55 protein-coding genes (1 of these 55 running past the window's edge) are annotated in these 57,671 nt (G+C 53.0%); 26 read left to right on the top strand and 29 right to left on the bottom strand.

Translation table 11 applies throughout. The features are described from left to right. Together tdh and kbl are read right to left on the bottom strand one after the other, a co-directional pair. Positions 1-545 carry the 5' portion of an L-threonine 3-dehydrogenase gene (gene tdh, locus KP80_RS06330; RefSeq protein WP_052282746.1) on the bottom strand. 481 nt of this gene lie to the left of the window's left edge, so 545 of the gene's 1,026 nt are visible here — the first part of the coding sequence; it begins with the start codon at positions 543-545; the stop codon falls past the left edge of the window. Positions 546-554: 9 nt separating this feature from the next. Next, on the bottom strand, positions 555-1,751 hold the full coding sequence (gene kbl / locus KP80_RS06325; protein ID WP_052282745.1) for a glycine C-acetyltransferase: 1,197 nt from the start codon (positions 1,749-1,751) through the stop codon (positions 555-557). Positions 1,752-1,967: 216 nt separating this feature from the next. Between kbl and rfaD the strand changes: the two genes are divergently transcribed. The 3 genes from rfaD to rfaC are packed head-to-tail and all read left to right on the top strand — an operon-like array spanning position 1,968 to position 4,919. After that, positions 1,968-2,900 (top strand): ADP-glyceromanno-heptose 6-epimerase, encoded by a 933-nt coding sequence (gene rfaD, locus KP80_RS06320; protein WP_052282744.1) that lies wholly within the window; start codon positions 1,968-1,970, stop codon positions 2,898-2,900. Positions 2,901-2,909: 9 nt separating this feature from the next. Further along, the gene (rfaF, locus tag KP80_RS06315; protein ID WP_052282743.1) at positions 2,910-3,956 is read left to right on the top strand and encodes an ADP-heptose--LPS heptosyltransferase RfaF; all 1,047 of its coding nucleotides are present in this window, start codon (positions 2,910-2,912) and stop codon (positions 3,954-3,956) included. Between the two features lie 3 nt (positions 3,957-3,959). Beyond that, positions 3,960-4,919 carry a lipopolysaccharide heptosyltransferase RfaC gene (gene rfaC, locus KP80_RS06310; RefSeq protein WP_052282742.1) on the top strand — a complete coding sequence of 320 codons (960 nt, stop codon included), beginning with the start codon at positions 3,960-3,962 and terminating at the stop codon, positions 4,917-4,919. A gap of 40 nt (positions 4,920-4,959) precedes the next feature. On the opposite strand, the gene KP80_RS06305 is transcribed toward rfaC, so the two are convergent. From KP80_RS06305 to rfaQ, 7 genes are all read right to left on the bottom strand, one after another. After that, entirely contained in the window at positions 4,960-6,207 is a 1,248-nt protein-coding gene (locus KP80_RS06305; protein ID WP_231625910.1) for an O-antigen ligase family protein, read from the bottom strand. Between the two features lie 26 nt (positions 6,208-6,233). Continuing rightward, the gene (locus KP80_RS06300) at positions 6,234-7,007 is read right to left on the bottom strand and encodes a glycosyltransferase family 25 protein (protein ID WP_052282740.1); all 774 of its coding nucleotides are present in this window, start codon (positions 7,005-7,007) and stop codon (positions 6,234-6,236) included. Positions 7,008-7,073: 66 nt separating this feature from the next. Further along, positions 7,074-8,069, bottom strand: coding sequence for a glycosyltransferase family 8 protein (locus KP80_RS06295; protein WP_052282739.1), 996 nt, complete (start codon positions 8,067-8,069; stop codon positions 7,074-7,076). 16 nt (positions 8,070-8,085) lie between these two features. Next, positions 8,086-9,102, bottom strand: coding sequence for a lipopolysaccharide 3-alpha-galactosyltransferase (gene waaO / locus KP80_RS06290; protein ID WP_052282738.1), 1,017 nt, complete (start codon positions 9,100-9,102; stop codon positions 8,086-8,088). Between the two features lie 16 nt (positions 9,103-9,118). Continuing rightward, a complete protein-coding gene (rfaP, locus tag KP80_RS06285) occupies positions 9,119-9,916 on the bottom strand; it encodes a lipopolysaccharide core heptose(I) kinase RfaP (RefSeq protein WP_052282737.1) in 798 nt (265 codons plus the stop codon). Further along, positions 9,909-11,033, bottom strand: a complete 1,125-nt coding sequence (locus tag KP80_RS06280; protein ID WP_052282736.1) for a glycosyltransferase family 4 protein — start codon at positions 11,031-11,033, stop codon at positions 9,909-9,911. The genes rfaP and KP80_RS06280 overlap by 8 nt, the downstream gene beginning before the upstream one ends. After that, positions 11,030-12,100 (bottom strand): lipopolysaccharide core heptosyltransferase RfaQ, encoded by a 1,071-nt coding sequence (gene rfaQ / locus KP80_RS06275; protein ID WP_072129058.1) that lies wholly within the window; start codon positions 12,098-12,100, stop codon positions 11,030-11,032. The genes KP80_RS06280 and rfaQ overlap by 4 nt, the downstream gene beginning before the upstream one ends. 402 nt (positions 12,101-12,502) lie before the next feature. On the opposite strand from rfaQ, the gene waaA reads away from it, so the two are divergent. Together waaA and coaD are read left to right on the top strand one after the other, a co-directional pair. Then, the gene (gene waaA / locus KP80_RS06270; RefSeq protein WP_052282735.1) at positions 12,503-13,780 is read left to right on the top strand and encodes a lipid IV(A) 3-deoxy-D-manno-octulosonic acid transferase; all 1,278 of its coding nucleotides are present in this window, start codon (positions 12,503-12,505) and stop codon (positions 13,778-13,780) included. Positions 13,781-13,788: 8 nt separating this feature from the next. Continuing rightward, on the top strand, positions 13,789-14,268 hold the full coding sequence (gene coaD, locus KP80_RS06265) for a pantetheine-phosphate adenylyltransferase (RefSeq protein WP_052282778.1): 480 nt from the start codon (positions 13,789-13,791) through the stop codon (positions 14,266-14,268). 55 nt (positions 14,269-14,323) lie between these two features. On the opposite strand, the gene mutM is transcribed toward coaD, so the two are convergent. The 4 genes from mutM to radC all read right to left on the bottom strand — a co-directional run bounded on the left by mutM (position 14,324) and on the right by radC (position 16,587). After that, positions 14,324-15,133 (bottom strand): bifunctional DNA-formamidopyrimidine glycosylase/DNA-(apurinic or apyrimidinic site) lyase, encoded by an 810-nt coding sequence (gene mutM / locus KP80_RS06260; protein ID WP_052282734.1) that lies wholly within the window; start codon positions 15,131-15,133, stop codon positions 14,324-14,326. 98 nt (positions 15,134-15,231) lie between these two features. Beyond that, positions 15,232-15,399 (bottom strand): 50S ribosomal protein L33, encoded by a 168-nt coding sequence (rpmG, locus tag KP80_RS06255; RefSeq protein WP_003024094.1) that lies wholly within the window; start codon positions 15,397-15,399, stop codon positions 15,232-15,234. A 20-nt stretch (positions 15,400-15,419) separates the two neighbouring features. Continuing rightward, positions 15,420-15,656, bottom strand: a complete 237-nt coding sequence (gene rpmB / locus KP80_RS06250) for a 50S ribosomal protein L28 (protein ID WP_002436699.1) — start codon at positions 15,654-15,656, stop codon at positions 15,420-15,422. A 265-nt stretch (positions 15,657-15,921) separates the two neighbouring features. Beyond that, positions 15,922-16,587: a RadC family protein gene (gene radC, locus KP80_RS06245; RefSeq protein WP_052282733.1), complete on the bottom strand. Its 666-nt coding sequence runs from the start codon at positions 16,585-16,587 to the stop codon at positions 15,922-15,924. A gap of 166 nt (positions 16,588-16,753) precedes the next feature. Here radC and coaBC point away from each other — a divergent pair, with 166 nt between their 5' ends. The 3 genes from coaBC (at position 16,754) to slmA (ending at position 19,159) form a co-directional block, all read left to right on the top strand. Then, the gene (gene coaBC, locus KP80_RS06240) at positions 16,754-17,974 is read left to right on the top strand and encodes a bifunctional phosphopantothenoylcysteine decarboxylase/phosphopantothenate--cysteine ligase CoaBC (protein WP_052282777.1); all 1,221 of its coding nucleotides are present in this window, start codon (positions 16,754-16,756) and stop codon (positions 17,972-17,974) included. Beyond that, complete coding sequence (dut, locus tag KP80_RS06235; RefSeq protein ID WP_052282732.1) at positions 17,952-18,410, top strand: dUTP diphosphatase; 459 nt, start codon at positions 17,952-17,954, stop codon at positions 18,408-18,410. Before coaBC ends, dut begins: the two co-directional genes overlap by 23 nt. 152 nt (positions 18,411-18,562) lie before the next feature. After that, complete coding sequence (slmA, locus tag KP80_RS06230) at positions 18,563-19,159, top strand: nucleoid occlusion factor SlmA (protein ID WP_052282731.1); 597 nt, start codon at positions 18,563-18,565, stop codon at positions 19,157-19,159. A gap of 36 nt (positions 19,160-19,195) precedes the next feature. Here the strand turns inward: slmA and pyrE are convergent, their stop codons facing one another. Continuing rightward, positions 19,196-19,837, bottom strand: coding sequence for an orotate phosphoribosyltransferase (pyrE, locus tag KP80_RS06225; protein WP_052282730.1), 642 nt, complete (start codon positions 19,835-19,837; stop codon positions 19,196-19,198). Positions 19,838-19,900: 63 nt separating this feature from the next. Further along, a complete protein-coding gene (rph, locus tag KP80_RS06220; protein ID WP_052282729.1) occupies positions 19,901-20,617 on the bottom strand; it encodes a ribonuclease PH in 717 nt (238 codons plus the stop codon). Positions 20,618-20,742: 125 nt separating this feature from the next. Here rph and KP80_RS06215 point away from each other — a divergent pair, with 125 nt between their 5' ends. The 3 genes from KP80_RS06215 to KP80_RS06205 all read left to right on the top strand — a co-directional run bounded on the left by KP80_RS06215 (position 20,743) and on the right by KP80_RS06205 (position 24,488). Beyond that, positions 20,743-21,606 carry a YicC/YloC family endoribonuclease gene (locus KP80_RS06215; protein WP_052282728.1) on the top strand — a complete coding sequence of 288 codons (864 nt, stop codon included), beginning with the start codon at positions 20,743-20,745 and terminating at the stop codon, positions 21,604-21,606. A 285-nt stretch (positions 21,607-21,891) separates the two neighbouring features. Beyond that, a complete protein-coding gene (locus KP80_RS06210) occupies positions 21,892-23,625 on the top strand; it encodes a phosphoethanolamine transferase CptA (protein WP_052282727.1) in 1,734 nt (577 codons plus the stop codon). 245 nt (positions 23,626-23,870) lie between these two features. Further along, positions 23,871-24,488: a trimeric intracellular cation channel family protein gene (locus tag KP80_RS06205; RefSeq protein ID WP_052282726.1), complete on the top strand. Its 618-nt coding sequence runs from the start codon at positions 23,871-23,873 to the stop codon at positions 24,486-24,488. Here KP80_RS06205 and ligB read toward each other — a convergent pair. Next, on the bottom strand, positions 24,485-26,161 hold the full coding sequence (gene ligB, locus KP80_RS06200; RefSeq protein ID WP_052282776.1) for an NAD-dependent DNA ligase LigB: 1,677 nt from the start codon (positions 26,159-26,161) through the stop codon (positions 24,485-24,487). The genes KP80_RS06205 and ligB overlap by 4 nt on opposite strands. Before the next feature lie 255 nt (positions 26,162-26,416). Between ligB and gmk the strand changes: the two genes are divergently transcribed. The 7 genes from gmk to fpr all read left to right on the top strand — a co-directional run bounded on the left by gmk (position 26,417) and on the right by fpr (position 34,470). Continuing rightward, positions 26,417-27,040, top strand: coding sequence for a guanylate kinase (gene gmk / locus KP80_RS06195; RefSeq protein ID WP_052282725.1), 624 nt, complete (start codon positions 26,417-26,419; stop codon positions 27,038-27,040). A 53-nt stretch (positions 27,041-27,093) separates the two neighbouring features. Beyond that, entirely contained in the window at positions 27,094-27,369 is a 276-nt protein-coding gene (rpoZ, locus tag KP80_RS06190; protein WP_000135058.1) for a DNA-directed RNA polymerase subunit omega, read from the top strand. Positions 27,370-27,387: 18 nt separating this feature from the next. After that, positions 27,388-29,502 (top strand): bifunctional GTP diphosphokinase/guanosine-3',5'-bis pyrophosphate 3'-pyrophosphohydrolase, encoded by a 2,115-nt coding sequence (gene spoT / locus KP80_RS06185; protein ID WP_052282724.1) that lies wholly within the window; start codon positions 27,388-27,390, stop codon positions 29,500-29,502. A gap of 124 nt (positions 29,503-29,626) precedes the next feature. Continuing rightward, positions 29,627-30,316, top strand: a complete 690-nt coding sequence (gene trmH / locus KP80_RS06180) for a tRNA (guanosine(18)-2'-O)-methyltransferase TrmH (protein WP_052282723.1) — start codon at positions 29,627-29,629, stop codon at positions 30,314-30,316. Between the two features lie 5 nt (positions 30,317-30,321). Then, entirely contained in the window at positions 30,322-32,403 is a 2,082-nt protein-coding gene (gene recG / locus KP80_RS06175; protein WP_052282722.1) for an ATP-dependent DNA helicase RecG, read from the top strand. Positions 32,404-32,470: 67 nt separating this feature from the next. Continuing rightward, positions 32,471-33,481: a class II fructose-bisphosphatase gene (gene glpX, locus KP80_RS06170; protein WP_052282721.1), complete on the top strand. Its 1,011-nt coding sequence runs from the start codon at positions 32,471-32,473 to the stop codon at positions 33,479-33,481. A gap of 242 nt (positions 33,482-33,723) precedes the next feature. Continuing rightward, complete coding sequence (fpr, locus tag KP80_RS06165) at positions 33,724-34,470, top strand: ferredoxin--NADP(+) reductase (protein WP_052282720.1); 747 nt, start codon at positions 33,724-33,726, stop codon at positions 34,468-34,470. Here fpr and KP80_RS06160 read toward each other — a convergent pair. Further along, entirely contained in the window at positions 34,461-34,892 is a 432-nt protein-coding gene (locus tag KP80_RS06160) for a DUF805 domain-containing protein (protein WP_052282719.1), read from the bottom strand. The genes fpr and KP80_RS06160 overlap by 10 nt on opposite strands. 111 nt (positions 34,893-35,003) lie before the next feature. Here KP80_RS06160 and KP80_RS06155 point away from each other — a divergent pair, with 111 nt between their 5' ends. Next, on the top strand, positions 35,004-35,600 hold the full coding sequence (locus KP80_RS06155; RefSeq protein WP_052282718.1) for a DUF1454 family protein: 597 nt from the start codon (positions 35,004-35,006) through the stop codon (positions 35,598-35,600). A gap of 108 nt (positions 35,601-35,708) precedes the next feature. Next, complete coding sequence (tpiA, locus tag KP80_RS06150) at positions 35,709-36,476, top strand: triose-phosphate isomerase (protein WP_052282717.1); 768 nt, start codon at positions 35,709-35,711, stop codon at positions 36,474-36,476. A 98-nt stretch (positions 36,477-36,574) separates the two neighbouring features. Here the strand turns inward: tpiA and KP80_RS06145 are convergent, their stop codons facing one another. The 8 genes from KP80_RS06145 to lsrA all read right to left on the bottom strand — a co-directional run bounded on the left by KP80_RS06145 (position 36,575) and on the right by lsrA (position 44,624). Next, positions 36,575-37,879, bottom strand: a complete 1,305-nt coding sequence (locus KP80_RS06145; protein WP_052282716.1) for an SLC13 family permease — start codon at positions 37,877-37,879, stop codon at positions 36,575-36,577. Positions 37,880-37,952: 73 nt separating this feature from the next. Next, positions 37,953-38,717, bottom strand: coding sequence for an epimerase (locus tag KP80_RS06140; protein WP_052282715.1), 765 nt, complete (start codon positions 38,715-38,717; stop codon positions 37,953-37,955). 9 nt (positions 38,718-38,726) lie between these two features. Then, positions 38,727-39,020, bottom strand: a complete 294-nt coding sequence (gene lsrG / locus KP80_RS06135; protein ID WP_052282714.1) for a (4S)-4-hydroxy-5-phosphonooxypentane-2,3-dione isomerase — start codon at positions 39,018-39,020, stop codon at positions 38,727-38,729. A gap of 78 nt (positions 39,021-39,098) precedes the next feature. Then, a complete protein-coding gene (gene lsrF / locus KP80_RS06130; RefSeq protein WP_052282713.1) occupies positions 39,099-39,974 on the bottom strand; it encodes a 3-hydroxy-5-phosphonooxypentane-2,4-dione thiolase in 876 nt (291 codons plus the stop codon). Between the two features lie 28 nt (positions 39,975-40,002). Further along, positions 40,003-41,025, bottom strand: a complete 1,023-nt coding sequence (gene lsrB / locus KP80_RS06125; protein WP_052282712.1) for an autoinducer 2 ABC transporter substrate-binding protein LsrB — start codon at positions 41,023-41,025, stop codon at positions 40,003-40,005. 28 nt (positions 41,026-41,053) lie between these two features. Beyond that, on the bottom strand, positions 41,054-42,052 hold the full coding sequence (lsrD, locus tag KP80_RS06120; RefSeq protein ID WP_052282711.1) for an autoinducer 2 ABC transporter permease LsrD: 999 nt from the start codon (positions 42,050-42,052) through the stop codon (positions 41,054-41,056). Continuing rightward, the gene (gene lsrC / locus KP80_RS06115) at positions 42,049-43,095 is read right to left on the bottom strand and encodes an autoinducer 2 ABC transporter permease LsrC (RefSeq protein ID WP_052282710.1); all 1,047 of its coding nucleotides are present in this window, start codon (positions 43,093-43,095) and stop codon (positions 42,049-42,051) included. The genes lsrD and lsrC overlap by 4 nt, the downstream gene beginning before the upstream one ends. Beyond that, positions 43,089-44,624, bottom strand: a complete 1,536-nt coding sequence (gene lsrA, locus KP80_RS06110) for an autoinducer 2 ABC transporter ATP-binding protein LsrA (RefSeq protein ID WP_052282709.1) — start codon at positions 44,622-44,624, stop codon at positions 43,089-43,091. The genes lsrC and lsrA overlap by 7 nt, the downstream gene beginning before the upstream one ends. Positions 44,625-44,879: 255 nt before the next feature. On the opposite strand from lsrA, the gene lsrR reads away from it, so the two are divergent. Then, positions 44,880-45,839 (top strand): transcriptional regulator LsrR, encoded by a 960-nt coding sequence (gene lsrR, locus KP80_RS06105; RefSeq protein WP_082221717.1) that lies wholly within the window; start codon positions 44,880-44,882, stop codon positions 45,837-45,839. Positions 45,840-45,926: 87 nt separating this feature from the next. Further along, a complete protein-coding gene (lsrK, locus tag KP80_RS06100) occupies positions 45,927-47,519 on the top strand; it encodes an autoinducer-2 kinase (protein ID WP_052282707.1) in 1,593 nt (530 codons plus the stop codon). A 58-nt stretch (positions 47,520-47,577) separates the two neighbouring features. On the opposite strand, the gene KP80_RS06095 is transcribed toward lsrK, so the two are convergent. From KP80_RS06095 to zapB, 3 genes are all read right to left on the bottom strand, one after another. Further along, positions 47,578-48,333, bottom strand: a complete 756-nt coding sequence (locus KP80_RS06095; protein WP_052282706.1) for a CDP-diacylglycerol diphosphatase — start codon at positions 48,331-48,333, stop codon at positions 47,578-47,580. A gap of 92 nt (positions 48,334-48,425) precedes the next feature. Beyond that, positions 48,426-49,415, bottom strand: a complete 990-nt coding sequence (gene sbp / locus KP80_RS06090) for a sulfate/thiosulfate ABC transporter substrate-binding protein Sbp (RefSeq protein WP_052282705.1) — start codon at positions 49,413-49,415, stop codon at positions 48,426-48,428. A 208-nt stretch (positions 49,416-49,623) separates the two neighbouring features. Next, positions 49,624-49,863 carry a septal ring assembly protein ZapB gene (gene zapB / locus KP80_RS06085; RefSeq protein ID WP_052282704.1) on the bottom strand — a complete coding sequence of 80 codons (240 nt, stop codon included), beginning with the start codon at positions 49,861-49,863 and terminating at the stop codon, positions 49,624-49,626. 425 nt (positions 49,864-50,288) lie between these two features. Between zapB and KP80_RS06080 the strand changes: the two genes are divergently transcribed. Further along, positions 50,289-51,137: an MIP/aquaporin family protein gene (locus KP80_RS06080; RefSeq protein WP_052282703.1), complete on the top strand. Its 849-nt coding sequence runs from the start codon at positions 50,289-50,291 to the stop codon at positions 51,135-51,137. A gap of 21 nt (positions 51,138-51,158) precedes the next feature. Then, on the top strand, positions 51,159-52,667 hold the full coding sequence (gene glpK / locus KP80_RS06075) for a glycerol kinase GlpK (protein ID WP_052282702.1): 1,509 nt from the start codon (positions 51,159-51,161) through the stop codon (positions 52,665-52,667). Positions 52,668-52,749: 82 nt separating this feature from the next. On the opposite strand, the gene gltS is transcribed toward glpK, so the two are convergent. Then, entirely contained in the window at positions 52,750-53,952 is a 1,203-nt protein-coding gene (gltS, locus tag KP80_RS06070) for a sodium/glutamate symporter (protein WP_052282701.1), read from the bottom strand. 283 nt (positions 53,953-54,235) lie between these two features. Here gltS and KP80_RS06065 point away from each other — a divergent pair, with 283 nt between their 5' ends. Together KP80_RS06065 and KP80_RS06060 are read left to right on the top strand one after the other, a co-directional pair. After that, complete coding sequence (locus tag KP80_RS06065; protein ID WP_052282700.1) at positions 54,236-55,627, top strand: nucleobase:cation symporter-2 family protein; 1,392 nt, start codon at positions 54,236-54,238, stop codon at positions 55,625-55,627. Positions 55,628-55,747: 120 nt separating this feature from the next. Beyond that, complete coding sequence (locus tag KP80_RS06060; RefSeq protein WP_052282699.1) at positions 55,748-57,433, top strand: AsmA family protein; 1,686 nt, start codon at positions 55,748-55,750, stop codon at positions 57,431-57,433. Positions 57,434-57,671 lie beyond the last annotated feature (238 nt).

The raw sequence follows: 57,671 nt of genomic DNA, 5'->3' as shown, positions 1-57,671 counted from the left end.
ACCGCAGCCGCCATCACGCCAATTGGGCCTGCCCCAGACACCAGCACATCTTCACCGACGAGGTCGAAGGAGAGCGCAGTGTGTACGGCGTTGCCAAACGGGTCAAAGATAGACGCCAGATCGTCAGAAATATTGTCTGGGATTTTGAACGCGTTAAAGGCCGGGATCACCAGATATTCAGCAAAGCAGCCCTGGCGATTTACGCCGACACCAATGGTGTTCCGGCACAGGTGGGTACGACCACCGCGGCAGTTACGGCAGTGCCCGCAGGTGATGTGCCCTTCGCCAGAAACGCGATCGCCCAGCTTAAAGCCACGGACTTCCTGGCCGATACCCACGATTTCACCGACATATTCATGCCCCACTACCATCGGGACCGGAATGGTTTTCTGCGACCATTCATCCCAGTTGTAGATATGCACGTCGGTGCCGCAAATCGCGGTTTTGCGAATCTTAATCAGCAGGTCGTTATGACCCAGTTCCGGTTCCGGAACATCGGTCATCCAGATGCCTTCTTCGGCTTTCAGTTTAGATAACGCTTTCATCTCACACCCTTAGGCAATGACGCCCAGTTGTTTACCGATGCGGGTAAAGGCTGCCACCGCACGTTCAATTTGCTCGGTCGTATGCGCCGCCGACATCTGAGTGCGAATACGCGCCTGACCTTTTGGTACCACCGGGAAGAAGAACCCGGTGACGTAGATCCCTTCTTTTTGCAGCTCGCGAGCGAAGTTCTGTGCAACAACCGCATCGCCCAGCATCACCGGAATAATTGCGTGGTCAGCACCCGCCAGGGTAAAGCCCGCCGCGCTCATTTTTTCGCGGAACAGGCGCGCGTTGGCCCACAGCTTGTCACGCAGCGCGCTACCCTCTTCCACCATCTCCAGCACTTTGATTGAAGCGGCAACGATGGCCGGCGCCAGGGAGTTGGAGAACAGGTATGGACGAGAACGCTGGCGCAGCCACTCAACCACTTCCTTACGCGCTGCAGTATAGCCGCCAGACGCGCCGCCCAGCGCTTTACCCAGGGTACCGGTGATGATGTCAACGCGGCCCATCACTTCACAATATTCATGTGAACCACGGCCGTTCTCACCAACGAAACCGACGGCGTGCGAATCATCAACCATCACCAGCGCATCGTATTTATCCGCCAGGTCACACACACCTTTCAGGTTGGCAATAACGCCATCCATGGAGAAGACGCCGTCGGTGGCGATCAGCACGTGCCGTGCACCGGCTTCACGCGCTTCTTTCAGGCGAGCTTCCAGTTCCTGCATATCGTTATTGGCATAGCGGAAGCGCTTCGCTTTACACAGGCGCACACCGTCGATAATCGAGGCATGGTTCAGGGCATCGGAGATAATGGCGTCTTCGGCGCCGAGCAGCGTCTCGAACAGGCCGCCGTTCGCATCGAAGCAAGAGGAGTACAGGATGGCATCTTCCATGCCGAGGAAACCGGCCAGCTTCTGCTCCAGCACTTTGTGGCTGTCCTGCGTACCGCAGATGAAGCGCACGGAAGCCATGCCAAAACCGTGGCTGTCCATACCCGCTTTCGCCGCGTTAATCAGCTCAGGATGGTTGGCCAGTCCAAGGTAGTTATTGGCGCAGAAGTTGATGACATGACTGCCATCACCGACCGTGATATCCGCTTGCTGAGCGGAAGTAATGATACGTTCTTCTTTGAACAGACCCTCGGCACGCGCGGTCTCCAGGTCGTTCGTTAACTGTTTGTAGAAATCACCACGCATTGCAACTCTCCAGATTCGGTAAAATTTGGCACATATTACCCAAAGCTATACGCTGATACGAGATGATGCATGTCTGAATGAATTATTTGCAGCATAAATCACGTGGCTTAGGCTCTCTGCATGGTGAAAGGCTGAAGGCTTAGCAATGTGATGATATGATAAGAGACATTAGCGCCCTGGATAGTCCAGGGTCCTCACATTTCAAAGGTTACAGTTATGATCATCGTTACCGGCGGCGCTGGCTTCATCGGCAGCAACATCGTGAAAGCGCTCAATGACAAAGGCATCACTGACATTCTGGTGGTGGATAACCTGAAAGACGGTACCAAGTTCGTTAACCTGGTCGACCTCGACATCACCGATTACATGGATAAAGAAGATTTTCTGATCCAGATTATGGCCGGTGAAGAACTTGGCGATATAGAAGCCGTGTTCCACGAAGGGGCCTGCTCCTCCACCACCGAGTGGGATGGTAAGTACGTGATGGATAACAACTATCAGTACTCCAAAGAGCTGCTGCACTACTGCCTGGAGCGCGAAATTCCGTTCCTGTATGCCTCTTCCGCAGCCACCTACGGCGGCCGTACCAGCAATTTCATCGAGTCCCGCGAATTTGAAAAACCGCTGAACGTTTACGGCTACTCCAAGTTCCTGTTCGACGAATACGTTCGCCGCATCATGCCGGAAGTGGACTCCCCAATCGTTGGCTTCCGTTACTTCAACGTCTATGGCCCACGCGAGGGCCACAAAGGCAGCATGGCGAGCGTAGCTTTCCACCTCAATACCCAGTTGAACAATGGCGAAAGTCCGAAACTGTTTGAAGGCAGCGATGGCTTCAAGCGCGATTTTGTCTACGTCGGCGACGTCGCGGCAGTGAATCTGTGGTTCTGGGAAAACGGCGTATCCGGTATCTTTAACCTCGGCACCGGCCGTGCGGAATCTTTCCAGGCCGTGGCTGACGCTACCCTCGCGTATCACAAAAAAGGCAGCATCGAGTACATTCCATTCCCGGACAAACTCAAAGGCCGCTATCAGGCGTTTACGCAGGCTGATCTGACTAACCTGCGTGCTGCGGGCTACGATAAGCCATTCAAGACCGTCGCCGAAGGCGTAACGGAATATATGGCCTGGTTGAACCGCGACGCGTAAGAAGTCAGCATGAAAATACTGGTGATCGGCCCGTCATGGGTGGGCGACATGATGATGTCGCAAAGTCTCTATCGCACGCTCAAGGCGCGCTATCCCCAGGCGATAATTGATGTGATGGCACCCGCGTGGTGCCGTCCGTTGTTATCACGTATGCCGGAAGTCAACGACGCGATCGCCATGCCCCTTGGGCACGGCGCGCTGGAAATTGGCGAGCGGCGCAAACTCGGCCATAGCCTGCGCGAGCGGCGCTATGACCGAGCCTACGTCCTGCCTAACTCCTTTAAATCGGCGCTAGTCCCGTTCTTCGCGGGCATTCCGCTGCGTACCGGCTGGCGCGGAGAAATGCGTTACGGTCTGCTGAACGACGCGCGAGTGTTGGATAAAGAAGCCTGGCCGTTGATGGTCGAGCGCTATGTAGCGCTGGCCTATGATAAAGGCGTCATGCGCTGCGCCAAAGATCTGCCGCAGCCCCTGCTGTGGCCGCAGCTGCAGGTCAACGACGGGGAAAAATCCCTCACCTGCAACGCGTTCTCGCTGTCAAACGATCGCCCGATGATTGGCTTCTGCCCTGGCGCAGAATTTGGCCCAGCCAAGCGCTGGCCGCACTATCACTACGCCACGCTAGCGAAGCAGTTGATTGATGAGGGCAACCAGATTGTTCTTTTCGGCTCTGCGAAAGACAACGAAGCAGGCAATGAAATCATCGCCGCACTGAGCGAAGAGCAGAAAGCCTGGTGCCGCAATCTGGCCGGGGAAACCCAGTTGGAACAAGCGGTAATTCTTTTGGCCGCTTGTAAAGCCGTGGTCACCAACGACTCCGGCCTGATGCACGTCGCCGCCGCGCTTAACCGCCCGCTGGTCGCGCTGTATGGACCAAGCAGCCCGGACTTCACTCCGCCGCTATCGAACAAGGCGCGCGTCATTCGTCTTATCACTGGCTACCATAAAGTGCGTAAAGGCGATTCAGATCAGGGTTATCATCAAAGCCTTATCGACATCACACCAGCCCGCGTGCTGGAAGAGCTCAACGCTCTGCTGTCGAGCGAGGAAGTCTGACGCATGCGGGTTCTGATTGTTAAAACCTCTTCAATGGGCGATGTCCTGCACACGCTGCCGGCCTTAACCGACGCGATGCGGGCCATTTCCGGCATTCGTTTTGATTGGGTGGTGGAAGAAGGTTTCGCGCAAATCCCCTCCTGGCATGAAGCCGTCGACCGCGTCATTCCCGTGGCGATTCGCCGCTGGCGTAAATCGTGGTTCTCCGCACCGATTAAGGCTGAACGCAAAGCCTTTCGCGATGCGGTGCAGTCAGTGAACTATGACGTCATCATTGATGCTCAAGGGTTGGTCAAAAGCGCCGCCTTGGTCACCCGACTGGCGCACGGCATTAAGCATGGCATGGATTGGCAAACCGCCCGTGAACCGCTGGCAAGCCTGTTCTACAACCGTCGCCACCACATTGCTAAGCAGCAGCATGCCGTTGAACGTACTCGCGAGCTGTTTGCTAAAAGCCTCGGCTACGCCAAACCTGAATCGCAGGGTGATTACGCGATCGCGCAGCATTTCCTGAGCGAGAGCACGGCGGATAGCGCGCCTTATTGCGTATTCCTGCATGCAACAACCCGCGATGATAAACACTGGCCTGAAAGCCACTGGCGCGAGCTGATTGGTCTGCTGAAAGAGAGCGGCCTGCGCATCAAGCTGCCGTGGGGAGCGCCGCATGAAGAAGCCAGGGCGCAGCGTTTGGCTCAGGGGTTTGATTATGTCGACGTACTGCCTCGTCTCAGCCTTGAGCAGGTCGCGCACGTTCTGGCAGACGCAAAATTTGTTGTTTCGGTGGATACCGGGTTAAGTCATTTAACCGCGGCGTTGGATCGCCCGAATATTACGCTGTATGGACCAACTGACCCAGGACTGATTGGTGGGTATGGGAAGAATCAGGTGGCGTGCTGTTCGCAAGATGGAGATCTGGCACATCTAACTGCTTCCCGGGTTATAAATCTATTACCCTTAAAATAAATAAGAGAGTGGGTTACAGCCCACTCTCTTATTTTTCTTGCTATTTTTCTTCTTTATTCACAGGTAACAACGAGGAAAGGAGAAAGCAGATAATCCATGATGCAGGAATTGGCTTATCGTGCGTAATCACATCACTTATTCCGAACAACATAATCGTGGCAGGAAAAACGAGAAGTAAATATTTCTTCTCAGCAAGACAGTAATATATTAATGCAGCATAGAAAAAGAATAGCACCATCACACCAATAACACCTTTGGTTGATAACGCTTCAATGATCTCATTATGCATATGCACATCTAAAAATAGTGTAGCGCCTTCATAAACACTATTTTCTTTACTCAAAGCGATAATCTTCGTCGCTCTTTGCTCAAGCGATTGCCATGCCAATCCGTTTGGGGCACTTTCATACCCGGCCATAATCATTGAAAAACGAGCGCCGATGGAAGAGGTACTATTCTCTGATCCAACATAATGATTTATATCACTTTTCATATTATCAAAACGTGTACTCACCTCCTGGTTAAAGACCAAACCACAGGCCAGGAGAAGTCCACATAGACCACCAAGACTTTTAAACAGGAAAGCTTTTTGTTTGTAGTAATGAATAAACAAAATGGCAGCTATCATTAATGGATACGTGAAAATCGCAGCCCGCGTCCCTGTCATTATTACAGCGGATAAGCTTAAAACAAAGTTTATATAGAAAAACGCCCATTTATACTTATTGGCGACATTAATAAATACAATAGCAGAATATAAAGAACAAAATACGATCATATAAGCCGCGATTGTTGCGGCTCCCATTTGGCCTATTGCCCCTCCCATTGCAGATAAAGAAATTCGATCTGCATGGAGCCAAATACTTTGATATCCTGCGACTGCATATATAATTATCTGAGCAGATAGGCTCGCAATAATATGGAATTTAATATTTACTTTATTTCTATTTTTATGAATATATAATAATACAAAAGCATTGGCAGCAAACATTTTTCCTACTTCCCAGTATCCTCTATAACCATTTTTGTAGATTACATGGTCTGTCTTATAGTTTAAATACCAGAGTGCATCAATAATCCCTAAAGCGAGCAGACCTAGTGCCAGGATAAGAGTACCTTTATTAAATTTATAATCATTACTAATGATCAACATAATAAAAGCAACAATACCTACCCCATTGATAATTTTATTAACTATATTTGTATCAATTGGAATAAAAATAAGACCTATGAAATAGGAAATGATAACAATATAAAACACAATATTTTTAGACGTATTCAATTTCACAGCCAGTCACCCATATAACTCATTAACTATTTAAGAAATGAAAAAAATATGACTCGAATCCATGAACGTAATAGCTTCATCGTTCCTTGAATCTTTCCTCGAGGTTTCTTTTGTCTGGATATGAGACTACGTTCTCGTTCCAAATGACTATTAAATTCATTAACTATAGGGTGAAATATAATTTCATTAAGATAGAAGTCTTTAATCACCCGTCGCTGGTACATTAATGGCCAACTATCAGCCCTGTATGTTCCATAATCCCTTGTAACATCAAGAAAATCTTTAGCCATCTTTTTATTCATTAAATAACAACAAGTTCTACGGAGTTTATCTCTATTATAATTTACCCGCCCAAAATAATATTTTCCTATTTTTATCGTGCAGATCCGACTTACCCCTAAGACCGGATAATCATGTAAACCCTTTTGTCCTCCAAGAAGATAAAGATTATCTTCTGGTAGTTTCTTTTGTTCAGAAACATCAAATGAAGTTAAAAACGTTTTAAATCTTTTATCAACAATAACATCATCTTCAAGTATGACTACCCAATCTTCGGATTTGGTCATCATGTCTTCATAAATGAACTGATGGCTGAGTGTGCATGCTATTTCACCGTCAGTCATATCGTATCCCACGCCACTCAACTTCGCATCGTCGATAATTTTTCTATTAATCGGATCTTTTGCATCGACAGCATCAAAGAATTGGAAATCTATTCCAAGCTGGGAAAAGGAATTTATTATCGCCTTCCGCCGTTCAGTGTCTCTCACCAAAGAGATAACATAAACACAAACTTGCATTCAGTAACCTTTATTTATTATTGAAAACCATTAAAACAGTAAAATGCCATGATATGTTTTTCTTTATTACTTTTTTAATTTATATTTAAACATAGCACATAATCCACTTACATATTTACGGTGTGCAAATAGATGTTTGTATTGTTTTTGCATTTCGGAAATATTCCTTGCGTCTTTTAACGGAAAATACTTCCACGGTGATTCTTGACGGGCAACATTGAAAAAACTTGCTGATGGGTAATCAGCCCAACTATGCCATGGCTTAGTGATACCAGTGTAATGGATCAATGCAGTGTCATCATTAATAACCTTCTGATAACCTCTATGAGAACGATCGGATAGTTCATTTTTCAATGTGTATATTTTATTATAGTCATTAGAAAGATAAATATTATTCATCTCAAACGAAATATTCAATGCGTCCTGATCTAAATATTTCAAAGCCCCATATTTAGACTCACCTTTCAAAAGAGTTAAAAGGTAAGGCTTCAGGTCTGACTCCTTCCATTTTTTCAAATTGACGTACATCACTCCCGCATTAAAGTAATACCCATTAATCTCTGGTAGATTCAGGCGCTTACTACAAGATTCTTGTGTTAATGGGCTGTCTGGAATGACCGCCGCAAACTCACCTTCAAACTTTATATCAGTTATTTTTCTAAGGCTACCTTTGCATATAACATCTGCGTCTAAATAAAGTAATGTTGAGATGCTACTACTTAGATATTCGAATGAATAAATCCTAAAATAGGTTGCATAGGACCAGGCACTGGATGTTGGTAAATCAACAAAATATTGAGGATCAATGAGATATACAATTATCGATGAATCAAACTGTTGTGCTGTTTTCTTAAAAGCATCTAAATACTCATCATCAATATAATCTGTGAAAACATGAAAAACGAAATTAATATCTTTATTATGTAATAGCACAGACGCTATTGAAACGCCTGCGCCATATAAGAAATTCTTATCTATACCATACGATACATTTAATACAGTAGAGTTATTCTCTTCATTGCGAGTGGTAAAACTATGTATTTCTTTAATGAACTCATCCATCTGCACCGCCTTATACTCAACCGACCAACTTCAAGTAATAATAATAAATATTATTTACAAACCACTTGAAATAATAATGTTTTTTGAAATTATGTTTTGCGCAATACCGTGCATAATTCGAATTAACTGGCTTTAATAGCGGCAAGTTTTTCCACGGTGATGAAGCCTTTGCTTTCAAAAAGGGTTCAGCGCTTGGGTAGCAGGCCCAGTTATGCCACGGCTTTGTTGGCCCAACGTAGTGTATTAGCACCGTACCGGCATGAATGGGGTTGATAAATGTCTCTTTCAGCTCATAGTTGAGGCTGAACTGGGTATTATATTTGCCGTCGATAAACGTCACTTTGCCGGAGAGGATAATGTTCAGGATATCCTGATCCATAAAACTCAGTTTGCGGGTGATACTTTTATCGGACAACAGCGACATCGCCTTACCCGAGACATATTCACTGGCCCACGCAGGAATATTCAGCAGCAACACGCCGGAATTGAAATAGCCGTTGGCAATTGCAGGACAGTCCAGACTTTTACTCCGTGATAACCACCATTTTTCATCACGCTCAGGCACCACGCCCACCACGGTATCCGCAAGCTCCAGCGTCATCAGCTCATGTATATCGCCCTGGCATACAATATCCGCATCCAGATAAAGAAGCCGGGTTTGCTGGCCAATAAAGTAATCACCAATGATAAAGCGAAAGTACATTGCCACAGACCAATTCTTGGTGGTCGGGAAGGCCGCTAAGCGTTCGCAGTTAACGATATGAATTTGAATGCAGGTGTCATTATCCTGTGCCAGCTGCGCGAACTGCCGCTTTTCGTCATCAGAAATGACATCGATAAAGACATGGAACACAAAGTTCATACTGCGGTTATGCAAAAGAACAGAAGCGATCGAAACGCCACAGCCGAAAAGAAAGTTCTTATCAATGCCGTAGGCAATATGGAACGGCGTATCTGCCGACAGCGTCTGGCCTTCATTAAAGACGATCGTCTCTTTAATCATCTCATCGGCCTTTAAATACGGATAGGTCATGTCCTGCTCCCGGCAATTACAACGACTTTCTGATCGTTCTTTCTTTTATCTTGTTGGCTTGGTCTGCCGCTTTTGCCAGCAGCGACTGCTCTTCGCGCAGCACATTCCGGATCGGCTCAGCAAAATAAACCCGCATAAAACGTAAAATATCCCGCTGTGTTAACCCGATGTTCAGCGATGAGAAGTAAAGCCCAATCAGGTCTTTATCGCGCCAGCGGCGGGGGACACGGCCGCGAATTTGTGCGCGATGCAGGTCAATCACCGAAATTTTAAGCGCATCTTCCTGCCCGCTAAACGGCAGATGCAGCAGGAAGTGGCAGATATAACAGTCGCGGTGGTTAATGCCCGCCAGGTGCATCTTACGCACCATGGTAGCAACGCGCTTAATCAGCATGCGTTTCACCGCTGCGGTCGGTGGATTGGTTATCCAGTCGGCACAATAATCTTCAAGGCTGATGGTCGGCGTGAGATCTTCGGTGATGATGAATGAGGTTTTGGTCAGCGGGTTCAGTCCTTTTTCGCCGAACCCCACACCGTGCATGGTATCAACACCCACATCGTGCAAACGGTGAATCGCATTCCACTCCCGGTCCGCACCCAGCACCGGCATACGCAGCGAAATCAGGTTTTTCACGATCTCTTTGAGAGAAGTTCCGCGGTGCCATTTCAGGAAGTAGCTTCCGCCTGCCAACTCAAAGCGCAGCGTACGACGGGTTTCCAGTTCACGAAACACCTCACCCTGTAGATGTTTTACCTCTTCAAACGCATCTTTTCCGCGCCACAGTGTGGCCAGCGGTTCGTTCAGCTCAACCATTCAAATCACCTATAATGATATCTGCCGCTTTGTCCGCCAGACTGTACAAATCTTGTGTATCCGCATAATTACGCGCATTTTTCGCCCACGCTGCGCGCAGCGCTGGCTGGGTTAACGCTTTAAGCAGAATCTCATTTAAAGCGTCCTGTCGGAAAGGCTCCGCAATGACCGCGCCGCAGTTAGCATCCGCGATATAGTGGGCATAGCCGCACACGCTTGTCGTTAGTACCGGCAAACCCGCGGTCACCGCCTCTAACAGCACAATTCCCGCGGCTTCCTGATAGGCCGGGTGCAGCAGGATATCGGCCGCCGCCATCAGTTCAGCGACATCGTTACGCCCAGAGAAAAAGTGAACGTTACGATGAATGCCCAGTTTCTCTGCCAATGCCGCAAATTTACCCGGTTTATCCTGGCCAACAATAAACAGCTGGGTATTATTGCGCTGGCTTTCAGGCAGCGAAGCCATCGCATTTAACGTTCGGTCGACGCCTTTACGCGTGAAGTCCGACCCGACCTGCAAAAGTACGTTTTGCGATTCCGTCAGGCCGTTCTTTTGGCGATAAATCTGGCGAGCATCTGGGATCTGCTGGCTGTATTTTCTGTCTGGATAAATTCCCGGCGGCAAAATATGGAAACGCTCAGACTCGGTCTGGTAATGCTTCTGGAAATCGGCAATTTGCTTATCCGTCAGCATGAGTAGTTGGGTGGCTTTACCCTGCTCAAAAGTCGCCCGCTCAAAGTCGGCATAATGCCGGTAGCGCGAGGTCAGACGATAGAAAAAGCCTTTTTCCTGCGCAACCTTCTCGGCGTAGCAAACATCTGCCGCATAATAAACATCCAGCCCCGGCATCTTATTAAATCCCACGACTCGGTCCACCGGATGCTCGCGCAGATGATTTTGTACCCACGCGTAATATTCGGCGTTTCGTCCGTGGTTGGTTCTGGATTTTACCGGGACCCGAATAAGGTCAAAGGCCTCAGGATGTTCGCCTTCCCAGAATTGCGTATAGACACGCACCTGGTGGCCACGCGCCGCCACGGTCTGGGCAATCCGCATGAAATCGCGCTGCAACCCACCGAAAGGGAAATACTTATACAGACAGAATGCTACGATCATAATTGTTCGCCTATGACGGTTTCGCCGTGGCTGACTGGCAGCATTTTATCAATGGCGGCAATGACATCCGCAGCTGGGATCACCGAGAGATACATTTCGTTGCGATCGCGCTGTTCACGCGGCGGCATGGGACGGTAATCACCGGCCCAGAACTGAATCATATTGTCCGACCAAGGGCGCCAGAAGATATGGTCCGTTGCGCCAAACAGTGCAATCAACGGCGTTTTCACCGCCGCAGCAATATGCCCCGGCGCCGAGTCCACGCCGATAAACAGGACGGCATGGTCAATCAACGCCCCCAATTCAGGGAAGCTCACTTTACCGGCAAGTACCGTCACCGGCGGTTGTTTACAACCTTTGGCAATCGCATCAATACATGCCAGATCGTCAGCTCCAGGGCCGGAGGTCAACACCACTTCAATCCCGCGTTCATGCAGCGCATCAATCACCTGGGAAAATTTTTCATTCTCCCAGCATTTAAAAATCTGCCGCGCCGTCGGCTGAATCACCACATAACGTTCGCCTACGCCGACTTTATTCAGCTCCTGACGTACACGTTCCCAACAGTTAGAGTTGTAGCTCATCGTCGTTTCAGAGACGCAGGAATCAAGACCCAGAGGCGCCAGCACGGAAAGGTTGCTCTCGACCACGTTAGCACCTTTCGGCGGCGCAAGGTGCGTAAAGCTATTGCGCCAGAAAGCGGACTGACGGTGTTGGTAATCCTGCGAAATGCTCATCGGCGCGTTCAGCAGTCGTACCATGACGGCCACCATCCACTGGTCGGCCATATTAATGACAAGGTCATACTTGTTGGAACGTAATACCCTGATTAGCTCAATAAAATTACTTATCTTTTCACCGGTTTTGGCTTTCTTGTTTTTCAGGCCATACAGCGCATTGATCTCAGGATTTTCGGATAAAATCGGCATTGTGTCCTGATACAGCAGGACATCAACCTTCGCGTCAGGATAGTGGCGTTTAAGCGTGCTAATGACGGGAGTAGTCAGCAACATATCCCCGTGAAAACGCATTTTAATGACCAGAATTTTTTTAAATGGCTTTTCCACAAGCGACTCTTTGATTGAGATTTTCCGATAAATTAGGAAAAAGCACGCTACCGCCCAGGCTTAACAGCTACCTGATTACTGATATTGCACTCATTTTTGACGCGATAGTGTACCACTTCTTTTGCCGCAATCCGAACCGTAAGCACCTTGTACGATTTAATAATTTTAGCCTTATAAATCATGGCAATATAATTATATTGATACCGATTACTACCAACTGACACTCAGTTGAATTCCTCATGGAAAAATCGTTATGAACAGCATAAAAAACGGGGATTAGCAGCGATATCCACGGCAAGCCGCCACGCTGTGGATAATTTAGACCAAAAACAGCAAAAGTAATGGTAAAGCCTCAGGTAAATACATAGAATCCTCAGCACATTCATAACTCAGCTATTTATTATGCTTGAATTGCTTTACACCGCCCTTCTCTACCTTATTCAGCCACTCATCTGGATACGGCTTTGGGTGCGCGGACGTAAGGCTCCGGCCTATCGTAAACGCTGGGGTGAACGTTACGGATTCTATCGTCAGCCGCTTAAATCTGGCGGGATTATGCTGCACTCGGTTTCCGTTGGTGAAACGCTGGCCGCTATCCCGTTGGTCCGCGCGCTACGCCACCGTTACCCTGATTTACCCATTACTGTGACCACCATGACACCAACAGGTTCAGAGCGCGTCCAGTCTGCCTTTGGCAAAGACGTTCAGCACGTCTATCTGCCCTATGATTTACCCGATGCACTCAACCGTTTCCTTGATAAGATTGACCCTAAACTGGTGTTAATTATGGAAACCGAGCTGTGGCCAAACCTGATAGCTGCACTGCATCGCCGTCATATTCCGCTGGTCATCGCTAATGCCCGTCTGTCTGAGCGCTCAGCTGCAGGTTATGCCAAACTTGGTGCATTTGTGCGTACGCTGTTGCAGCGCATTACGCTGATTGCGGCGCAAAACGAAGAAGACGGTAAGCGCTTTGTGACGCTAGGAGCGAAAAACAGTCAGGTCACCATTACCGGCAGCCTGAAGTTTGATATCTCCGTAACGCCACAACTGGCGGCCAGGGCTATCACACTACGTCGCCAATGGGCGCCGCACCGCCCGGTGTGGATCGCCACCAGTACCCATGATGGTGAAGAGAGCATTATTATTGCCGCCCATCAGGCGCTGCTAAAGCACTATCCCGATTTACTGCTGATTCTGGTGCCTCGTCATCCAGAGCGTTTCCCGGATGCCATCAATCTGACTCGTCAGGCCGGTTTAACCTATACCACGCGCTCTTCTGGTGAAGTACCTTCCGCCGCGACGCAGGTAGTGATTGGCGATACCATGGGCGAACTGATGCTGCTATACGGAATTGCTGACCTGGCATTTGTGGGTGGTTCGCTGGTTGAGCGGGGTGGCCATAACCCGCTGGAAGCTGCCGCGCACGCGATCCCAGTACTGATGGGGCCGCACACATTCAATTTTAAAGATATCTGTGCGCGTTTGGAGCAGGCGAGTGGTTTGATTACCGTCACCGACGCCGCAAGCCTCGAAAAAGAAGTATCCTCTCTATTAGCCGATGCGGACTACCGTAGTTTCTATGGTCGCCATGCCGTTGAGGTTCTGTATCAAAATCAGGGTGCCTTGCAGCGCTTACTGCAACTCCTGGAGCCGTACCTGCCACCGAAAACGCATTGAGGATGATTATGCAAAAACGGGCGATTTATCCGGGCACTTTCGATCCGATTACCAACGGACACCTCGATATCGTCACGCGTGCAGCCTGCATGTTTGACCAGGTCATCCTTGCCATTGCGGCCAGCCCGAGTAAAAAACCGATGTTTGATCTTAGCGAGCGCGTTGCACTGGCTCAGCAGGCAACGGCGCATCTCCCTAACGTTGAAGTGATGGGTTTTAGCGATCTGATGGCTAATTTTGCCCGCGTACAGCAGGCGAATATACTGATTCGCGGCCTGCGCGCTGTCGCTGACTTCGAATACGAAATGCAGCTGGCGCATATGAACCGCCATCTGATGCCTGAGCTTGAAAGTGTCTTCCTGATGCCATCAAAAGACTGGTCGTTTATCTCATCATCACTGGTGAAAGAGGTGGCGCGTCATGCAGGGGATGTCACTCATTTCCTGCCACCCCATGTCCATCAAGCGCTAATGGACAAGCTGAAGTAACAGAACGACGCCGCCGTCCTATCACAAAATTTGGCGGCGTGTTGAAAAAGGCATCTTATTTCTGACACAACCGGCAGTAAAACGTTGCTCGCTGCGCATGCTTTGTGGCGATAATTGGCGTACCACACGCGCGACAAGGTTCCCCTTTTCGCCCGTACACCTGCAGCTCCTGCGCAAAATACCCCGGCTTGCCATCGCTTTGTAGAAAATCTTTCAGCGTGGTTCCGCCCTGTTCAATCGAACGCTTGAGCACCGCTTTTATTGCCCCAACTAGCCTTTCCCCTTCATCTTTGGATAACGATGACGCAAGTCTGTCCGGATGGATCCGCGCGGCAAACAGCGACTCGCTGGCATAAATATTCCCGACGCCCACCACCAGCTTGTTATCCATCAGCCATGGCTTTATCGCGGTTTTCTTCTTTGCGCACTTCGCCAGCAGATATTCAGCGCTAAATTCCTCGCTGAGCGGCTCGGGACCAAGATGGGCTAACACGCTGTGCCCTTCCAGCACGGGAGTCCATAGCCAGGCGCCAAAGCGCCGTGGGTCGGTATAGCGCAGCACTTTACCATTACTCATCACCAGATCGACGTGGTCGTGTTTTTCCGCCGGTATATCTTCCGACAAGATACGCAGACTGCCAGACATACCAAGGTGAATGATGATCCAGCCATCAGATAGTTCGAGTAGCAGGTATTTGGCGCGCCGCTGGACACTCAGGACAGATTTGTCGCTCAGGCGATAGATTTCATCGGAGACGGGCCAGCGCAGGCGGCCGTTGCGGATAACCGCATGCAGGATAGTCGCGCCGACCAGGTGAGGTTCAATACCCCGGCGGCTGGTTTCAACTTCAGGTAATTCAGGCATAGCGTCTCCGGCTGTAATACTGATCTCTCTATTATGGGGACGCGTAGAAAACAAAAAACCCCGCCAAGGCGAGGTTTTTTGCTACATCGAAACTGAAATTATTTAATTTTAGCTTCTTTGTACAGTACGTGCTGACGGACAACTGGATCGAACTTTTTCAGTTCCAGTTTTTCCGGCTTAGTACGCTTGTTCTTCGTGGTGGTATAGAAGTGACCAGTACCAGCAGAAGAAACCAGCTTGATTTTCTCACGAATACCTTTAGCCATGATTTATTTCCTCTAAGTACTTAGTACTTTTCGCCACGGGCACGCAGTTCGGACAGAACTGTATCGATGCCTTTTTTATCAATTACACGCATACCTTTAGCAGATACACGCAGGGTGACAAAACGCTTCTCGCTCTCAACCCAGAAACGGTGAGAGTGCAGGTTCGGCAGGAAACGGCGTTTAGTCGCGTTCAGTGCGTGGGAACGGTTGTTACCGGTCACCGGACGCTTGCCAGTAACTTGGCAGACTCGGGACATGTTTATTCTCCAAAAATCAAATTAGCTCGAGCTTCGTATGGGGTATCGGCGCCTCGTCAGGCTTTACAGCCCGGTCATCGCAGTTCTACACGTCATCATTCATGCACCTGGATGCAAGCGAACGAATTAGCGTCTAAGTGAACTCTCGATTGCCAGGCCCAAATGCCAAACCCGAGATTCTCAAAGGTGGCGTAGTATACGCTGCCACGACGTTATGCTCAAGTCCCGAACAGACAAAGATCCCGGTGGATCGCCAGGAAATCCGCTAAATCCAGCCCCGTTCGGCAAAAGAAACATACTCACCACGGCCTATAACCAGATGATCGAGTACGCGTACATCCATGAATTGGCAACATTTTACCACTCTTTCGGTGATAAGTCTGTCTGATTTACTGGGTTCCGCATTTCCCGATGGATGATTATGCGCAAGGATCAGCGCTGCAGCGTTGACTTTGATGGCTTCTCGTACAATTTCACGCGGATGCACCTCAACATGACTCAGCGTACCGGCAAAAAGTCGACTGTGTTTGAGGACTTTGTGTTGGTTATCGAGAAAAATAACTAAAAATACTTCCCTCTCTTCGTCAGCCAGCTGGCTTTGTAAAAACTCACGCGTCATCTCCGGGCTTAACAACGTTTCATCGGCCAATACCCGCAGGCTAAAGTAACGGCGAGCCAGTTCGGCAATACCCTTTAGCTGGGCGAATTTGGCAAGCCCGATACCATCCACCTGCATCATCTCCTCTTCGGAGGCCGAAAGCAGGCCATACAGAGAACCGAAATGCCGCAGCAAATCATGAGAAAAACCCATCACACTCTTTTCACGTGTCCCTGTCCGTAAAAACAGCGCCAGGAGCTCGATATCAGACAACGACCCGATACCGTATCTCTGCATCTTTTCGCGCGGCATGAGTGCCTCTAAGTTCTCCATTTCAGCCCCCTCTCCATCAATGTATCCATGCTGTCACACACTTCTTGATACCGCACTACAGCGATATCACCCTTGCGTAGCGCCTCGCAAAGTGCCGCGCACGACCTCGCCAGGATTGTGATAAAATGCGCGAATTCTGATGTACTCCAAACAGGAAAGAATCATGATGAGCCTGGCCGGTAAGAAAATTGTCCTTGGCGTCAGCGGCGGCATTGCCGCTTACAAAACGCCGGAACTGGTGCGCCGACTGCGAGACCGCGGTGCGGATGTGCGGGTTGCCATGACCGAAGCAGCAAAAGCTTTCATCACCCCACTCAGCCTGCAGGCGGTATCCGGTTACCCGGTTTCTGATAGCCTGCTCGATACCGCAGCCGAAGCGGCAATGGGTCACATTGAGCTGGGAAAATGGGCTGACCTCGTTATCCTCGCGCCCGCCACGGCCGATCTGATTGCTCGTATCACCGCCGGCATGGCGAATGATTTGGTCTCAACCATCTGCCTGGCCACGCCGTCCCCGGTTGCGGTCGTCCCCGCCATGAATCAGCAGATGTACCGTGCAGCAGCCACTCAGCATAATCTTGAGGTACTGGCTTCTCGCAATCTCCTCATCTGGGGCCCCGATAGCGGCAGCCAGGCCTGTGGCGACGTTGGCCCAGGGCGTATGCTCGATCCGCTGACCATTGTGGACCTGGCCGCAGCGCACTTTTCGCCCGTCAAAGATTTGCAACATCTGAATATCATGATTACCGCTGGCCCGACTCGTGAGCCATTGGATCCGGTGCGCTATATCACTAACCACAGCTCCGGGAAAATGGGCTTCGCTATCGCTGAGGCGGCCGCACACCGTGGTGCAAACGTTACGCTGGTTAGCGGCCCGGTATCGCTAGCCACACCGGCCTTTGTACAGCGAATTGATGTCACTACCGCCGAAGAGATGAACGCCGCCGTCCAGGCCCGAGCGGAACAACAACAGATTTTCATCGGCTGTGCGGCTGTTGCCGACTATCGTGCCGCGGTTATTGCTGAAGAAAAAATAAAAAAACAGGACACCCAGGGTGATGAATTCACAATAAAAATGGTGAAAAACCCTGACATCGTCGCGGGCGTTGCGGCACTGAAAAAACATCGTCCGTATGTCGTAGGATTTGCCGCCGAAACAAATAATGTGGAAGAATACGCGCAGCAAAAGCGTAGCCGCAAAAATCTTGATTTGATTTGTGCCAATGACGTATCGCAATCAAATCAAGGCTTTAATAGCGATAACAATGCATTACACCTTTTCTGGCAGGGCGGTGAGAAGCGTTTACCTCTCGCCAGCAAGTTACTCCTGGGCCAACTATTATTGGACGAGATCGTTACCCGTTATGATGAAAAAAATCGACGTTAAGATTCTGGACTCGCGTATTGGACAGCAGTTCCCGCTGCCTACCTATGCCACCGCTGGCTCTGCAGGCCTTGATCTGCGCGCTTGTCTCGATGAAGCCATTGTTTTGGCGCCGGGTGAAACTACCTTACTGCCAACAGGTCTTGCGATTCACATCGCTGACCCGTCTCTGGCGGCCGTCATGCTGCCACGCTCCGGTCTCGGCCATAAGCACGGTATCGTACTGGGCAATCTGGTAGGGCTTATCGATTCCGACTATCAAGGCCAACTGATGGTCTCTATCTGGAACCGTGGGCAAACCACGTTCACCATCGAACCTGGTGAGCGCGTCGCACAGATGGTGTTTGTTCCTGTCGTTCAGGCCGAATTTAATCTGGTCGAATCATTTGAAGCCACCGATCGTGGCGAAGGTGGCTTTGGTCACTCCGGGCGTCAGTAACCCGCTCTAAAGCGCGTCACACGAACGTGGCGCGCTGGCTTTTTACGCATCTCACGGCGTCATAAATGCAAAAAGAACACGGCAAATTATGGTTGTGGTCACCGTGCGGATGCTCGCCTGACAAATGTGTATTTTCAGGGGTATTTTAGAACATGGCAGAAAAGCAAACTGCGAAAAGGAATCGTCGCGAGGAAATACTTCAGTCCCTGGCGTTGATGCTTGAATCCAGCGATGGTAGCCAACGAATCACTACGGCAAAACTGGCGGCTTCCGTAGGCGTTTCCGAAGCTGCGCTGTACCGACATTTCCCGAGCAAGACCCGCATGTTCGATAGCCTTATCGAGTTTATCGAAGATAGCCTGATTACCCGTATCAACTTGATTCTGAAGGATGAGAAGGACACCACCACACGTCTGCGCCTGATTGTTCTGCTGGTTCTCGGTTTTGGCGAACGTAACCCAGGCCTGACCCGCATCCTGACCGGCCATGCGCTGATGTTCGAACAGGATCGTCTTCAGGGGCGTATTAACCAGCTTTTTGAACGTATTGAAGCCCAGCTACGCCAGGTGCTGCGTGAGCGAAAAATGCGTGAAGGAGAAGGTTACGATACCGATGAAACGATACTGGCAAGTCAGCTATTAGCTTTCTGCGAAGGCATGCTGTCGCGCTTTGTCCGTAGCGAATTCAAATATCGTCCCACCGACGACTTTGATGCCCGCTGGCCGCTGATTCTCGCCCAGCTACAATAATTTGTTAAATAGCCCGGTTTACACCGGGCCATTTTTTTACACGCCGTATGCCTCACGGTAGGCGCGTACAGACGCCAGATGTTCCGCCATCTCAGGTTTCTCTTCCAGATAGGCAATCAAGTCTTTCAGCGTAATAATCGAAATCACGTCACAGCCGTAATCACGCTCCACTTCCTGGATGGCAGAAATCTCGCCACGACCTCGTTCCTGACGATCAAGCGAGATCAGCACGCCGGCAAGCTTTGCGCCATTAGCCTGGATAATCTCCATCGACTCACGAATTGCCGTACCGGCGGTAATGACGTCATCCACCAACATGACGCGCCCGGTTAGCGCACTGCCCACCAGATTGCCGCCTTCACCATGGTCTTTGGCCTCTTTACGGTTAAAGCAGTACGGATAATCACGATCGTGATGCTCCGCCAGCGCCACCGCCGTGGTCGTCGCGATAGGAATGCCTTTATACGCGGGGCCAAACAGCAGATCGAAATCAATACCGGAATCCACCAGCGCTTCGGCATAAAAACGGCCTAACAGTGCCAGATCGCGCCCAGTATTAAACAGCCCGGCGTTGAAGAAATAGGGGCTCTTACGCCCGGATTTCAGCGTAAATTCGCCAAACTTAAGTACCTGCTTGTTAAGCGCAAACTCAATAAACTGGCGCTGATACGGTTTCATGGATTCGCTCCTCATCTCACTTTATTACGGACAAAAAAAAGGGCGACAACGTCGCCCTTAAAATCAATTTTCCAACGCCGCCTTCTGCGTCGTGACAATAGATTCGATTCCCCCTCTGGCCAGCGCCAGCAGGGTGAGTAATTCTTCATGGGTGAACGGCTCGCCTTCGGCCGTTCCCTGAACTTCGATGATACGGCCATCTTCGGTCATCACCACGTTCATATCGGTTTCTGCCGCAGAATCTTCGACATATTCCAGGTCACACAGCGCTTCGCCGTTCACAATACCCACAGAAACCGCCGCGACCATCCCTTTCATCGGGTTGGTTTTCAGCTTACCTGCGGCAACCAGTTTGCCCAGCGCATCAGCCAGCGCCACGCAGGCACCGGTAATCGAGGCAGTACGCGTACCGCCATCGGCCTGGATAACATCGCAGTCCAGCGTAATAGTGAACTCACCCAGCGCCTTCAGGTCCACCGCAGCGCGCAGCGCACGAGCGATTAAACGCTGGATTTCCATGGTACGGCCACCCTGTTTGCCTTTCGCCGCTTCACGGGCGTTACGGGTGTGGGTTGCACGTGGCAGCATGCCGTATTCCGCCGTGATCCAACCTTGACCCTGACCTTTCAGGAAACGCGGCACGCCTTCATCGATAGAGGCTGTGCAGAGCACTTTGGTGTCGCCAAATTCGACCAGCACGGAGCCTTCTGCGTGTTTTGTATAATTACGGGTCAGGGTGACGGGACGCACCTGATTGGCACTACGACCGTTTGGACGCATGATAAAATCTCCGGCTTGAAACGAATGTGGCTGCGCATTATACGGATTAACGGCGCTTATGCCTATCCTGATAAGCCCCTGGAGGCTATAATCCCCCCATCTCTCCTTTAAAAACAGGAACGTCTATGATCCGCAGCATGACCGCCTATGCCCGTCGTGAAATCAAGGGCACTTGGGGCAGCGCCGCCTGGGAACTGCGCTCGGTTAACCAGCGTTATCTCGAAACCTATTTCCGTCTGCCGGAGCAATTCCGCAGTCTTGAACCAGTTGTTCGCGAACGCCTGCGCACCCGTCTGACCCGTGGGAAAGTAGAATGTACTTTGCGCTTTGAGGCAGATGCCAGTGCGCAAGGGGAGCTGATCCTTAATGAAAACCTGGCAAAACAGCTAGTAAACGCTGCGAACTGGGTCAAAATGCAAAGCGATGAAGGGGAAATTAATCCCGTCGACATTCTACGCTGGCCGGGCGTGATGGCCGCGAAAGAGCAGGATTTAGATGCCATTGCCGCCGACATTCTTGCCGCCCTCGACGGCACGCTAGACGATTTCATTGTTGCCCGCGAAACCGAAGGCCAGGCACTGAAAACGCTGATTGAACAACGTCTGGAAGGCGTCAGCGGCGAAGTGACTAAAGTCCGCGCACATATGCCAGAAATTCTCCAATGGCAGCGTGAACGCCTGGTTGCCAAGCTGGAAGATGCAGAGGTGCAGTTGGAAAACAATCGCCTTGAGCAAGAACTGGTGCTGATGGCACAGCGTATTGATGTGGCAGAAGAGCTGGATCGTTTAGAAGCACACGTGAAAGAAACCTATAACATCCTGAAGAAAAAAGAGGCCGTTGGCCGCCGTTTGGACTTCATGATGCAGGAATTTAACCGTGAATCGAACACGCTGGCCTCAAAATCGATTAATGCCGACGTCACGAAATCCGCTATTGAGCTCAAGGTATTGATCGAGCAAATGCGCGAGCAGATTCAGAATATCGAGTAATTTTACATTACTCAATGAAGTTACAATGCCCGCGCTTTTGCGGGCATTTTTTAATTCAGGTAGTTTCTTTTCCCCCATCCTCGTTGCATTATTAGCCTGCCTTTTAAAAAGGCGATTATGGAAAAAATGCGATATCACAGAACATTATCCCTTAATTAAATTAAGTTTATGCCCTAACCCTATCGGTGTTGGGCCTATCTGTTTGTGCGCTCTGATATCGAACTAATTATTTCTTAAGTATTGGTAGCTAGACTGGCCGCCTTAACTTCACAATAAGCTAAACATATGCAATTCACCGACTCTCAGACTACTCCAGCCTTTAGCTGGAAAGCCCTTGGCTGGGCCGTATTGTATTTCTGCTTCTTTTCTACCGCATTACAGCTTGTTATCTACCTAACAGGCTACAGCGGCTCCACCGGGCTGCGAGATTCGATTCTCTTTAGCCTGTTATGGCTGGTCCCGGTATTCCTGTTTCCAAAACAAACCCGGATCATCGGTGCCATCATTGGCATTGTGCTGTGGGGAGCATCGCTTGCGGCGATTAGCTATTACGTTATTTACGGGCAGGAGTTCTCGCAAAGCGTTTTATTCGTGATGTTTGAAACAAACACCAACGAAGCGGGTGAGTTCTTTAGTCAGTATTTCAGCCTGAAAATCGTGTTGGTTGCACTGGTTTATACAGCGATCGCCATTGCACTCTGGACGCGCCTACGCCCGGTCTATATTCCTACACCATGGCGCTGGTTGGTCTCCTTCGCCTTGCTGTATGGGCTGATCCTGAATCCGTTGGTGAATGGCATTGTGATTAAGGGCAAGCCGGCTGGCGATGTACTTGACGGCATCTCAACGCGCCTGGCACCTGCCGCACCATGGCAGTTCATCACGGGTTATTATCAGTACCATCATCAGTTAGACAGCCTGACCCGTTTACTCAACGACAACCATGCGCTGCCTCCATTGGCTAACTTGAAGGACAGCACCGGTGACGCACCACGCACGCTGGTTCTGGTGATTGGCGAATCAACGCAGCGTGGCCATATGAGCCTGTACGGCTATCCGCGAGAAACAACGCCAGAACTCGACGCACTGCATAAGTCCGATCCTAACTTCACCGTCTTCAACGATGTTGTGACCTCTCGTCCGTATACCATTGAGATTCTGCAGCAGGCATTGACGTTTGCGAACGAAAAGAATCCCGATCTGTATCTGACCAAGCCATCGCTGATGAATCTGATGAAACAGGCGGGATATAAAACCTTCTGGATCACCAATCAGCAGACGATGACCTCGCGTAACACCATGCTGACGGTATTCTCTAAGCAGACTGACCAGCAGTTCTATATGAACCAACAGCGTACACAGAGCGCACGTGAATATGATTCAAACGTTCTGGCACCGTTTAAACAGGTTCTGGCCGACCCGGCACCGAAGAAGTTTATTATCGTTCACCTGCTGGGAACGCATATTAACTATGAGTACCGCTATCCGGAAAACTGGAATAAATTCTCTGGCAAGACAGACACCATGCCAGCGGGTCTGACCAAGGACGAGCAGGCTACTTATAACAACTATGACAACGCCAACCTCTACAACGACTACGTGGTTTCCAGCCTGATTAAGGACTACAAAGCCACCGACCCTAACGGTTTCCTTCTGTACTTCTCAGATCATGGAGAAGAGGTGTACGACACCCCACCGCATAAAACGCAGGGGCGTAACGAGCAAGAACCCACGCGTCATATGTACACGATTCCATTCTTGCTGTGGACATCGGAAAAATGGCACGAAGCTCATCCGCGTGATTTCTCACAGGATGTAAATCGTAAGTACAGCAGCTCTGAGCTGATTCATACCTGGTCTGATTTGGCTGGATTAAGCTATGACGATTATGATGCCACCCGCGCTCTAACCAGCCCACAGTTTGTCGAATCCACCCGCTGGATTGGCAACCCGTACAATAAAAAAGCGCTAACTGATTACGATACCCTGCCTTACGGCGAACAGACGGGTAATCAATAACTCCCTCAAGCCGCTTCGCTTCGAAGCGGCTTTTTACACCTTGTGCACTCACTTCTTTCGCTATTTATTGATTACATTTTCTAATCATTAAAAAGATCACAAACACGATTAAAACCCATATAGCAGTCACAAAAAGCACCAGCATAAATTAGATTTAATAATCAAAACGGATTTGCCTTAGAAAATTTCAATCGTGACCGAGCGCACAAATCGCTAACCTCCTGCCATTCATACCGGGAGCGAATATGTTACTGCACATCCTTTACCTTATCGGCATCACCGCCGAAGCCATGACCGGCGCGCTGGCTGCCGGGCGTCGCCGCATGGATACTTTTGGCGTCATCATTATTGCTACGGCTACCGCGTTAGGCGGAGGCTCAGTACGCGATATGCTGCTTGGCCACTATCCATTAGGTTGGGTGAAGAACCCGGAATACATCATCATTGTGGTTATCGCCGCGGTGCTGACAACGATTGTCGCTCCGGTGATGCCACATCTGCGACGCCTGTTTCTGGTGCTGGATGCCGTAGGTCTTATCGTCTTCTCCATTATTGGCGCTCAGATTGCGCTGGATATGGGCGAAGGCCCGGTTATCGCGATTATCGCAGCGGTGATCACAGGCGTCTTTGGCGGGATCCTGCGCGACATGTTCTGCAAACGCATCCCATTGGTCTTTCAGAAAGAACTCTACGCAGGCATCTCCTTTGCAGCCGCGGTGCTATACGTAGCCTTACAGCATTACGTCAGCAACCATGATGTAGTCGTCATTTCGACGCTGTTATTCGGCTTCACCGCCCGTATGCTGGCACTGAGACTGAAATTAGGTTTACCGGTCTTCTATTACCGCCACGAAACGCACTAACGAAAGCCGTTAATCTCTAACGCGTGTAGTTGCCTTGTGAGCGAGACAACGACGGGATGATGGATAAACGCCACCAAATGGCGCGCTTTTTCCGGACCCACGCCCGGAAGGTTTTGCCAATGCAGCTCATCACGCGTCTCCAATTGCCCCCAGGAATCGTCGCTGAGTGCTTTCATCGCACCTTCAGGAAGAGGAAGACCCAGCGCTTTTAGCCACAAAGGGAAGGGCTGACGCCGCGCCATCTCAAAACGCTCCCAGATCTGTTGTGCCCGAGACGCGGTAATCCCCGGCGTATCCTGCAGCTGCACAAGTGTTAGCTCAAGCCAGGAAAAAATATGCGGGAAGGAATGCGCCATGATAAGAGCATTCCACATAGCCTCCCCCACCCCATCAATATCAAGTCCCTGCGATGAGCCCAACCAACTTAGACGAGCCAGGAATTGCTCACGGCATTCTGGCGAGCGATAAAAGCAGGTTAGTGAATGATAACGAGGGGCTGGCGGCATGGGCTTGGTTCTATCCAACCCGCGCCAAACAACACTATCAAGACGCGGAATGCCCTGCCCGGCCAGGCTCACCAGAATCTGATCGCCAATCGCAATATCTAGCTTTTGCCAGCGCGAGACTGAACCAATATTCACCCGTTTCACCTGTTTGTCGTCCAGTGTAATAGGCAACAATTCAGCTACGACGGCGATCTTTCCGGTGCGTCCAATACTGAAGCGGATGCCGCTCACTTCCGCAACCTGTGAAACCGGCCGATACTTCCATGCCGCCACCCATGTACCTTGTGCCGGTAGCCAATGCTTGCTGTCAGGTTCTTGCGCGGCACGAATAACCACGCCGTCGCTCGCAAAAGGAAGCGGCGAGGTAAACCAACGTTTACGCCATTCAACTACCTCATCGATTTGCTTAACGGGATAGGAATAGCGCGCGGCAAGATCAAAGCCAGCAGTGGACAACAGCGCCAGCCGCTCCTGCATCATGGCCGGACCATCCGGCCATGCCCAAATAAATACCGAAAGGCGAGAGAGAGTTGAATCATCATTTTGCCGCATCAGCATCCCCGCAACCTGGGAACGCGCATTCATGCCGCCCATTTTTTGCTGAATATGTCCGTCTGCACGCAAAAAGATCTCCCCTTGTAGGACACTGTTGGCCAGAGCCCCATCAACCGTCTGTGGCAGTGATGGAATGTGCTTTACCTTCTGCGTCCAATCTTCTCCAGATAGCCCATCCCCCCGGCTGATAGCTCGCTGTAGGAGCCCGTTCTGATAAACCAGCGTTACCGCGACACCATCCACTTTTGGCTGCACCCACAGATCGCTTTTACCTTGCATCCACTGCTGTACCGCCTGTACATCGGCAAGCTTGCGTACGCCGGTATGCGCAACGGGGTGCCTGATCGCACCTTTCTGCACGGGCAAGCTGGTATTCTCCGTGAGTGTTCTGCCAAAACAACGTTGCCATGCCGCCAGACGTGCAGAAAGCTGGTCGTAAACGCCATCACTAACCTCGCTCATTCCCTGATGCCAGTAGGTCTCATTCCATTTCTCTAGCTGCCCCTGGAGCTGAGCAATTTCCTGCCCGGCGCGCGACAGCGGCCAAACCGGGCAAGTCGCTTGAACGTGTGCCACCAAAAGTAACGCTACGATTATCCACCATCGACTCATCATTTTGCCCCTCCGCTGCGGATAAGCGTTTGTACCGCAGCCATATTGGCGATACGAGGGACAATATTTCGTTGCCCGATCAGGCTTCAGAGAAAAAGAGTTGTTGCAGCAACGCGTGGAGAAATCAGGAAAACAGTGCGCAAATTGAAATAAACTGGCGCAAAAAGTGTGACAAAGGCTACGTCGCGTAGCGGCGCCGTGTATAATAGGCTCGTATGTAAGTTCTCTTTCGATAATCACATACAAAAGACACTCATGGCTCAAGGCACGCTCTATATTGTTTCCGCCCCTAGTGGCGCGGGTAAATCCAGCCTGATTCAGGCTTTATTGAAAACCCAACCGCTGTACGATTCCCAGGTATCTGTTTCACATACCACGCGCGCGCCGCGCCCGGGAGAAGTGCACGGCGAACATTATTTCTTTGTGAATCACGACGAATTCCGCACGATGATTAGCGAAGAGGCATTTCTTGAACACGCTGAAGTCTTTGGTAACTACTACGGCACCTCGCGTAAAGCGATTGAGCAAGTTCTAACGACAGGCGTTGATGTCTTCCTCGATATCGACTGGCAAGGCGCACAGCAGATCCGTAAAAGCATGCCGAGCGCACGCAGTATTTTTATTTTACCGCCGTCCAAAATTGAACTGGACCGCCGCCTGCGCGGCCGCGGTCAGGACAGCGAAGAAGTGATCGCGAAACGTATGGCTCAGGCTGTTGCAGAAATGAGCCATTACGCGGAATATGATTACCTTATCGTCAATGATGATTTCGATACCGCACTGGGCGATCTGAAAACGATCATCCGCGCTGAGCGTCTGCGTATGAGCCGCCAAAAGCAGCGACATGACGCTTTAATCAGCAAATTATTGGCAGACTGAACCCACTTTCAGTATCATGCCCCGTTATTTCTTCACCTGTGGAGCATTAAAGTATGGCACGCGTAACTGTTCAGGACGCTGTAGAGAAAATTGGTAACCGTTTTGACCTGGTACTGGTCGCCGCGCGTCGCGCTCGTCAGATGCAGGTTGGCGGAAAAGATCCGTTAGTACCGGAAGAAAACGATAAAACCACCGTAATCGCACTGCGCGAAATCGAAGAAGGTCTGATCAACAACCAGATCCTCGACGTGCGTGAGCGCCAGGAACAGCAAGAGCAGGAAGCCGCTGAATTACAAGCTGTTACCGCTATTGCTGAAGGTCGTCGTTAATTAGATTGCGGGTCGCCCTTGTATCTGTTTGAGAGCCTGAATCAGCTGATTCAACACTACCTGCCGGAAGACCAAATTAAGCGTCTTCGGCAGGCCTATCTCGTTGCACGTGACGCTCACGAGGGGCAGACACGTTCAAGCGGTGAACCCTATATCACGCACCCGGTAGCGGTTGCCTGCATTCTGGCCGAGATGAAACTCGACTATGAAACGCTGATGGCCGCCCTACTACATGACGTGATTGAAGATACCCCTGCGACCTACCAGGATATGGAACAACTCTTTGGTAAGAGCGTTGCCGAACTGGTAGAAGGGGTGTCGAAACTTGATAAGCTCAAGTTCCGCGATAAGAAAGAGGCCCAGGCCGAAAACTTTCGCAAGATGATTATGGCGATGGTGCAGGATATCCGCGTCATCCTCATCAAACTCGCTGACCGTACCCACAATATGCGCACGCTGGGCTCATTACGCCCGGACAAACGTCGCCGCATTGCCCGTGAAACACTCGAAATCTATAGTCCGCTTGCGCACCGTTTAGGTATCCATCACATCAAAACCGAGCTTGAAGAGCTGGGCTTTGAAGCGCTGTATCCTAACCGCTATCGCGTCATTAAAGAGGTAGTAAAAGCCGCGCGCGGGAACCGTAAAGAGATGATCCAAAAAATCCTCTCGGAGATCGAAGGGCGTTTGCAGGAAGCGGGGATTCCGTGTCGCGTAAGCGGTCGCGAAAAGCACTTGTATTCGATTTACTGCAAAATGGTGCTCAAAGAGCAGCGTTTTCACTCGATCATGGACATCTACGCCTTCCGCGTGATCGTTCACGATCTCGACACCTGCTACCGCGTTCTGGGGCAGATGCACAGCCTGTATAAACCCCGTCCGGGTCGCGTTAAAGACTACATCGCCATTCCTAAGGCGAACGGATATCAATCCCTGCACACTTCAATGATTGGGCCGCATGGCGTGCCGGTTGAAGTCCAGATCCGTACTGAAGATATGGATCAAATGGCAGAGATGGGTGTGGCGGCGCACTGGGCCTACAAAGAACACGGTGGCGAAAGCAGCACAACCGCACAAATCCGCGCGCAGCGTTGGATGCAGAGCCTATTGGAACTTCAACAAAGCGCCGGTAGCTCATTTGAATTTATCGAAAGCGTCAAATCCGACCTCTTCCCAGATGAGATTTACGTTTTCACCCCGGAAGGACGTATTGTCGAACTGCCCGCAGGCGCGACGCCGGTGGACTTTGCCTACGCCGTGCATACCGATATTGGCCATGCCTGCGTGGGCGCGCGCGTTGATCGTCAGCCTTACCCGCTGTCACAACCGCTCTCCAGCGGTCAAACCGTTGAAATCATTACCGCGCCGGGCGCACGCCCGAACGCCGCATGGCTCAACTTTGTCGTCAGCTCAAAAGCGCGCGCCAAAATTCGCCAAATGCTGAAAAACCTCAAGCGCGATGACTCCGTCAGTCTGGGTCGCCGGCTGCTGAATCACGCATTGGGTGGTAGCCGCAAGTTAGCGGAGATTTCACCAGACCATATTCAGCGCGAGCTGGATCGTATGCGCCTGACCTCGCTCGACGATCTGCTGGCGGAAATCGGTCTCGGTAACGCCATGAGCGTGGTGGTCGCGAAGAACCTGCAGCAGGGCGAAGCTACGCCGCTGGCACCGGGCGCCTCCGGGCTAACCCATCTGCCAATTAAAGGCGCAGATGGCGTACTGATCACCTTTGCAAAATGCTGTCGTCCAATCCCTGGCGACCCGATCATTGCTCACGTCAGCCCGGGTAAAGGGTTGGTTATCCACCATGAATCCTGTCGCAATATTCGCGGCTATCAGAAAGAACCTGAGAAATTTATGGCGGTAGAGTGGGACAAAGAGACGGCACAAGAATTTATCACCGAGATTAAGGTCGATATGTTCAACCATCAGGGGGCGTTAGCCAACCTGACGGCCGCTATCAACACCGCGACATCCAATATTCAGAGTTTGAATACGGAAGAAAAAGACGGCCGCGTCTACAGCGCCTTTATCCGTCTTACCGCTCGTGACCGCGTGCATCTGGCCAATATCATGCGCAAAATCCGCGTCATGCCAGACGTCATCAAAGTCACCCGTAACCGTAACTAGTTTTAGACACAGCATCATTCCCACTGCGTAAGGCGGCAGAGGAATGATTTCCCCGGAACGTGCAGCGGTGCGTTTCTGGGGTGAGTGCAGCTAACGCCGAGGTAATTTGAAGGATGAAGTGCCAATGAATCCACAGCGTTATGCGCGAATTTGTGAGATGCTCGCCAGGCGCCAGCCTGATCTGACGGTCTGCATGGAGCAGGTCCACAAACCTCATAATGTCTCGGCGATCGTTCGCACCGCTGATGCAGTCGGCGTCCATGAAGTTCACGCCGTCTGGCCTGGCAGCCGTATGCGCACAATGGTCTCTGCGGCAGCAGGCAGCAACAGCTGGGTTCAGGTGAAAACCCATCCGACCATTAGCGATGCAGTCAGCCACTTGAAGGGCCAGGGTATGCAGATTCTGGCTACCCACCTCTCTGATAAAGCCGTGGATTTCCGCGAAATCGACTATACCCGCCCGACCTGTATTTTAATGGGTCAGGAAAAAACCGGTATCACTCAGGAAGCGCTAGACCTGGCAGACCAGGACATTATCATCCCAATGATTGGGATGGTGCAGTCGCTGAACGTCTCCGTCGCCTCCGCCCTTATCCTCTATGAAGCCCAGCGCCAGCGGCAAAACGCCGGCATGTATCGCCGTGACAACAGCATGCTGCCGGATGAAGAGCAGCAGCGTCTGCTATTTGAAGGTGGCTACCCGGTGCTGGCGAATGTCGCTAAACGTAAAGGCCTGCCTTACCCTCGCGTCAACGAATGGGGTGAGGTCGAGGCCGATGCCTCATGGTGGGCCACCATGCAGGCCAAGGGGTAACCGCTATGCAAAGCCGTCTGCTGGATGCCGTTCCGCTCAACACATTGACCGGCGTCGGTGCCGCACAGAGCAGTCGGCTGGCAAAAATTGGTCTCCACACGGTGCAGGACCTCCTCCTGCACCTGCCATTGCGTTACGAAGATCGCACTCATCTCTACCCTATCGGTGAACTGCTTCCCGGCGTATATGCCAGCGTCGAGGGTGAAGTCCTGAGCAGCAATATCACCTTCGGCGGCCGCCGGATGATGACCTGCCAGATAAGCGACGGCTCCGGCATCCTGACGATGCGTTTTTTCAACTTCAACGCGGCCATGAAAAACAGCCTTGCCACCGGCAAGCGCGTGTTGGCCTATGGCGAAGCCAAACGCGGAAAATACGGTGCGGAGATGATCCATCCGGAATACCGCGTGCAGGGCGATCTCAGCACCCCAGATTTGCAGGAGACCTTAACTCCGGTCTACCCCACCACCGAAGGCATTAAGCAGGCGACGCTGCGCAAACTTACCGACCAGGCGCTGGACCTGCTGGATACCTGCGCTATTAGCGAACTGCTGCCACCGGAGCTGGCACAAGGCATGATGAGCCTACCCGAGGCGCTGCGCACACTGCATCGCCCACCACCGTCGCTACAGCTCGCCGATTTAGAAACCGGTAAACATCCGGCGCAGCAGCGTCTGATTCTTGAAGAACTGCTGGCGCATAATCTGAGTATGCTGGCGCTGCGTGCAGGTGCTCAGCGCTATCACGCCCTCCAGCTCAACGCTCAGGGCGACCTGAAAAACCGTTTTCTCGATTCGCTGCCGTTCAAACCGACCGGGGCGCAAACGCGCGTCGTGGCGGAAATCGAACATGATATGGCACTTGATGTGCCGATGATGCGTCTGGTGCAGGGGGATGTCGGCTCGGGTAAAACCCTAGTCGCTGCTCTCGCCGCGCTGCGTGCCATTGCTCACGGTAAGCAGGTCGCGCTGATGGCACCCACCGAGCTGCTCGCCGAACAGCATGCCAATAACTTCCGTAGCTGGTTTGAACCACTCGGCATTGAAGTGGGCTGGCTCGCCGGTAAGCAAAAAGGCAAAGCGCGTCAGGCGCAGCAGGACGCCATTGCTAGCGGTCAGGTACAGATGATTGTTGGCACCCACGCCATTTTCCAGGAACAGGTGCAGTTTAACGGTCTCGCGTTGGTCATCATCGATGAACAGCACCGCTTTGGTGTCCATCAGCGCCTGGCGCTGTGGGAGAAAGGGCAACAGCAGGGCTTCCATCCGCATCAGTTGATCATGACCGCCACCCCGATTCCACGTACCCTGGCGATGACCGCCTATGCCGATCTCGATACCTCGGTGATTGACGAGCTGCCGCCGGGCAGGACACCGGTAACCACCGTCGCCATCCCGGATACTCGTCGTCCCGACATCATTAACCGGGTACGCAATGCCTGCACCACTGAAGGCCGCCAGGCCTACTGGGTCTGCACGCTGATTGAAGAGTCTGAACTGCTGGAAGCACAGGCCGCAGAGGCAACTTGGGAAGAGTTAAAACTCGCGCTGCCGGAGCTTAACGTTGGTCTGGTACATGGCCGCATGAAGCCCGCCGAGAAGCAGGCCGTCATGCAATCCTTCAAGCAGGGCGAGCTGCATCTGCTGATCGCCACCACGGTGATTGAAGTCGGCGTCGATGTTCCCAACGCTAGCCTGATGATTATCGAAAACCCTGAGCGCTTAGGGTTGGCCCAGCTCCACCAGCTCCGCGGCCGCGTGGGCCGTGGTGCGGTAGCATCCCACTGCGTACTGCTTTACAAATCGCCGTTGTCGAAAACAGCGCAGCTGCGTTTACAGGTGCTGCGCGACAGCAACGACGGTTTTGTGATTGCGCAAAAAGATCTCGAGATCCGTGGCCCGGGCGAACTGCTTGGCACCCGTCAGACCGGGAATGCCGAATTTAAGGTTGCAGACTTACTGCGCGATCAGGCCATGATCCCCGAAGTACAGCGCCTGGCCCGTCATATTCACGAACGTTATCCGCAGCAGGCCAATGCGCTTATTGAGCGCTGGATGCCGGAAACCGAACGCTATTCCAACGCGTAGCGATACCCGCAGCCCGCGTAGGGCTGTGCTAAACTTCGCACAATTTTACTTCCTGGACGAGTTTGTAATGAGACGAGAACTGGCTATCGAATTTTCGCGCGTCACCGAAGCGGCGGCGCTGGCAGGCTACAAATGGCTGGGTCGTGGCGATAAAAACACTGCGGACGGCGCAGCGGTCAACGCCATGCGCATCATGCTCAACAAGGTCAACATTGACGGCACTATCGTCATTGGCGAAGGTGAAATCGATGAAGCCCCAATGCTCTACATCGGTGAATCCGTCGGTACCGGAAACGGCGACGCAGTAGATATCGCCGTCGACCCTATCGAAGGTACCCGCATGACCGCCATGGGCCAGGCAAACGCGCTGGCCGTTCTCGCCGTTGGCGACAAGGGCTGCTTCCTGAACGCGCCAGACATGTACATGGAAAAGCTGATTGTCGGGCCGGGCGCGAAAGGCACCATCGACCTGAACAAACCACTGGAAGAGAACCTGCGCAACGTCGCCCGCGCGCTGGACAAACCGCTGAACGAGCTGACGGTCACGATTCTGGCCAAACCGCGCCACGACGAAGTGATTGCACAACTGCAAAAGCTGGGCGTGCGTGTATTCGCCATTCCTGACGGCGATGTCGCCGCCTCGATTCTGAGCTGCATGCCTAATAGCGAAGTCGATGTGATGTACGGCATTGGCGGCGCACCTGAAGGCGTTATCTCAGCCGCCGTCATTCGCGCCCTCGACGGCGATATGCATGGCCGTCTGCTGGCACGTCACCACGTTAAAGGCGACAGCGAAGAGAATCGTCGCATCGGTGAAAACGAACTGGCTCGCTGTAAAGAGATGGGAATTGAAGCTGGCGTCGTTCTGACGCTGGACGACATGGCGCGTAGTGATAACGTGATTTTCTCCGCGACCGGTATCACCAAAGGCGACCTGCTGGACGGCATCACCCGCAAAGGCAATATCGCAACGACCGAGACGCTGCTGATCCGCGGTAAATCACGCACCATCCGCCGCATTCAGTCGATTCATTATCTGGATCGTAAAGACACTGAAATCCAGCGCCACATTCTGTAAATCATTTGATCAATAGAGCTTTCCAGCCCTTTCGGGCTGGAAATCTTCTCTCGTCGCGGTGAAGATAAGACAATGAGATAAAGAGCCTATCCCAGTAGGCTTAATTGGCGCAGTCAGTTTGGACGCGGACAGCGCTTCAATCCCGGAGCGTACACGGAGTACGTGAGGATTTTGAGCACTGCCCAGGGCCAAAGTGACAAGTAAAATAGCCTAATGGGATAGGATCTAAGAGGAGAGATGCCATGGCAGACTGGATTACAGGCAAAGTTGTAAAGGTACAAAACTGGACCGACGCCCTGTTCAGCCTTACCGTTCACGCGCCGGTTCAGCCGTTTACCGCCGGGCAGTTTGCTAAACTGGGTTTGGATATCGACGGTGAACGCGTACAGCGCGCCTACTCTTACGTTAACGCCCCCAGCAATCCCGATCTCGAGTTCTACCTGGTCACCGTCCCAGACGGCAAACTCAGCCCACGACTGGCCGCATTGCAGCCAGGTGATGACGTGCAGATCGTCAGCGAAGCGGCAGGCTTTTTTGTACTGGAAGAAGTTCCCGACTGCGACACGCTGTGGATGCTGGCCACTGGCACAGCGATAGGCCCATATCTGTCAATTCTGGAAGAGGGCAAAGACCTCGAACGCTTCAAAAACCTGGTGCTGGTCCATGCTGCACGCTATGCCGCCGACTTAAGCTATCTACCGCAAATGCGTGCCCTTGAGGAACGCTACAAAGGTAAACTGCGCATTCAAACCGTCGTCAGTCGTGAAAGCGTACCGGGAATGTTGACTGGGCGAGTGCCCGCCCTGATAGAAAGCGGCGCGCTGGAAGCAGCGGCTGGCTTGCCGATCAGCGCGGAGACCAGCCATGTTATGTTGTGCGGCAACCCGCAGATGGTACGCGATACCCAACAGCTGCTGAAAGAGACCCGGCAGATGACCAAACATTTACGTCGCCGACCGGGCCATATGACGGCCGAACACTACTGGTGATCGGCGCGATACTTCACGGGCTGGGTGTCTTTACCGTATTTATTTTCGCCCTGGGTGCCCACAAACGCACCCAGATCGATAAGCATCATCACGATGATAAGCGTAGGGATAAAACGCCCAACGCCCCACTGCCAAACGCCGGCAAGCATTGACCAATTTCCAGCCAGCAGCATCCACGCCAACACCATCAGCAGCGCCCAAAGGCCAGACTTTCCGCGATCGTGTAGCCGTTTAATCGTCACTGCTGCCGTTGGCCACAGCAGGCACACCAGCATAAACGCCGCCGTCTGCAAATCAACAAGACCGCCGCCCGCAAGGCTAAACAGCGCCACCATTGTAACGGCCCAGATGGCAATCCAAATCCAAAAATCACGGCGTCCGATGCGCCCTTTAATGGAAAACAACCACTGCTGTAGAGTCATGTACCGTTTCCTTTTCTCTTCGAGTGCGTAGTGTACCCTGAAGCGGGCACTTTTTGACAAGCGCGTCGGTTCCCGTTTTAATCGTCATCTGCAAAGAGGAGAACGATTGGCATGAAAAAATGGATAACGCTATGTCTGGTTGGGCTGATCACGCTCTGCACCGGTCAGGCTGCGCTGTCGGCGGAAACGCCCACAGCCGTTGCCCCGTATCTGCTAACGGGCGCCCCGGCATTTGATCTCTCCATCAGCCAGTTTCGCGAAAAATTCAACACCGATAACCCAACCTTACCGCTTGGCGAGTTCCGCTCGATTACCTCAAGCCGCGATCAGCTGACAATCACCCGCGCCGCCAGCAAAATAAATGAAAACCTATATGCATCCGCAGCGCTTGAGCGCGGCACGTTGAAAATCAAATCTATCCAGATAACCTGGTTGCCGATCCAGGGGCCGGAGCAAAAAGCGGCGAAGGCCAAAGCCCAGGAGTATATGAGCGCGTTGATGCGCGCCGTACTTCCGACGCTAACGAAGCCGCAAAGCCTACAAAAATTGCAAAAGCTGCTGACCCAAGGCAAAGGTAAACACTACTTCGCCAGCACCGAAGGAGCCGTTCGCTATGTTGTCGCAGATAATGGCGAAAAGGGGCTGACCTTCGCCGTTGAACCGATTAAGCTGGCGCTATCTGAAAATCTTGAAGGGCAGAATAAATGATAAAAAGCAAAGCCTTCATGCCTTTCAATCTCTATACTGATTCACAGACCATGCTGCCCTAAGGGGCGGCCATATTCCTTAATTCGCTGACAAGCGTGGAGAATCGAAATGCGACATCCTTTAGTGATGGGTAACTGGAAACTGAACGGCAGCCGCCACATGGTAAACGAGCTGATTGCTAACCTGCGTACCGAGCTGGCTGGTGTTTCTGGCTGTGGCGTAGCTATCGCTCCGCCTGAAATGTACATCGATCTGGCAAAACACGCGGCTGCAGGCAGCCACATTCACCTGGGCGCGCAGAACGTTGACCTGAACCTGTCTGGCGCATTCACTGGCGAAACTTCTGCTGAAATGCTCAAAGATGTTGGCGCAACCTACATCATCATCGGCCACTCAGAGCGTCGTACTTACCACAAAGAATCCGACGAACTGATCGCGAAGAAATTTGCCGTTCTGAAAGAGCAGGGTCTGATCCCAGTTCTGTGCATCGGTGAAACCGAAGCTGAAAACGAAGCGGGCAAAACTGAAGAAGTTTGTGCACGTCAGATCGACGCCGTGCTGAAAACTCAGGGCGCTGCAGCATTCGAAGGCGTGGTTATCGCTTACGAACCCGTATGGGCTATCGGTACCGGCAAATCTGCAACCCCAGCTCAGGCTCAGGCGGTTCACAAATTCATCCGTGACCACATTGCTAAAGCTGACGCGAAAATCGCTCAGCAAGTCATCATCCAGTACGGCGGTTCCGTTAACGCATCTAACGCTGCTGAACTGTTCACCCAGCCGGACATCGATGGCGCGCTGGTTGGTGGCGCATCCCTGAAAGCTGACGCTTTCGCGGTGATCGTTAAAGCAGCAGAAGCGGCAAAAAACGCGTAATGCGCTGAGCCCTGCAATCGCGTTAACTGCGCGATGCCTGAATAAACCGGCCCTCTGGCCGGTTTATTATTTTTACAGGCCGAATAAGCAGCAAAGCCTCACAGTTTCCCCAGCAACTGATACCATGCGTAGTCCAGCGGCAACAGCAGCAGATAGCTCACTGCCGCCAGCGCCAGACACAGTAGCATCCCCGCACGCGCAGGTACCTTACCGAGCGCCATCGCCACCACAATTGGCGACGCCTGATACGGCAGCAGCGGTGTCGAATACCCAAGCACCTGAATCATAATCACACTCAGCAGCGGGAAACCGGTGGCATCCGAGAAGCTCTGCGCGAAGGTGGTGTACAGCGCCGGTACGCCGTTGGCAGTCATAATAAAGTTTAGCGCGCTGGTGATGCCGGTTAGCGCGAGGAAACTGGTAAACGGCGCATCACCGCTGAGCGGCATGATGTGCAGTAGCGCATTACCAACCACCTCACCAATACCGGTTTGAGTGACGGTGATAGCCAGCCCCAGAATACCGGCGACGTAGATGCAGGTACGAATATTCACCCCGCTAGCAAACTCTTCGCCGTTGATAAAACCCACGCGCGGCAGAAGCGTCACCACAGCGGCCACCAGCCCCGTCCAGGCAGGACCAATTCCATGCCAGCTCTCGGTCACCCATAGCGTCAATACCACCGCCAGCAGCCACGCCAGGCGTTTTTCATCGCCGCTCATTGGCGGTAGCGGCTCCATGTCGCGTGGCGGGTGCGGTTTACCCGGAAACAGCCAGCAAATCAGGCCTATCAGTGCAGCACCTTTGAGCCAGCCCAACACCGGCGTATGCAGCAATAGATACGGAACATAATTCAGGTGAATGCCATAGGCCCCTTCCGCCGCTCCGCTCATCACCAGGTTTGGCACGTTGGCCGGCAAAATCGTTGCGGAAAGCTGAAAGGTCCCGAAACCCACCGCCAGCGCCAGCCCATACCAGGCCCGCGTGCCATCCTCAATTCCGGCACGTTTCGCCATCGCGGCCACAATGGGCATCAGCAGCGCGATACGTCCCATATTTGAGGGCATCACGAACGCCAGCGCGTAACTCAACAGCACAACGCTTGCAACCATCAAGAGCCACGAATCGGTGAGCCGCGATGACAGCGCCCTCGCGGCACGGTCGGCCAGCCCGGTTTTACGGATAGCAATACCCAGCACAAAGCCACTGAACACCAGCCAGAATGCTGACGATGCGAAACCACCGAAAATCACATCCGGCGGGGCGATTTTGGCCGTCATCGCCGCAGCGAAGAACAGCAAAGCGGTAATAAATTCCGGCAGGAGCGAAGTTGCCCACAGCAGGATGGTGATGCCAACAATGATAGAGGGGAGGAACAGAGGGTGAGCAAACCAGAGCGACATACCTGTCTCCTGTCGTTTTTTTCAGCAAGAATACGACGACAGGCAGGACAGGTAAACGCCAGATTAGGTGGGGTTACTCCTCAAGACCCATCGTTATTTCAGCACCGGAGAGATCGAACATCGCCCGCCACTCGCCCACATTTTCAACCAGCCGGTCATCGCGGAACAACGCGCTGCCTGACACCACACGGTCAATCCCAAGGGCAATCAGTGCCGGAAGCTGAAAGCGGGTTAACGAGCCATCAACAACCACCAGTTTCTCGTCACGTTTCTCACCCAGCAGGTTGATCAGCTGATGTAAGCGCATTTGCAGATCGCCCGGACTCATCTTGCTGCCGTACCCCGGATTGACGGCCAACAGTTGAATCACTTCAACTTCATTCAGGACGGGGGCAATCACTTCCAGTGGCGTTGCCGGACATAGGCTAATGCCACGAATCACCGGCATCTGACCTCCGCTGACCGGCACGCTCTGCTGGCCCAGCCAGCTCAGCGTGTGATGCAGATGAATATCCCCTTCAGCCTGCAGCGTGATGCAGTGAGCCCCTGCCTTGACGCAGGCTTGTGCCGTTGCCCACTGATTCGCCACCATCAGGTGCACGTCTTTCAAAAAGGTGTGCGGAAGCTGAGCCACCGCCCAGGGGCCGACGGTAAACTGCGGACAAAACTGCCCGTCCATCAAATCCAGATGCAGCAGCGGTTGATCAATCGTCTCCAGCTGCTGCAAATAGCATGATAACGAGACCCACTGCCCGGCAAGAACACCGACGCTCAGCGGATATGACTTCAGCAACGCCACACAGGCCGCACGATCGAGCCCGGCAAACTGACCGTTCATGGGCGCTCCTTAAGAAGGCATTAAGCCGATAAACACCTGCTTGGACCGTGGACACGTCATCAGCGGCTCCAGCTGCTCCACGCAGGTTTTGTAGTGCGGCGTCGTTTTATGGAAAGCGACGGCCTGTTCATCGACATAGGCTTCATAAATATAAAACCGGGTCTGCACGCTCGGGTCCTGTAGGACATCAAAACGCAGGTTACCAGGCTCTTTTATGGAGCCGAGATGGTTCTCGCGAAAGACGTCGAGAAATTGCTCCACCTTGTCACTATGAACGTTAATCTCAACCAATGTAACGTGCATCATCCACCTCCTGTTTAGGCTTTTCGACGCTCGTAAACCCCACCCTCGAGGCCGTCAAAAGATGGGGGTTCGAGCCGTTTAACCTTTTTCACTCAGATACAGTTCGTAAGCGCGTTCTGCGGTTTCATTGTGATGCACCACCGCCTGAACCGCCTTGATCATCGCCACCGGATCTTCAGACTGGAAGATATTGCGTCCCATATCGACCCCGGAAGCCCCCTGGTCGATAGCCTGGTAACACATCTCTAAAGCATCGCGTTCTGGCAGCTTCTTACCACCGGCAATCACAATGGGCACCGGGCAGCCTGCGGCAATACGTTCGAAGCCTTTATCGACGTAATAGGTTTTGATGATTTGCGCGCCAATTTCAGCCGCAATGCGTGTAGACAGCGAGAAGTAGCGCTGGTCGCGAACCATATCTTTTCCGACGCCGGTCACAGCCATTGTCGGCATACCTACTCGTAGCCCCGCATCAATGAGCTGAATAATATTTTTAATCGACTGGTGCTCATATTCACTGCCGACATACACCTGAGCCGCTACGGCGCAGCTGTTCAGCCGTACGGCATCATCCATCGCTACGGCCACTGCTTCATTGCTCAATTCCGTCAAGATAGAGTTCGCACCCGACGCTCGAAGTACGACAGGCTTATTGGTCGCAGGCGGCACAACGCTGCGTAAAATACCGCGGGTACACATAAGGACGTCGGCATGTTCGAACAGCGGCGCAATATTGATATCAATGCGCTCTAGCCCGGTAGTTGGCCCCTGGAAATAACCATGGTCAAAGGCCAGCATCACCGTTCTTCCCGTACGCGGATTAAAAATTCGCGACAGCCGCGACTGCATCCCCCAATCCAGCGCACCGCAGCCTTTCAGCTTAAAGAGAGCGTTGGTTTGAGGTTTATCGATATGAAAATCTTTACCGTCTTTAATATCATCTAAGTCAGCCATGCTTTACTCCATCGCTACATAACGATTATCAGAAGTCGTATTTATCAATATTGTCTTTGTTGAACACCACGCGTTCCGGCAGCAGTACGATACCGTTGCCTTTGGCTTCATAGCTGTAGCCCTGCACGCTGTTCGGTGAAACCTCTACGCTGCCAACGCCCGGGATATCCAGCTTGTCACCCACGTTCATCGGCTGGTTTTTCAACAGTGCATTGGCAACATGCACGGAGATTTTCCCCTGCTGTACCACGTCCCACAGGCCAAACTCTTTCACCGTGCCGCGCTGCACATAAGGGCGCATAACGTTTGGCGTGCTAAAGCCCACGATGGCTATATCCTTACGTTTGAGGTTTTCTGCAGCCTGCGCGGCGGCCGGTAGGGCATTCGCATCAGGCGCGATAATGGCATCCAGATCGCCATAGGCTTTGATGATGCCTTCTGCTGTCTGCAGGGATTTGGTGGCGTCGTTATAGCCAAACTGCGTGGTCACGATCTCCCAGCCCGGATGATCCTTTGCGATCTTCGCTTTTGCTTCCTGAACCCATTGGTTCTGATCGGTTACCGTCGGGCTGGAGTAGAAGAAGGCTACCTTGGCTTTCTCTTTAGTCACCTGGCCCGCCGCCATATCCACCAGCATGCTGCCCAACTGTTTCGGGGTGCCCTGGTCGATGTAATAGGAGCGGCATTCTGGCTTGGTATCAGAGTCCCAGGTCAGCACCTTAACCCCGCGCTGCATCGCGCGTTTTAAGGCCGGGCACAGGCCATCCGGTGAGACGGCCGATACAATAATGGCGTCGTAGCCCTGGTTTACAAAGTTGTTCACCAGCTGTACCTGCCCCGAAACGCTAGGCTCAGTAGGGCCGTCGTAGGTCACATCTATTCCCAGCTCTTTACCGGCTTCCTGTGCGCCATTACCACCGCTGGTAAAAAATCCCACACCAACCAGTTTCGGGATAAAAGCAATACGTTCAGCCGCCTGAACGGTCGCCGCCGCAGAGACCATGCCAAGCGCGGTGAGTAACGTAAGCATCTTAATGCTGTGTTTAGCCATGTTTTTCTCCTTATGTTTCAATAAGAAATCATGCCTGCCGCGCGCTGCGATGGCGTGATATCCACTCAAGAATTTGATGACGGTGCAAACTGATGGAACGACCAACGACAACGACAATGAGCAGTGCGCCAGAAAGCGCGCTGGAGATCTGATTCGGTACACCGGCCATCTGCAGGCCCTGCTGCAAAAAGCCCACCAGCAGCGCCGCCAGCGCAGACCCGAGAATAGAACCGGAGCCGCCATAGATATTGGCTCCCCCCAGCACCACCGCAGTGATGGCGGGCATGAGGAATGACGCCCCCAGATCGGAACGGGCAGAGCCAAAATAGGAAACCAGCAGCACGGCGGCCACGGCGGCCGCGCATCCGGTCATGGCGTAAATCGTATACAGCGTACGATTGACGGGAATCGCGCTGTACTGCGCGACCCGATGACTTTGGCCGACCAGAAAGATATTTCGGCCGATATGGGTGCGGTGCATCAGCAGCCAGAAAAAGACGCAGCTGACCAAAAAGAAAATCAGAGGAACCGGAAGCCCCACCAGCGAGAGATTGGCGAAGTCGGTAAAGGCCGCCGGGAAGCCGCCGATGCCCTCATAGCCCGTCGCCCCGGACATGCCGGAGAGCAACAGTGCGCTGCCGCCAAACAGGTACATCGTGCCGAGGGTAATCACCAGCGGGTTGACGCCGGTATAGATAATCAGCCCGGCATTAATTAGCCCGCACAGCGCACCGAGCACAAGCGTCAGCACAATCGCCAGCGGCAGTGGGATACCGGCCTGAAACATCACCCCTAGTGCAATGGCGCAAAGCCCGATTGTCGAACCAAACGAGATATCCATACCGCCGCTGACAATCACCATCGTCAGCGGTAACGCGACAATACCGATACAGATAAAATCACTGGTACTGAACAACAGTACGTTGATATCCAACAGCCGTGGGTTAATCACACCAAAAGCCAGAATCTCAAACACCAGCAAAGCCGCCAGGGCAATTTCCCAGCTATAACGCCGCCACGCATTCATCGTGCTACCTCTCTGCTTTTAGTCTGCTGCGCCTGGCGCTGTACCGTTTTTTTTACCGGTACCGGTGCCGTCATAAAACGAGCATATTTCTGCCGACGAATATTGCGCTGAAGCGCGACACGTAGGCGGCCATCAAAGACCAGCACGCCGAGCAGCACCAGACCGGCAATAAAGTCGTTCCACCAAGCCGGAATACGCAGCAGCACCAGCACGCTGTCGATTTGTGTCAGGAAGAATGCGCCGAGAATGGCACCGATGACTGAACCCGAACCGCCCAGTAGGCTGATGCCTCCCAGTACGCAGGCGGCTATCGCTTTCATCTCCAGCCCGGTTCCCGTTTGGTTTGGAATGAACCCAATCTGTGAAGCGAAAACGATCCCTGCCATCGCCGCCATGCAGCCGTTAAGCGAGAACGCCATAATGCGGACCATCTCGGTGCGTACACCCAGTTGACGAGCCCCCTGCAGGTTATCGCCAGTGGCGTAGAAGTTGCGGCCAAATGCCGTTTTCGCCAGCAGCCATGCCATCAACAGCGCCAGAATCAATGTGAACCAGCCAATTGCCGAAACGCCGAGGAATACCGGCATAGAGAGCTGTTTCAGGCTAGCCGGCAGACCTTCGATCCATTTGCCGCCGGTCCACAGCAGCATCACACCGCGATACAACCCGAGTGTGCCGAGCGTAGCGACAATGGCGGGAATTTTTAACCATGCCACCAGCACACCATTCAGGAACCCTGCGACCAGCCCCAGGACAAGCGTGGCCAAACAGGCAACTGGAAGGCTGTAGCCGTCATTAAGCATCAGCCCCAGCAAAACAGCGCACATCCCCGCCGTCGAACCGACCGACACATCGATATTGCGAGTCAGCATCACCATCGTCGCCCCAATGGCTAACAGCATCAGAATCTGTGCGCTGCTAAAAACCATCGTCAGCGTTTGTGCACTCAGGTAGCTACTGTCGAGCGCGCCGGGAAACACAAACAGACAGACAATCGCCAGAAAGGCCGTAGCCTCACGGTTTTTTTGAATAAACTTCAACATGTTGCCTCCGGGGCACGATGCTCGCCGAAAGCAACATGCATGATGGTATCGACATTAATGTCATCGCCGCACAGCGCAGGTCCGCCCAACTCTCCCTGATGCATGACGTAAACCCGGTCGGCCATCTGCTCAATTTCTTCCAGGTCCGAAGAGATAAACAACACCGCCACATTTTGCTCCGCGATACTGCGCAACAGCTGGTAGATGTCGTTACGGGCGGAGACGTCAACGCCGCGGGTGGGTTCATCCACAATCAGCAGCTGCGGTGAGGCTTCCAGGCATTTGGCAATCAACACTTTTTGCTGATTCCCCCCAGATAGCGTGCGGGCTGCCTGATCGGCATGATTGAGTTTGATGTTGAGCGCGCGGTGATAGCGCTCTAGCGTGGCACTGTCGCGCTGGGGTTTTACCCAGAATCCTTTTTGATTGTGCGTCAGCGAACAGACGTTCCAGGCGAGCGACGCATCCAGATAGAGGCCAGAAGACTGACGGTCTTCCGGCAGATAAACCAAGCCGCGCTGTAGGCGTTGCTGGGTAGACAGTCCGCTAATTTCTTCTCCGTTTAGCAGGATCTGCCCTGCACCGACGGGACGAATGCCGTACAGCGTTTCCGCTAGCTCCGTTCTGCCAGCCCCCACCAGACCCGCCAGGCCAAGGATTTCCCCCGCCCGTACGTCCAGACTGATGTTCATAAATCCTTCTCCGGCCAGCGACTCGAGCGTCAGCACGGTGGCGTCACGTTCGTTTTGCGGGCGGCTGCCAGGCAGCTCCAGCCAAAGTTTCTGGTTAGCCGAAAGGTTGACACCCTGCGAAGCAGGCGTAATCGCCTGAATGATTTCGTCGGTGGTCAGGCAATGGGTTTTTCCGTGGAGTGCAATCCGCCCATCACGCATCACGCTCACGCAGTCGGCCAACTGCCGAATTTCCGGCAGCTTGTGGGAGATAAACACCATTCCCACTCCTTTTTTCAACAGCTCGCGCAGGCGGGTAAATAGCCGCTCGGTTTCAGCCGGGGTCAGCGAGGCAGTAGGCTCATCCAGAATCAGGATCTGTGAGTCACGCATCAGGCCACGCATGATTTCAACCATTTGGCGATCGGCCACATCCAGCGCACCCGCGGCAGTATCGGGATCGATCTGGCAGCCCAACGCCTTCAGCAGCTGCTGCATTTTCTCAACCGATGCCTGACGGCCTCGCAAACCAAACAGAATATTTTCTTGCACCGAGAGGCTCGGAAAGAGCAGCGGCTCCTGCGGGACCAGGTACACTCCCATCTGATGCGCTTTTAAGGGCGTAAGATGCCCGCAACGAACGCCTTGAATATCAATCGTGCCGCCATCTTGCGGAACAATACCGGCAATGATCTTCATTAATGTGGATTTGCCCGCGCCGTTGCCACCGAGCAGTGCGTGCACCTCCCCTGCCCGCAGGGTAAAGTCAATGCCCTTCAGGACCTCGACGCCGGAATAGCTTTTCTGGATGTTCTGCACACAAAGTAGTGGGGGCGCAGGATCGTGATGGGTTTGCATTTTGCCTCCGCTCGCTCAATGATGAGTGACTGGATTGAACAAATGTTTTTTTAAAAAGTAATTGTTCAAAACGGTAGTGATTAATGGCTCAAAAAACCACCACCACGATCACATTTCATGAATAAATGGATCTTGAATTTCAAAATGCTCAATTAGAGTATGCTTTTGCAGGGAAGATCACAGTTATTCCGTTCGGATAACTGAACAATTGTGTTAGAGAATTAAAAATGTTCAAAGCAAACCTGGGTTATGACTATGAGCGATAATACGTTGGTATCTGAATATGGAATGTGTGAGGAGGAGCAGGTCGCTCGTATTGCCTGGTTCTACTACCACGATGGATTAACGCAGAGCGAGATCAGCGATCGTCTGGGACTGACGCGACTGAAGGTTTCTCGTCTGCTGGAAAAGGGACATCAGTCAGGCATTATCCGCGTACAGATTAACTCCCGCTTTGAAGGGTGTCTGGAGTATGAAAACGCCCTGCGTAACCACTTCAACTTACAAAATATCCGCGTGCTGCCAGCGCTACCTGACGCCAATGTAGGTAAGCGTCTGGGGATTGGCGCGGCGCATATGTTGATGGAGTCGCTACAGCCGAAACAGCTGCTCGCTGTAGGATTTGGTGAAGCCACCATGATAACCCTACAGCGGCTCAGCGGTTTTATCTCCGCCCAGCAAATTCGTCTGGTCACCCTTTCTGGCGGCGTTGGATCTTACATGACCGGTATCGGCCAGCTCGATGCCGCCTGTAGCGTAAGCATCATGCCCGCACCACTCCGCGCCTCATCGCACGATATCGCCTGTACGCTGCGCAATGAAAACAGCGTCAGAGACGTCATGCTTACCGCACAGGCGGCCGATGTCGCCGTTGTCGGCATCGGCGCGATTGGCCAGAAAGACGATGCCACGATTCTGCGATCCGGCTACATCACCACCGGCGAGCAATTAATGATTGGTCGGAAAGGTGCCGTCGGCGACATTTTGGGCTATTTCTTTGATGCGGACGGCGAAATTATTCCTGATATCAAAATTCACGATGAACTGATCGGGCTGACGTTGAAAGCTCTGCCAACCATTCCTACCGTCGTGGGTGTGGCCGGCGGCGAGCAAAAGGCCGAGGCTATTATCGCCGCCATGCGCGGAAACTACATCAACGCGCTGGTAACCGATCAGGAAACCGCAGCGAGAATGCTACAACTGATTGAAAAATAAAAATATAAGAACACTTACCCTAAGAAAATGGAGCTTGAACTGACAGGATTTCACGTGACGATATAAAAATAGCCGAGGATAAAAATCATGGCTCGACTCTGTACCCCTACTGAATCAGGACACTACCTGATGGCCCTTGACGCCGGTACCGGCAGCGTCAGAGCGGTCATTTTCGATCTCCAAGGACAGCAAATCGCTGTAGGACAGGCTGAGTGGCAACACCTACCTGTACCGGATGTTCCTGGATCAATGGAGTTTGATCTTGCCAAAAACTGGCAGCTGGCCTGCCAGTGTATCCGTCAGGCATTACACATCGCCGCGATTCCTCCCAGCGCGATCGTTGCCGTTTCCGCCTGCTCAATGCGCGAAGGTATTGTGGTGTACGACAGTAACGGTGAGCCTATCTGGGCCTGCGCCAACGTAGATGCTCGCGCCGCACGGGAAGTCAGCGAACTCAAAGAACTCTACGACAACACTTTTGAAGAGCAGGTTTATCGCTGTTCGGGGCAGACGTTGGCCCTTAGCGCCATCCCACGTCTGCTCTGGCTTGCGCACCACCGCGCCGATATCTATCGCCGCGCCTCCACGGTCACCATGATAAGCGACTGGATGGCTTTTATGCTCAGCGGCGAGCTGGCGGTAGACCCGTCTAATGCGGGCACTACCGGACTGTTGGATCTGGCGACTCGTGACTGGAAACGCAGTCTGCTGCAAATGGCCGGGCTGCGCGCCGATATTCTTTCTCCGGTGAAAGAGACCGGGACACGATTAGGTAAAATCACCGCCAAAGCGGCAGAGCAGAGTGGGCTGCTGGCCGGAACGCCAATTATCGTTGGCGGTGGTGATGTCCAGCTAGGCTGTCTGGGGCTGGGCGTGGTGCAACCGGCACAGACCGCCGTTCTCGGCGGCACATTCTGGCAGCAGGTGGTCAATCTCCCCTCCCCGATAACCGATCCAGATATGAATGTGCGTATTAACCCGCACGTTATCCCCGGCATGGTACAAACCGAGTCGATAAGCTTCTTTACCGGTTTAACCATGCGCTGGTTCCGCGATGCTTTTTGCGCCGAAGAAAAACTGATTGCGGAACGACTGGGTGTAGATGCGTATACGCTGATGGAGGAAATGGCGAGCCGGGTACCGCCCGGCGCCCACGGCGTAATGCCGATTTTTTCCGACGTAATGCGCTTCAAAACCTGGTATCACGCGGCGCCCTCATTTATTAACCTTTCCATCGACCCAGAGAAGTGCAACAAAGCAACGCTGTTCCGCGCGCTGGAGGAGAATGCCGCTATCGTTTCAGCCTGCAACCTTCAGCAGATTGCGGCTTTCTCAGGCGTCAAAACAGACTCGCTGGTCTTTGCCGGCGGCGGTGCGAAAGGGAAACTGTGGAGCCAAATCCTTGCTGACGTCACGGGGCTGACCGTACGCGTTCCGGTGGTGAAAGAGGCTACGGCGTTAGGCTGCGCCATTGCGGCGGGCGTCGGTGTCGATATCTGGCCATCGCTGGCCATCACCGGCGAAAGCCTGGTGCGCTGGGACCGCGAACATAAGCCCGACCCGAAGAATCATGAAGTTTATCAACAGGCGCGGGAAAAATGGCAGGCGATTTACCAGGATCAGCGCGAGCTGGTCGACGATGGATTAACCACTTCGCTATGGAAAGCGCCAGGCCTTTAAGCAAACGACTATCGGCACAGGGTGCGCCTGCCGTCTCGTTCGGCAGGCCGCGGTATCTTTAGTTAAGAATGGCGCACTGGTGATCCTGAATCTCCTCCGCAGAGGCGCGGTTCAGGGCCAGCAGGTTGCGTTCAGTCGCCAGCAGCACCAGTGAGCCATCGCTTTGCTGCGCCAGCGCCAGAGCAAAACGCCCCATATGTTCACGTGCTTCCGGGACTTCTTCCGCCAGCATCAGGAACGGGCTGCGTTTAGCCAGCTCATTTTCCGTCACCCGACGCGCCAGATATTCATGCCCCAATAGGCCCCCCGGCAACGGCAGCCAGCGGCTGCTGATAGCCGCCTGATCGGCATCAAGCTGGTCACGTACATCTTTGCGTAAGCAGGAAATATGGATATGGAAATGATTTTGCGTCCGGCCAGTACGTGAGTTGATGGTCAGTGAGATCGCGCTATCCGGTACTTCCGATCCCCGTTTATCGCTCATGATGGCGCGTCGTTGCCACGCCTGCCAAAAGAAATTCGCCGTCAGCGGGTCGAGCAGCAGCGGGCTTTCCGTGCCATTGATTCGATACGTGGGCATCAGCAGATATTGCAGCGGGCCGTTGCGGTCTTTAAACAGCACATAGCCGCCCTTGGGGTTAACGTCGACACACGGTTTAGGGGTCCGATGCTGTTCCTGATTCGGCACGCACTGCTGCAGTACAATCTGACGCAATGCATCCGGGTTGCCGGAATGCAGCCAGTACCAGCCCCCTGCTCCGGCAGCAATCACCATAATAAGCAACGCTGCCAGCAGGTATTTTAACCTTGTCATGTGTTCTCCCCATATCGAACCGAGGGGGAAGAGTAACGTACTTTGATGACTAAAAGAAAACGCCCGGCGGATTGGCCAGGCGTTTGAGGAGATTAACGCTTACTGATTTGATCGAAGGTGCCGCCGTTAGAGAAGTGCTCTTTCTGCGCTTTCGTCCAGCCCCCGAACTCTTGATCAATCGTAAACAGTTTCAGTTTCGGGAACTCGCTTTCATACTTCTTCGCAACCTGCGGATCACGCGGACGGTAGTAGTTCTTCGCCGCAATTTCCTGGCCTTCTGGCGAGTACAGGTACTTCAGGTAGGCTTCCGCTACCGCCGTCGTTCCTTTCTTCTCAGCCACTTTATCCACGACGGAGACGGTTGGCTCGGCGAGGATAGATTCGCTTGGGGTGACAATCTCAAACTTGTCTTTACCCAGTTCGTTAGCCGCCAGCAGCGCTTCGTTTTCCCACGCAATCAGCACATCGCCGATACCGCGTTCTACGAAGGTATTGGTTGAGCCGCGCGCGCCGGAATCCAGCACTTCCACGTTCTTATACAGCGCTTTCACGAAGTCCTGAGCTTTAGCCTGATCATTGTTGTTCTGATGCAGCGCGTAGCCCCATGCCGCCAGGTAGTTCCAGCGAGCACCGCCGGAGCTTTTCGGGTTCGGGGTGATAACAGAAACGCCCGGTTTAATCAGATCGTTCCAGTCATGAATTTGTTTTGGGTTGCCTTTACGCACCAGGAACACGATGGTGGAGGTGTACGGCGCGGAGTTATCCGGCAGACGTTTAATCCAGTTTTTGTCGATACGGCCACGCTCGGCAATTGCATCAACATCGTAGGCCAGCGCCAGGGTCACCACATCAGCGTCGATGCCGTTGATAACGGAAGTGGCCTGTTTGCCAGAACCACCGTGCGACTGACGGATAACCACGTTATCACCGGTCTCTTTCTTCCAGTGCGCGCTGAAAGCCTTGTTGTATTGTTCATACAGCTCACGCGTCGGATCGTAAGACACGTTAAGTAACTGAATATCCTTAGCCAGTACGCTGGTGGAAGCCAGCAAAAGAGTTAACCCTACGCCCCACTTGTTCATCGCCCGCTCTCTTATCTGTTGTGTTGTAATGGGGCTAGCCTGCCAGAAATCGAATCGATGATTAAAGAATAAAAAAAGATTGATTATGCAGTTTTGAAATATAAGAGGTGAAAGCGCGATGATGCGCGTTTGCTCGAAATCACTCAGGGGAGAAAAACAGGGGGGAAAGCTTCCCCAGACCGTGAAAACGGCCCGGGGAGAGATGGAATCACACTTCTTCCATGCGGCCCAGCAGCGCCTGCAGACGATCCTGCCAGCCGTTCTGCTGTTCTTTCAGCTGGTTGTTTTCACGTTCCAGCTCTTCACGGTTATTCTGTGCAGCCTGTACGTCCTGCTCCAGGGTGCTGTTCTTTTCTTTCAGCTCTTCGATTTCCATCTGCAACAGCGTGATGGTATCAATCGCCTGCTGAACTTTCGCTTCCAGTTTCTCAAACACTTCTAATGACATCGTCCTATCTCCTGAATCTTGCAAGGCGTTGATATCGTCCCGGAACCCCGGCGACGCCTTAACCCAAATAAGCGCACGGCTTGAAGTCGATTGTATGAAGCCCCGTCGCCCCTGTCCAGCGCCAGAGCCTGTAGATTGCGGTTCTCCGCAATTTTCGGCCTCGTCCTGGAGCGTTTGCGCACATTCACATTAGATTGTTAACAGATTAGCCAATGGAATGTTTCCTCTCTCACACTTTTCGTTCCGAAAACGTACATTCACTGGCGCGAAAACGCTCATTTCTTGACGCGGTACACACATTTTGATTTCGATATTTCTCGTTTACGCTCGTTAACGATAAATTAACACTATGCCTACATGGCAACATGAGCGTCATGAATGCTCGTGCATACAATAATCATCAAATTGTCTTCAGGATTCCGATTATGAGCCAGACATCGACCTTAAAAGGCCAGTGCATCGCAGAGTTTCTTGGTACCGGGTTGTTGATTTTCTTCGGCGTGGGATGCGTCGCGGCGCTTAAAGTGGCGGGAGCAAGCTTCGGACAGTGGGAAATCAGCATTATTTGGGGTCTGGGCGTAGCCATGGCTATTTACCTGACCGCAGGCGTGTCCGGTGCGCACCTGAACCCCGCCGTGACCATTGCCCTTTGGCTGTTCGCCTGCTTCGACGGACGTAAAGTGGTGCCGTTCATCGCCGCCCAGTTTGCCGGTGCATTCTGCGCCGCCGCGCTGGTGTACGGACTTTACTACAACCTTTTCTTCGACTTTGAACACACGCACAATATGGTTCGTGGCAGCGTCGAAAGTCTTGAACTGGCTGGCATTTTCTCTACCTATCCAAATCCGCATATCAATTTTGTGCAGGCGTTCGCGGTAGAAATGGTCATTACCGCTATCCTGATGGGCGTGATTCTTGCGCTGACCGACGATGGCAACGGCATTCCGCGTGGGCCGCTGGCTCCACTGCTGATTGGTCTGCTGATCGCGGTCATCGGCGCTTCCATGGGCCCGCTGACCGGGTTTGCGATGAACCCGGCGCGTGACATCGGGCCAAAAGCCTTCGCCTGGCTGGCAGGTTGGGGCAACGTCGCCTTCACCGGTGGCAAAGATATTCCTTATTTCCTGGTGCCGCTGTGTGCACCTATCGTCGGGGCCGCGCTGGGCGCATTCAGCTATCGTAAGCTGATTGGCCGCCATCTGCCGTGCGACACCTGCGAGGTTGAAGAGCCGAAAGCGGTCTCCAGCCAAAACCAACACAATGCTTCGCTGTAATCTGACTACGGAACGTTCATTATGACTGACAAAAAATATATCGTTGCGCTCGACCAGGGCACCACCAGCTCACGCGCCGTCGTGATGGATCATGACGCCAACATCGTCAGCGTGTCACAGCGCGAATTTGAACAAATCTATCCGAAGCCAGGCTGGGTTGAGCACGACCCGATGGAAATCTGGGCGACCCAAAGTTCAACGCTGGTTGAAGTGCTGGCGAAAGCCGACATCAGCTCTGACGAGATTGCCGCCATCGGCATTACCAACCAACGTGAAACCACCGTGGTGTGGGAGCGTGAGACGGGTAAACCGATCTACAACGCTATCGTCTGGCAGTGCCGTCGTACTGCGGACATCTGCGAGCAGCTTAAGCGCGACGGCATGGAAGAGTACGTGCGTAGCGCCACCGGCCTGGTGGTTGACCCGTACTTCTCCGGCACCAAGGTGAAGTGGATCCTCGATCACGTTGAAGGCTCCCGTGAGCGCGCGCGCCGTGGCGAACTGCTCTTTGGCACCGTCGATACCTGGCTTATCTGGAAAATGACTCAGGGCCGCGTGCACGTCACCGACTACACCAACGCCTCGCGTACCATGCTGTTCAACATCAATACGCTCGAGTGGGACGATAAGATGCTGGACGCGCTGGATATCCCACGCGCCATGCTGCCGGAAGTACGCAAGTCCTCTGAAGTGTACGGCCAGACTAACATTGGCGGTAAAGGCGGCACCCGTATTCCTATCTCCGGGATTGCCGGTGACCAGCAGGCGGCGCTGTTTGGCCAGCTGTGCGTTAAAGAAGGGATGGCGAAAAACACCTACGGCACCGGCTGTTTTATGCTGATGAACACCGGCGAAAAAGCGGTGAAATCAGAAAACGGTCTGCTGACCACCATCGCCTGTGGCCCGCGCGGTGAAGTGAACTATGCGCTGGAAGGTGCGGTGTTTATGGCAGGCGCTTCCATTCAGTGGCTGCGCGATGAGATGAAGTTGATTAGCGACGCGTTCGACTCCGAATACTTCGCCACCAAGGTGAAAGATACCAACGGCGTGTATGTGGTTCCGGCATTTACCGGCCTCGGCGCACCTTACTGGGATCCGTATGCACGTGGTGCCATTTTCGGTCTGACCCGCGGCGTGAACTCCAACCACATCATCCGTGCAACGCTGGAATCCATCGCCTACCAGACCCGCGACGTGCTGGAAGCGATGCAGGCTGACTCCGGCATTCGTCTGCACGCCCTGCGCGTGGACGGTGGCGCGGTCGCCAACAACTTCCTGATGCAGTTCCAGTCCGATATTCTCGGCACTCGCGTTGAGCGCCCTGAAGTCCGTGAAGTCACGGCGTTAGGTGCCGCGTATCTTGCGGGCCTGGCGGTTGGCTTCTGGCAAAACCTCGACGAACTGCAGGAAAAAGCGGTGATTGAACGCGAATTCCGTCCGGGCATCGAAACGACAGAGCGTAACTATCGTTACAGCGGCTGGAAGAAAGCGGTGAAACGCGCGCTAGCGTGGGAAGATCACGAAGAGTAACGGGCAGGAAACTCACTCTGCGAGGCGGGCAAGCTAAGCTCCCCCGCCTATCGCAAAGCCGGAGCTATGCTCCGGCTTTTTATTAGCCAAACATCGGCAGCATCAAGTACAGCTTAATCACCAGGGCGTTGACGATATCAATAAAGAACGCCCCAACCATCGGTACCACCAGGAACGCGGTATGCGATGGGCCGAAACGCTCGGTAATCGCCTGCATGTTGGCAATCGCCGTCGGCGTTGCGCCAAGACCAAAACCGCAGTGACCCGCAGCCAGCACCGCCGCATCGTAGTTTTTGCCCATCAACCGGTAAGTGACAAAAATGGCGTACAGCGCCATCGCCAGTGTTTGCACTGCCAGGATAACCAGCATTGGCAACGCTAAATCCGCCAGCTCCCAGAGTTTCAGGCTCATCAGCGCCATTGCCAGAAACAGCGACAGGCTCACGTTACCCAGCACCGACACCGCGCGCTCAAAGACACGATAAAAGCCGACCAGCGCTAAACCATTGCTGAGAATCACCCCAACGAACAGCACGCAGACAAACGTTGGCAACTCCAGCGCGCTGCCTTCCAGCAGTTGCGCAATGACTCGCCCAACGGTCAGGCAAATTGCGATAAGCGCAATGGTTTCAATCAACACCAGCGAAGTGATAACGCGCCCTACGTCCGGCTTTTCAAATGCCGTCGGCACTTCCTGGTCGTCCGGTGTTCCGTTTGGTGACGATGAGTGTTTAACCAAATAGCGAGCGACCGGGCCGCCAATCAGACCGCCGAGAACCAGACCAAACGTGGCGCAGGCCATCGCCACTTCGGTGGCGTTGGTAAAGCCATAGCGCTCGATAAACAGCTTGCTCCACGCCGCACCGGTGCCGTGTCCGCCCGACAGCGTAATAGAGCCGGCCAGCAGGCCCATTAACGGATCCAGGCCCAGCATTTTCGCCATACCAATGCCGAGGCCATTTTGCAGCAGCAGCAGTCCAACAACGACGATCAGGAAAGTGCCCACCACTTTCCCGCCCGCGCGCAGGCTCGCAATATTGGCGTTAAGGCCGATCGTGGCGAAGAACGCCAGCATCAACGGGTCTTTTAGGCCCATATCAAAGTCAATTTCCCAGCCCATGCTTTTTTTCAGCACCAGCAGCGCCAGCGCCACCAGAAGGCCGCCCGCAACGGGCTCAGGGATTGTGTATTTCTTCAGGAAGGGAACGCTCTGGACCAATTGTCGTCCTAGCAGCAACACCAGCGTTGCGGCAACGAGCGTCGATAAGGTATCGAGGTGAAACATAATTACAGCTCCTTACTAAACGCATGATCCATTCATACGCGACAAATTTCCGATGTCGTGATGGCCTCATCATGAGGCTTCGGCCGAAAGTGTAAGCAAGAAAGGGGGAAAGTAGGTAGAAAAACGTTTTTCATTCATTAATTTTGTTAACTCTCCCCAATAAATACATGCGAGTTATATGGGTATTTACGGCAATAATTTACGAACAATGAAAGCAACCGATTGCTTTTACCAACCAGTCCGCTAAAATCGCCACTTTTCCACCACGGGATTGCCAGAAGAGATGTCCTCTAACACCCTCGATCAAGCCGATGCGCAACCGGTTGCGCAGAAACAAAACAGCGAACTGATTTACCACCTGGAAGACCGTCCGCCGCTTCCGCAAACGCTCTTCGCCGCGCTCCAGCACCTGCTGGCGATGTTTGTTGCGGTGATTACGCCGGCGCTGCTGATTTGCCAAGCCCTGGGTCTGCCCGCGGAAGATACCCAGCACATTATCAGCATGTCGCTGTTCGCCTCCGGTGTGGCATCCATCATTCAGATTAAAGCCTGGGGCCCGGTGGGTTCTGGCCTGCTGTCAATCCAGGGTACCAGCTTCAACTTCGTCGCTCCGCTTATCATGGGTGGCACCGCGCTGAAAACCGGTGGCGCTGACGTGCCAACAATGATGGCGGCACTATTCGGTACGCTGATGCTGGCAAGCTGCACCGAAATGGTGTTATCCCGTATTCTGCACCTGGCGCGCCGCGTGATCACTCCGCTGGTTTCCGGTGTTGTGGTGATGATTATCGGCCTGTCGCTGATCCAGGTTGGCCTGACCTCTATCGGCGGCGGCTACGCGGCAATGGCTAACAACACCTTTGGCGCACCGAAAAATCTTTTACTGGCAGGCATCGTTCTGGCGATCATTATCCTGCTCAACCGTCAGCGTAACCCTTACCTGCGTATTGCCTCGCTGGTGATTGCCATGGCGGCGGGTTATTTGACAGCCTGGGTGCTCGGCATGCTGCCGGAAAACACCGCGCCGACTAACAGCAGCCTGATTATGGTCCCAACGCCGCTGTACTACGGTTTAGGCATCGACTGGAATCTGCTGCTGCCATTAATGCTGGTGTTTATGATCACCTCGCTGGAAACCATCGGCGACATCACCGCCACCTCCGACGTTTCCGAGCAGCCGGTTTCTGGCCCGCTGTATATGAAGCGTCTGAAGGGTGGCGTGCTGGCTAACGGCCTGAATTCCTGCGTCTCTGCGGTATTCAATACCTTCCCAAACTCCTGCTTTGGGCAGAACAACGGGGTTATCCAGTTAACTGGCGTTGCCAGCCGCTACGTCGGCTTTGTGGTGGCACTGATGCTGATCGTGCTGGGTCTTTTCCCGGCGGTGAGCGGTTTTGTGCAGCATATTCCAGAACCAGTACTCGGCGGCGCAACGCTTGTGATGTTTGGCACCATCGCCGCATCCGGCGTACGCATTGTCTCCCGCGAGCCGCTGAACCGTCGCGCCATCCTGATTATTGCGCTGTCACTGGCCGTTGGCCTCGGTGTTTCCCAGCAGCCACAAATCCTGCAGTTCGCCCCGGACTGGCTGAAAAACCTGCTCTCTTCCGGCATCGCAGCCGGCGGGATCACGGCGATTATTCTGAACCTGGTGTTCCCGCCAGAAAAAGAGTAACCCCGATGCGGCAGTGGCCTTCTCCACTGCCGCTGACATCGAATAATACGAATCCTGCCTTGAGGATTGCGCATAAATCATGCATAACAGGTTTATGTGCCCTTCTCAGGATGGAAGATCATGAAATTTCTTGGAAAGCTCATTATCTGGCTGCTGATCGCCCTCTTACTGGTGATTGTAGCCTTCTATTTTCTGCTACAAACGCGCTGGGGTGCCCGTCAGATTAGCCACTGGCTCACCGACAACACCGCCTATCAGGTCACGTTTGATGCGATGGATCATCGTTTCTCTTCCCCTTCACATATCCTGCTGAAAAACGTCACCTTTGGCCGCGACGGCAAGCCTGCTACGCTGGTTGCCAAAGATGTTGATATCGGCCTGAGTTCGCGCCAGATAACCGACCCGCTGCATGTCGATACCATCCTGTTGCAGGACGGTACGCTAAACCTCTCCCCTTCTAACGCCCCGCTGCCGTTTGCCGCTGACCGCCTGCAGCTGCGGAATATGGCGCTCAACAGCCCGGAAACCGGCTGGGAGCTCAGCGCACAGCGCGTTTCCGGCGGCGTGATGCCGTGGGCGCCAGAGGCGGGTAACGTACTGGGTAAAAAAGCCCACATCCAAATGAGCGCAGGTTCGCTATCGCTGAACGGCATTCCGGCGACTAATGCGCTGGTTGAGGGCGATATCAACGGGGGTGAAGTCATCTTAACCACCGTGGGCGCCGATATGGCACGCGGTTCACTCACCGGTAACGCACGTCGTAACAGCGACGGTAGCTGGCTCGTGGATAATCTGCGTCTCAATGATATTCGCCTGCAAAGCGATAAGTCGTTGCTCGACTTTCTCGCCCCGTTAACGACCGTACCGTCACTACAGATTGGTCGTCTCGACGTAACCGATGCCAGCCTGCAAGGCCCGGACTGGGCGGTGACCGACCTGGATCTGAATTTGCGCAACCTGACGCTCAGCGACGGCGGTTGGCAGAGCACCGACGGTAAGATTTCCCTGAACGCCAGCGAGTTTATCTACGGCTCGCTGCATCTGCTCGACCCTATCCTGAATGCCGAGTTCTCCGAGCAGGGCATTGCGCTGCGCCAGTTCACTTCCCGTTGGGAAGGCGGCATGGTCCGCAGCTCTGGCACCTGGTTCCGTTCCGGCAATGCGCTGGTGCTGGACGATATGGTTTTCGCCGGGCTGGAATATACGCTACCGCAGAACTGGAAAACGCTGTGGATGGAGCCGCTGCCTGCATGGCTGCAAAGCGTGACGCTGAAAAAATTTGGCGCTAACCGTAACCTGGTTATCGACATCGATCCCGACTTCCCGTGGCAGATCACCGCGCTGGACGGCTACGGCGCCAATCTCCAGCTGGTGAAAAATGGCCAGTGGGGAGTCTGGAGCGGCAGCGCAACATTGAACGGCGCGGCGGCAACTTTTAACCGCATCGACGTACGTCGCCCATCGATAGCGCTGAACGCTGACGCGTCGAACGTCAACGTGACGGAACTGAGCGCCTTTACCGAAAAAGGTATTCTCGAAGCTACCGCCACGGTGTCGCAACAACCACAGCGCCACACCAGCGTGACCCTCAATGGGCGCGGCGTACCGCTCAACATCCTGCAACAGTGGGGATGGCCGCCGCTGTCGATTGACGGCGACGGTAATATTCAGCTCACCGCCAGCGGCAGCGTGCAGGCAAACGCTCCGCTCAAACCCACGGTGAACGGGCAACTCCATGCGGTGAATATGAATAAACAGGAATTGACGCAGCAGATGGTTGGCGGCGTGGTTTCTGAAACGAAGTAACGAGTAGAAAGAAAGGGGAGCGTGCACGCTCCCCTCACCCTGGCCCTCTCCCAAAGGGGGAGGGAGCAAACCATTCAGTGCACCAATTCCAACACCTGCACCAAACGCCTTTCTTTCTTAAAGCGATAAAGGGTGAACCTCATCCACCAGCCGCGAACTCGGCCCAACCTAAAGTCAGAAGAGACAGCCACTACCCGCACAAAACGGTCCCCTCTCCCCCACGGGGAGAGGGTTAGGG

The sequence above is a fragment of the Kluyvera genomosp. 1 genome (assembly GCF_001266615.1).
Classification (GTDB): Bacteria; Pseudomonadota; Gammaproteobacteria; order Enterobacterales; family Enterobacteriaceae; genus Kluyvera; species Kluyvera cryocrescens_A.
This window is presented reverse-complemented; position numbering and strand designations above follow the sequence as displayed.

What these genes read in the sequence shown, in the direction of transcription:
- kbl (WP_052282745.1), bottom strand. Translation starts at nt 1,751, where the DNA reads ATGCGTGGTGATTTCTACAAACAGTTAACGAACGACCTGGAGACCGCG.
- rfaD (WP_052282744.1), top strand. Translation starts at nt 1,968, where the DNA reads ATGATCATCGTTACCGGCGGCGCTGGCTTCATCGGCAGCAACATCGTG.
- rfaF (WP_052282743.1), top strand. Translation starts at nt 2,910, where the DNA reads ATGAAAATACTGGTGATCGGCCCGTCATGGGTGGGCGACATGATGATG.
- rfaC (WP_052282742.1), top strand. Translation starts at nt 3,960, where the DNA reads ATGCGGGTTCTGATTGTTAAAACCTCTTCAATGGGCGATGTCCTGCAC.
- KP80_RS06300 (WP_052282740.1), bottom strand. Translation starts at nt 7,007, where the DNA reads ATGCAAGTTTGTGTTTATGTTATCTCTTTGGTGAGAGACACTGAACGG.
- KP80_RS06295 (WP_052282739.1), bottom strand. Translation starts at nt 8,069, where the DNA reads ATGGATGAGTTCATTAAAGAAATACATAGTTTTACCACTCGCAATGAA.
- waaO (WP_052282738.1), bottom strand. Translation starts at nt 9,102, where the DNA reads ATGACCTATCCGTATTTAAAGGCCGATGAGATGATTAAAGAGACGATC.
- rfaP (WP_052282737.1), bottom strand. Translation starts at nt 9,916, where the DNA reads ATGGTTGAGCTGAACGAACCGCTGGCCACACTGTGGCGCGGAAAAGAT.
- KP80_RS06280 (WP_052282736.1), bottom strand. Translation starts at nt 11,033, where the DNA reads ATGATCGTAGCATTCTGTCTGTATAAGTATTTCCCTTTCGGTGGGTTG.
- waaA (WP_052282735.1), top strand. Translation starts at nt 12,503, where the DNA reads ATGCTTGAATTGCTTTACACCGCCCTTCTCTACCTTATTCAGCCACTC.
- coaD (WP_052282778.1), top strand. Translation starts at nt 13,789, where the DNA reads ATGCAAAAACGGGCGATTTATCCGGGCACTTTCGATCCGATTACCAAC.
- mutM (WP_052282734.1), bottom strand. Translation starts at nt 15,133, where the DNA reads ATGCCTGAATTACCTGAAGTTGAAACCAGCCGCCGGGGTATTGAACCT.
- rpmG (WP_003024094.1), bottom strand. Translation starts at nt 15,399, where the DNA reads ATGGCTAAAGGTATTCGTGAGAAAATCAAGCTGGTTTCTTCTGCTGGT.
- rpmB (WP_002436699.1), bottom strand. Translation starts at nt 15,656, where the DNA reads ATGTCCCGAGTCTGCCAAGTTACTGGCAAGCGTCCGGTGACCGGTAAC.
- radC (WP_052282733.1), bottom strand. Translation starts at nt 16,587, where the DNA reads ATGGAGAACTTAGAGGCACTCATGCCGCGCGAAAAGATGCAGAGATAC.
- coaBC (WP_052282777.1), top strand. Translation starts at nt 16,754, where the DNA reads ATGAGCCTGGCCGGTAAGAAAATTGTCCTTGGCGTCAGCGGCGGCATT.
- dut (WP_052282732.1), top strand. Translation starts at nt 17,952, where the DNA reads ATGATGAAAAAAATCGACGTTAAGATTCTGGACTCGCGTATTGGACAG.
- slmA (WP_052282731.1), top strand. Translation starts at nt 18,563, where the DNA reads ATGGCAGAAAAGCAAACTGCGAAAAGGAATCGTCGCGAGGAAATACTT.
- pyrE (WP_052282730.1), bottom strand. Translation starts at nt 19,837, where the DNA reads ATGAAACCGTATCAGCGCCAGTTTATTGAGTTTGCGCTTAACAAGCAG.
- rph (WP_052282729.1), bottom strand. Translation starts at nt 20,617, where the DNA reads ATGCGTCCAAACGGTCGTAGTGCCAATCAGGTGCGTCCCGTCACCCTG.
- KP80_RS06215 (WP_052282728.1), top strand. Translation starts at nt 20,743, where the DNA reads ATGATCCGCAGCATGACCGCCTATGCCCGTCGTGAAATCAAGGGCACT.
- KP80_RS06210 (WP_052282727.1), top strand. Translation starts at nt 21,892, where the DNA reads ATGCAATTCACCGACTCTCAGACTACTCCAGCCTTTAGCTGGAAAGCC.
- KP80_RS06205 (WP_052282726.1), top strand. Translation starts at nt 23,871, where the DNA reads ATGTTACTGCACATCCTTTACCTTATCGGCATCACCGCCGAAGCCATG.
- ligB (WP_052282776.1), bottom strand. Translation starts at nt 26,161, where the DNA reads ATGAGTCGATGGTGGATAATCGTAGCGTTACTTTTGGTGGCACACGTT.
- gmk (WP_052282725.1), top strand. Translation starts at nt 26,417, where the DNA reads ATGGCTCAAGGCACGCTCTATATTGTTTCCGCCCCTAGTGGCGCGGGT.
- rpoZ (WP_000135058.1), top strand. Translation starts at nt 27,094, where the DNA reads ATGGCACGCGTAACTGTTCAGGACGCTGTAGAGAAAATTGGTAACCGT.
- trmH (WP_052282723.1), top strand. Translation starts at nt 29,627, where the DNA reads ATGAATCCACAGCGTTATGCGCGAATTTGTGAGATGCTCGCCAGGCGC.
- recG (WP_052282722.1), top strand. Translation starts at nt 30,322, where the DNA reads ATGCAAAGCCGTCTGCTGGATGCCGTTCCGCTCAACACATTGACCGGC.
- glpX (WP_052282721.1), top strand. Translation starts at nt 32,471, where the DNA reads ATGAGACGAGAACTGGCTATCGAATTTTCGCGCGTCACCGAAGCGGCG.
- fpr (WP_052282720.1), top strand. Translation starts at nt 33,724, where the DNA reads ATGGCAGACTGGATTACAGGCAAAGTTGTAAAGGTACAAAACTGGACC.
- KP80_RS06160 (WP_052282719.1), bottom strand. Translation starts at nt 34,892, where the DNA reads ATGACTCTACAGCAGTGGTTGTTTTCCATTAAAGGGCGCATCGGACGC.
- KP80_RS06155 (WP_052282718.1), top strand. Translation starts at nt 35,004, where the DNA reads ATGAAAAAATGGATAACGCTATGTCTGGTTGGGCTGATCACGCTCTGC.
- tpiA (WP_052282717.1), top strand. Translation starts at nt 35,709, where the DNA reads ATGCGACATCCTTTAGTGATGGGTAACTGGAAACTGAACGGCAGCCGC.
- KP80_RS06145 (WP_052282716.1), bottom strand. Translation starts at nt 37,879, where the DNA reads ATGTCGCTCTGGTTTGCTCACCCTCTGTTCCTCCCCTCTATCATTGTT.
- KP80_RS06140 (WP_052282715.1), bottom strand. Translation starts at nt 38,717, where the DNA reads ATGAACGGTCAGTTTGCCGGGCTCGATCGTGCGGCCTGTGTGGCGTTG.
- lsrG (WP_052282714.1), bottom strand. Translation starts at nt 39,020, where the DNA reads ATGCACGTTACATTGGTTGAGATTAACGTTCATAGTGACAAGGTGGAG.
- lsrF (WP_052282713.1), bottom strand. Translation starts at nt 39,974, where the DNA reads ATGGCTGACTTAGATGATATTAAAGACGGTAAAGATTTTCATATCGAT.
- lsrB (WP_052282712.1), bottom strand. Translation starts at nt 41,025, where the DNA reads ATGGCTAAACACAGCATTAAGATGCTTACGTTACTCACCGCGCTTGGC.
- lsrD (WP_052282711.1), bottom strand. Translation starts at nt 42,052, where the DNA reads ATGAATGCGTGGCGGCGTTATAGCTGGGAAATTGCCCTGGCGGCTTTG.
- lsrC (WP_052282710.1), bottom strand. Translation starts at nt 43,095, where the DNA reads ATGTTGAAGTTTATTCAAAAAAACCGTGAGGCTACGGCCTTTCTGGCG.
- lsrA (WP_052282709.1), bottom strand. Translation starts at nt 44,624, where the DNA reads ATGCAAACCCATCACGATCCTGCGCCCCCACTACTTTGTGTGCAGAAC.
- lsrR (WP_082221717.1), top strand. Translation starts at nt 44,880, where the DNA reads ATGAGCGATAATACGTTGGTATCTGAATATGGAATGTGTGAGGAGGAG.
- lsrK (WP_052282707.1), top strand. Translation starts at nt 45,927, where the DNA reads ATGGCTCGACTCTGTACCCCTACTGAATCAGGACACTACCTGATGGCC.
- KP80_RS06095 (WP_052282706.1), bottom strand. Translation starts at nt 48,333, where the DNA reads ATGACAAGGTTAAAATACCTGCTGGCAGCGTTGCTTATTATGGTGATT.
- sbp (WP_052282705.1), bottom strand. Translation starts at nt 49,415, where the DNA reads ATGAACAAGTGGGGCGTAGGGTTAACTCTTTTGCTGGCTTCCACCAGC.
- zapB (WP_052282704.1), bottom strand. Translation starts at nt 49,863, where the DNA reads ATGTCATTAGAAGTGTTTGAGAAACTGGAAGCGAAAGTTCAGCAGGCG.
- KP80_RS06080 (WP_052282703.1), top strand. Translation starts at nt 50,289, where the DNA reads ATGAGCCAGACATCGACCTTAAAAGGCCAGTGCATCGCAGAGTTTCTT.
- glpK (WP_052282702.1), top strand. Translation starts at nt 51,159, where the DNA reads ATGACTGACAAAAAATATATCGTTGCGCTCGACCAGGGCACCACCAGC.
- gltS (WP_052282701.1), bottom strand. Translation starts at nt 53,952, where the DNA reads ATGTTTCACCTCGATACCTTATCGACGCTCGTTGCCGCAACGCTGGTG.
- KP80_RS06065 (WP_052282700.1), top strand. Translation starts at nt 54,236, where the DNA reads ATGTCCTCTAACACCCTCGATCAAGCCGATGCGCAACCGGTTGCGCAG.
- KP80_RS06060 (WP_052282699.1), top strand. Translation starts at nt 55,748, where the DNA reads ATGAAATTTCTTGGAAAGCTCATTATCTGGCTGCTGATCGCCCTCTTA.